We start from the raw sequence: 57,671 nt of genomic DNA, 5'->3' as shown, positions 1-57,671 counted from the left end.
CAGCTGACTACAAACTGGTTCACCATTGTAAGAATGGTCGCACCGTGTACAGTTTCTGTATGTGCCCTGGCGGTACCGTTGTTGCGGCAACGTCGGAAGAAGGCCGCGTAGTGACCAATGGTATGAGCCAATACTCTCGTGCAGAGCGTAATGCCAACAGTGCGATTGTGGTGGGTATCTCTCCAGAGCAAGATTACCCAGGTGACCCACTAGCGGGTATTCGCTTCCAGCGTGAACTAGAAAGCAACGCTTACGTTCTAGGCGGTGAAAACTACGATGCGCCAGCACAGAAAATTGGTGACTTCCTAAAAGGCAACGACCCAAGCGCACTAGGTGATGTTGAACCGTCGTTCACGCCGGGTATTAAGCTGACAGACTTGTCGAAAGCGCTACCGGATTTCGCTATTGAAGCCATTCGTGAAGCGATCCCTGCATTCGATAAGAAGATCAAAGGCTTCTCTGGTGCTGATGGCCTACTGACTGGCGTTGAAACTCGCACTTCTTCACCAGTTTGCATTAAGCGTGGTAAAGACTATCAAAGCGTTAACCTGAAAGGCTTCTACCCAGCGGGTGAAGGTGCAGGTTACGCGGGCGGCATTCTTTCTGCTGGTATCGACGGTATCAAAGTCGCTGAAGCGCTTGCTATTGCGATGGTTGAAGACCTTGTCGAGCAACCCGTTGAAGCGTAAGCCTCGTTTGATATTAAAAAGCCCATCGGATAATGATGGGCTTTTTTGTATCTCTATGATCTTGAAATAGAAATATTTGAATTAAAACGCGTAGGTCAGTGTTGCCATTGGGCCATGGAACTTAAACTTGGCATCGAGGTCGGCAAATTCACGGCCGTAATCAACATTGATTTCGTAATAGCTGTAAGTTGCCGCTAGACCTAAATCTTCGGTGAACTTGTATTCGATGCCAGCACCTAAATCGAGAAGAAGCCCTGAGATATCTTCAATGCTGAGGGCAAACACCTGTGCATGACCTAATAGGTGCCAATTGTCAGTCATCCGATAGTCGGTGATTAAGCCAATATTGGGTAACGGTGCAGTGAGATCGGTAAATTCTTCGTCTTTAACTGGGATGAGAGTCGGGTTATCTTGATCAATACGGTAACCAAGTTCGCCTCCAAAGCCAACATTGAAGTTCATGATGTGGAGACCAATGGAGCTTTCCAATCCCAATCTTCGCCATCATAAAACTTATAGTTGTAGCCAAAGCGAATGATATCGATATTGAGGGTTGAATCTATTCGCGCTCCTGCTTGCACTTCCTTGTCCGATTCAGGTATCTGAAAAGGTTTGGTTACTGCGACGTTGCTCGCTTTACGGTGTAGCTGCGCCAATCTAAAAAAATGCCATGACGTTCATTAAAGTCGTAACCGACCAAAAGGTAGGGTAGGGTTGAGCGCTCTTTAAGGCTTAAATCGGATTCAAAATCCAAATCAAATTTGTCGCGACTATTAGGATTGCTAACTCCGATAGAGGTATCTGCCTCGGAAAAAAACGCCCCGCCAGCGATATGAAATTGACCAGCTAGAGTTGGGGAGGTTACCGCATACGCAAGGCCGCCTAGTGCGACCAGATGACGAAGATCCATTTCTATCACCTTACTATTGATTAACTGACATCGTTTTTATGCATTGAACAAGTTCAATATATCAGAAGGTTATGTAAATGTTTAGGTTGTATCTTCATTGTAACGGTAAAGGCTGCGCAATGGTAAACGCACAAAGAAAAAGGCTCCAAACGAGTTGGAGCCTTAGCGCTAGAAATGGTTAGTTGAGTTTGTTCCAAGCTGAATCCCAGTGACTGCCAGTGCCTGGCTCGAATTGAGTGGCTGTAGGAGACCACTGCTTGCAGTAACCAGAGTGTGGGAACGGCTTACATTGATAAATAGCGCCGTCGCTCGCCAGTACTTTGGTGCCCTCTGTGTAGCTTTCTACACCCGTTGGGAATACAAAGTCGTAGTCAGTTGGTGCGGTTTGGTCGACGAGCATGAAATCTTGCGTGGTTTGATCAAGCAGATTGCCTTTTTCATCACGAACACGGGTAACCAGCATGTGATGACCAGGCTCAGATTTAGACAGAGCTAAGACAACATTTTTGCTATCACCGTCGTTTAACGCTAGCTCACTGCCAGCTAGTGTTTCTTGACCATGGTTGTACACGCTCATCGATACGTCTACTCGACCGACTGCTGTGACAGTAAGGGCAAGTTCGGTTGGCGCGGTGCCAATAACGTATTGCGTTTCTAGTCCTGTTACCTCAGCACCTGATGCTGGAGGCGGCGTTGCGATGTCATAGCCAATCTCAACGCGATCCAGCCCACTATTGTCAGCCACATAGATAGTGTTAGCGCCAAATACAGGAGCGATATTGCCATTGCTGTCAGCATGGCCTGCTTTTATATCTGTCGTGCTTGAGTTAATAGCGCTTGCCAATGCGTGTGACCATTGGGTTGCAGCGCCTTGTTCGCTTGAACTAATGGTAATGCTGGTGGATAGGTTTGGCAGTTCACCGTTAGCATCAAACACACGGGTATAAACCGAATCACCCACTTTCAGATCCATGGTTGGGTTGATGGTACCTGCTTGCGTCCAGCCAGGAATGCCTGGCGTGGTGCCTTCAAACTGCACATCAATCACGTTATAAAACGCTGCTGCGGTATCACCCACATCCCAATAAGCGAGGATCACTTGGTAGCCTTCACGTTCAGGGACATTACACTGGTGAGTCGTCAGTTTTGGTGGTTTTTGCATGTTACCATCGACCACACAGAAAGGGTTGAGGTCGAACGAGTCACGGCTTAATGCCTGGTTTGGATTCCAGTTTGGTTTAGTGATGTAGTACTTCCAATCACGAGTCACGTGGTTTGCTGTGAATGTCCATTCGAAGTTCTGCAAACCTGCTTGGATTGGCGTTTTTACCCAGCGATCGGACGTTTGCTCGTTCAGTGGTGAAAACTGTACCAGTCCAGCGCTCGCGATTTGACCATCAGATGGGCCTAATAGTGGAAAGCCTTCGGGACCTTCAACACTTTGTGGTTCCCATTGAACCAAACCACAGTTACTGTTCTTTTCGCCATTTGCGTTTGGGTACTTACATAACGCCGCGCGACTCGCCGCTACACCGTTTTCGACTGCAGAAACATAGCCATGACTATGGACAAGTGGGCTGGTCGCTATTCCAGCTGCCGCCAATGAAATTAAGACTTTTGTGTGTCTCATACCAATACCTTCTCTTAAAATTTTAATTGCACGTTGAGTCAGTGCGAATGTTATAGAGCACTTGCTTCCGGCAAGTGTAGGTATAATTTAGTGACGGAAAATAAGTTCAGCGAATGGGTTGAGTAGAATCTGGAATGCACTTCTACAAATTAGTGTAATTTGCATCAAAATGACATTTTTTGGATGAATATTCTAACAAGTTGAACTAATGTCGCATTTAATGTTGAGTTTATCATTAGGTGAGAAATTCACTTACCCAAATTAAGCACGTTATTTAGGCAAGTGAATTTAGTGGTGTGATGCTGCCGGATGCGGTTAGAGACTTGGTAGTAGGTTAGCTGGCATCAGTGCATTGTGAAGCGACAACTTTATGATCTCGTTGGCTTTAGCAATGTCCGGAGCAAAGTAGCGGTCTTTATCGTAAAACGGCACCACTTCTCGTAGGGTTTGTTTACCCTCCTCAACAAGGGGGAAGAGGTCAGTGGTGCCCTAAAGTCGAGCCCTTGCGCGGCAGCGAGGTACTCAACAGCAAGGATCCCTCGGGTATTCTCCGCCATGTCTTTCAGTCTTCTCGCCGCAAACGTTGCCATAGATACATGATCTTCTTGGTTGGCCGAGGTTGGCAAGCTATCTACAGAAGCAGGGTGCGCCAAGGTTTTGTTTTCGCTTGCCAATGCTGCAGAGGTCACTTGAGCAATCATAAAACCAGAGTTCACTCCGCCATTGTCGACTAAAAATGGCGGTAGTTTGCTTAGCGCACTGTCGATAAGTAGCGCCATTCGTCGCTCGGACAAGCTACCAATCTCTGCGATAGCCAGTGCCAAACCATCGGCCGCCATCGCGACAGGCTCGGCATGGAAGTTACCACCAGAGATGATATCGCCATCGTCAGCGAACACTAATGGATTGTCTGATACCGAGTTAGCTTCCACTTGCAGGCTATCTGCCGCATTGCGGATTTGCTGTAAACACGCCCCATGACTTGTGGTTGGCAGCGAAGCGAGTACGGATCTTGAACCTTTTCGCAGCTTGGTGGGAGTTGCCAATGTCACTGCTATTGCCAAGCAGGTGACGATAAGCGTGGGCTGCGTCCATTTGTGAGCGATGACCGCGTACGCGATGAATGCGCGGATCGAATGGTCGACGACTACCCAGCGCGGCCTCGACTGACATTGCCCCGCACAATGTGGCTGACGCAAACAAATCTTCAGCCAAGAACAGTCCTTCTAACGCAAAAGCGGTAGAAGCTTGGGTGCCGTTGAGTAGCGCCAGTCCTTCTTTAGGGGCGAGGGTAATCGGCTCAAGTCCGGCAATTTGCAGTGCTTCGAGTCCGCTGATGATTTTGCCATTGTGACGCGCTTCACCTTCACCGAGTAATATCGTACTCATGTGGGCAAGTGGGGCGAGATCCCCAGATGCACCGACGGAGCCTTTTTGTGGGACACACGGATACACCTGTGAGTTGACCAACTCAATCAATGCATTAATGACCTTAAGGCGAATACCGGAGAAGCCACGAGCTAGGCTATTGATCTTCAGCACCATCATCAGCCTGACAGTTTCATCACTCATCAGCTCGCCAATACCAGCGGCGTGCGACAGCACAATACTCTTTTGCAGCACTTCAAGGTCGTCAGGTTCAATTCGAGTGTTAGCAAGCAAACCAAAGCCTGTATTGATGCCATAGACGGTGCGATCTTCGGCGATCACTTGCTCAACAATCTGTGTGCTGGCTTCAATGTCATCCAATGCTAGAGGACTCAATGATAGATGCAGAGGGGAGCGACTAATTTGGCGTAACTGAGCTAATGTAAGCTGCCCTGGGAGTAGTTCTAACTTCAACATGTTCTGCTCCTTATCCATGGCTGCTGTCTTGGCTTTTGGCTTCATTACTGTCCATCATCGGCAGATCAAGGCCTTGTTCGCGAGCACATTGCTTGGCAATGTCATAGCCGGCATCAGCATGACGCATAACACCCGTCGCAGGATCGTTGTGAAGAACGCGGCCTATGCGGCGCGCTGCCTCATCAGTACCATCACAACAAATCACCATGCCGCTATGCTGGGAGAATCCCATACCCACGCCGCCACCATGATGCAGCGATACCCAAGTCGCACCGCCAGAGGTGTTCAGTAGTGCATTAAGCAGTGGCCAGTCGGATACCGCATCCGAACCATCCATCATGCCTTCGGTTTCGCGGTTAGGGCTCGCGACAGAGCCTGAATCTAGGTGGTCACGTCCAATCACGATAGGCGCTTTGAGCTCGCCATTTTTAACCATTTCATTAAAGGCTTGGCCTAGACGTTCGCGATCTTTCAGACCAACCCAGCAAATGCGCGCTGGCAGTCCTTGGAATTGAATGCGCTCGCGTGCCATATCAAGCCAGTTATGTAGATGAGGGTTGTCCGGAATGAGTTCTTTCACTTTTTGGTCGGTTTTGTAGATATCCTCAGGATCGCCGGATAGCGCTGCCCAGCGGAACGGTCCCACGCCCTCGCAGAATAAAGGTCGAATATAAGCGGGGACAAAACCCGGGAAATCAAACGCATTTTCTACGCCTTCTTCAAGTGCCATTTGGCGAATGTTGTTGCCGTAGTCAGTGGCGACTGCGCCTTTTTCTTGCATGTCTAAGATGGCTTGAACTTGTACTGCCATAGACGCTTTTGCTGCTTTGACGACGGCCTCTGGCTCGCTATCACGCTGCTGCTTGGCAAAATCCATCGTCCAGCCTTGAGGCAGGTAGCCATTCAGTGGATCATGAGCGGAAGTTTGATCGGTAACGACGTCTGGCGTGATGCCTCTTTCGACAAGCTCAGCATAAACGTCGGCGGCATTACCTAGCAGGCCGACTGAGATAGGTTTGTCGCTATTTTTGATGATGGATAGCGCTTCATCCAGAGAGTGTGCTTTCGTGTCGACATAGCGCGTGTTGAGACGGTAGTCGATACGCGATTCATCACATTCAACCGCTAACATTGAAAAACCGGCCATGGTCGCAGCGAGAGGCTGCGCACCGCCCATACCGCCAAGACCACCTGTTAGGATCCACTTATTTGCAGGCTCACCGTTAAAGTGCTGTTTAGCGATGGCGACGAAGGTTTCGTAAGTGCCTTGTACTATGCCTTGAGAGCCAATATAGATCCACGACCCTGCGGTCATTTGACCGTACATCATCAGCCCCTGTTTATCGAGCTCGTTAAAGTGCTCCCAGTTTGCCCAATGAGGGACAAGGTTGGAGTTAGCGATCAACACGCGTGGTGCATCTTTGTGAGTAGGGAATACACCGACGGGTTTTCCAGATTGCACCAACAAGGTTTGGTCGTCTTCAAGACGTTTTAGTACCTCGACAATCTTGTCGTAGCAAGCCCAGTCACGAGCTGCGCGCCCGATGCCACCATAAACTACGAGTGATTGCGGGTGCTCGGCTACTTCATCATCCAAGTTATTCATCAGCATGCGAAGCGGGGCTTCAGTGAGCCAAGATTTCGCATTGAGCTCGGTACCACGTGGCGCTTTGATGGAGCGAGTGGTGTCGAGTCTAGAGTTATTTGGATCTAAGGGTTGCTTGTTAGTCATTGTCATTTCCTTTTGAACTCTGCCTTGCTGGGAGCTTTTATTCTTTATAGCGCCTTTGGCATGGTTAGTGGTCATGGTTACCGGCAGAGAGTGTTTACGTTATTTGTTTTTTGGTAGCTGCTTGGACATAGCAACCAATATCTGCCAGCACACTCTAGCGGCGAGCTTGGCGGTACGGTTGTCTATGTCGTAATTCGGGTTGTATTCTGCGATGTCAGCAAGCATTAATTTGTCGCTGGCCACAATGGTGTTGAGCATGGGAATGAACTGTTCTAGGTTCATGCCAAACGCAGCGGGTGCGCTCACGCCAGGGGCTAGGCTTGCGTTAAACACATCAAGGTCAATGGTGAAATACAGGACGTCGACCTTATTGATGAAGCTTTGTAACTGAGCAATATGCTCGTGCATGGGTCTGTCGAATAGCTCGGTATCTTTGATGTATTGAACCTGTAAACTATCGGCTTTTTCAAACAGCGCCTGAGTGTTGCCTGTCTCGCTCACGCCCAAGCAGAAATAATGAAGGTTTTGCCCAGTGGCAAGGCAATGATCGGCGATTTGAGCAAATGGTGTCCCTGAGCTGGGTTTGAGGTCAATCTGCGTTAATGCATTGTCATTGGATTGATACTCTCTAAGATCGAAGTGAGCATCGAAGTTGATGATACCGATATTTGGTTTATCACTGGATTGAGAGAGGAAGTCGGATAGCCCTTTAAAAGAAGACCAAGCAATCTCATGACCGCCACCTAACACCACCATTGGTCCATTGGACAAATGTTTAGTGATCGTTTCTGCAGCGTGCTGCTGGTGAAGTTCTAAGTCATCGGACTCGGCGACAATATTCCCTACATCAAGGATTGCGTTATCTTGGTGCCAAGCTAGATTTGCAAGTGCTGTGCGAATGGCATCCGGCCCTTGCTTGGCGCCAACACGTCCCTTGTTTCGTTTTACGCCTTCATCGGTGCAAAAACCCATGAGTTGAAGCTGTGGGCAGCGGCTTTGAGAACGTCGAACCACTTTATGATGCACGCGATAGCGTTTATCACCGTCTTCTCTGTCATCACGACCAGTCCAATTGAACGGATGTTGGTTATTAGCGGACATCTTCGACGCTCCCTGCAACGATTCGTTTACTCAGCCCACTCATGCCGAATTGGTAACTTAGCTCGCTAGGGTGTTCGATGTCCCAGATAGCAAGATCGGCGCGAAAACCTGGTTTGATTTGGCCTATGTTGCGACCCTGGCCAATGGCTTGTGCAGCATGGCAGGTCACGCCGCGTAGACTTTCTTCAGGTGTTAGGCGGAATAACGTGCAAGCCATGTTCATCATCAGTTGCAGGTTTGCGAAAGGTGAGGTACCGGGGTTGAGATCGCTACCGATGGCCATGGGCACTTGCGCTGCTCTTAAGGTGTCGATGGGGGCTGTTGTGTTTCTCGCAAGAAATAGAACGCGCCCGGCAATAAAGTGGCGACTGTTCCACTGTTGGATAGTGCATCGACGCCGGCGTCATCCAAGTATTCGATGTGATCAACGGATAGTGCATTAAACTCAGCGGCTAGCGCACTGCCACCTAGATTACTGAGCTGTTCGGTATGGCCTTTAATCGCGAGACCGTTTTGTTTGGCAGCCTGAAAAACGCGTTTCGTTTGCTGCAGATTGAACCCGATCGACTCACAAAAAACATCAACAGCGTCAGCGAGTTGATGCTTTGCCACATGAGGGATGATGGTTTCAGTGACGTAATCAATATAGTCATCGGCGCGGTCGCGATACTCCTGCGGTACTGCGTGCGCGGCAAGAAGGGTTGTGGTGATATTGACGCGGCGATGATTCTCGAGTGCTTTTGCTGCAAGCAGCATCTTCACTTCATCATCGAGCGTCAACCCGTATCCAGACTTAACTTCGATAGTCGTGCAGCCACTGCGGATAAGACTATCGAGCCTTGGAAGAGCCAGTTCGACAAGTTCTTCTATCGTCGCTTCCCGTGTCGCTCTAACCGTGCAGTTGATACCGCCACCACTCTCGCTATCGCCTCATACGACATGCCATTTAGACGATTTTCAAATTCTTCAGCGCGACTTCCTGCGAAGATCAAATGCGTGTGAGGATCGACGAGTCCTGGCGTGACAATTTTACCTTTGCAATCCAACGTCGGCACATCGTCGGTCATGTCATGGTGCAGGGCATCTAATGAGTGCGTATCGCTAAGGATCGCCTTAACGTAGCCACCTCGAATGACCACAGTGCAAGGCTGAGAGGGCAGATAACCAAGTGCGCCCGGCTCCATAGTCACGAGGCGGGCGTTAGTAAGGATCAGATTCATAACTTCGCTCTGTTTTATTGTATATACAAATAAATAGTTGAATATATACAATTGATCAAGTGCGAGTGGTTGAAATGTGATCAGGATAGACCTGCGGGGGTGCGTGTTACTTAAATAGGAAAGCGTGATTAGCGAGGTGCAAGAATGACGATCCAAGACGGCTCGTCAATCAGTATGGTTGTGTTAAAAGACGAAAATAGAGAGGTTATAACTCTACTTTTGAACTGAGCTGATATCGACTACCCGGATGATACAGCAGTGCGGTACTGATGAGCTTGTCTTCACTCCAGGTTCGACGATGGAGCAATAGGCATGGCTCAGTGGCGGCCATCTCTAGTAAGCGGGCGATGTGTTCACCACACGTAATCGCCTCCACGGTATGCTCAACGGCCGTCATTGGGCAGTTAGCGGTTAAATACTCGTTGGGTGTGGTTTGAGTAAAATCTTGCTGGTGGTATTTCGGTGCGTATTTGGCGTTAACCCAACGACATTCTAATTGGATTGGCTTGTCGTTTTCTTTATGGAGAATTTCGCTGTAGTAGACAGCACTGCCAAGCATCACCCCAAGCTTAGTCGCAATCAACTGATCCGCTTTGGTTGCTTCATGTCGAACCACTTCACTTGAATACTGTTTACCGCGAGCGGCCACTTCTTTGGCGATGTTGCGAGTATCAAGAAGGGGGACTGGGCTTTTTCTGCTGGGCTGGTCACAAAGGTGCCCAGTCGTGGGCGACGCTCAAGTTTTCCTTCACCAACAAGATCGCGAATCGCCTTATTGACGGTCATGCGGCTCACCGCAAATTGCTCCGTTAGCTCCATTTCGGTGGAGATTCGCTCACCGACTGGCCAAACTCCTTGGTCTATTCGGTCTTCAATATACTGTTTGATCTGAATGTATAGCGGCTCTTGGGACATCAATCACTAATTCCATTTATTTGAATATACAAATGGTCATTGAATTTGTATGAAAATGCAAGGCATCACATCATTTATCCCTATTTTTGCGGGTTTGTGCTTGTTTGGTTTAACTCAGAGCAAAAGCAGATCTTGACCTCAAGTTTGATATTTTCTCAGCGAAATCATCAGTCTGTCACTTAACTTCGGGTAAAATGGCGAGTTCGATTACAAAGGAATGGGCAAGGAAGAGTAATGAAATCGGTTGTAGTTGGTGATGAAACGTTTTATCCCTCGAAAATTCTATGCGTTGGCCGAAACTACGTTGAGCACATCCGTGAACTAGGCAATGAAGTTCCCGAGAACATGGTGGTGTTCAACAAACCGAATTCGAGCATAGCGACCGAGCTACATTCCTTCCTTGATGAACCGCTGCACTATGAAGCGGAAATCTGTTTTCTTGTCCGCGACCAACAGCTCTATGCTGTCGGCTTTGGGCTAGACCTTACCAAACGTGGCTTGCAGTCGGCTTTAAAATCAAAGGGATTACCTTGGGAGCGCGCCAAAGCGTTTAATCATGCTGCAAAGTTCAGCCGTTTTGTACCGCTAGACGATATGAATATCGATGAGCTAGAAGTTGAGTTGTTTATCAACAGCATGCGAATGCAGCTTGGCTCAACGACGCAAATGCTCTACAAACCGGACGTTATTCTGAGTGAGCTTAGTACCTACACCCAGCTCGAAGACGGCGACATCATCATGACAGGCACACCACAAGGCGTGGGCGAAATTGTTGAGGGTGATCGATTCCTCGGCCGCATCAAGCACCAAGGTAAAGCGATCATTGAAGTAGAGTGGTTGGCTATTTAACTACCTTTAAGCTTCATTTCTTGTAAATATCATTACTGGAGATAGGTTGCCCACGGTCTCCAGTTTATCTTTAGATTGCGTAGATTCTAAAATCGTAATTTGTCAAAAACTTCATACTCGCCACCTCAGCTTCCTTCACAAAAATGCACTGACTATTTTTCTTCTTGCGGATCTGGAAATCCGTTACTAGCATTTAGTTAACAAAAATATAACAAATTGTTTCTAGTTGTATTTAACTGATACCGGACTCAATAAGTAAGTGGTCAGTGAGCAGTTTTGACCGTTTACTTGTGTAGTTTGGCTTTACTTTTTGGACTCATGTAAGAGTCGAAAAACCTAGTTGGTCTTCGTTTATCGTCGTCGAATCACAGCTTGTTGGGTTTTGATTACGGACTTGTCCCATCCTGGAAGGTTTGATCACTTTCCAGACGTGCTTGGCATAAGTCATAGGGGAACCACGTCAGGATAGACGTGGCTAGGCAAAGGAGAAATCTTTTGAAGAGATTGCTGACCGTTCACATTGGAACTGGTTTGGCGACTGCGCTCGTCAGCCAACCTCTCTTCGCGGAGTCGAGCAAGTACAACTTGACTCGCGGGGTTACTGGTATCAGTAACCAAGTGTATGACCTACATATGCTCATTTTCTACATCTGCTGTGCTATCGCAGCGGTGGTGTTTGGGGTGATGTTCTACTCGATTTTCAAGCATCGCAAGTCCAAAGGCGCGGTAGCCGCTAACTTTCACGAAAGCACCAAGGTGGAAGTGGTTTGGACTGTTATTCCCGTCATTATCCTCGTATTGATGGCGATTCCGGCAACCAAGACTTTGGTTGCGATGGAAGACACATCCCAGTCAGACATCACCATCAAAATTACTGGCTCACAGTGGAAATGGCATTACGCTACTTTGGCGAAGATGTTGAATTCTTCTCGCTAATGTCCACGTCACAACAGCAAATTGATGGTGTTGAAGAAAAAGGGGCGCATTACCTGCTTGAAGTAGACAACCCGCTTGTCGTGCCAATCGGTAAAAAGATCCGTTTCCTAATGACCTCTGATGACGTAATTCACTCGTGGTGGGTACCGGCGTTTGCCGTCAAAAAAGATACGATTCCGGGTTTTATTAATGAAGCTTGGACAAAAATTGATGAGCCCGGTGTTTATCGTGGCCAGTGTGCAGAACTTTGCGGTAAAGCACATGGTTTCATGCCGATAGTGGTTCAAGCCATGGCTCAAGATGATTACGACGTTTGGCTGACGGGCAAAAAAGAAGAGATGGCACTTGCCAAAGCAGAGGCTGCCAAGGCGCTCGATGCCACCTTATCAATTGAAGAGCTGCTGACTACAGGCGAAGCCGTGTATGCATCTCGATGTGCCGTGTGCCATCAGGCCAATGGTCAGGGACTGCCCGGCGCTTTCCCTGCAATTGCAGGAGCCGAAGTGGCCACGACCGGACCTGTCGATATCCATATAAGTAAAATCGTTGATGGTGTGGCTGGAACCGCCATGCAGTCGTTCGCCAATCAGTTAACCGACAAAGAAATCGCTGCCGTGATTACTTACCAACGCAATGCTTGGGGTAACAATACCGGCGATGTGGTTCAGGCATCGGATATCAACAGCTACAAAACTCAGGAAGCGGAGCCAAGCTCCAAGGAGTTATGATGAAAACGGATCCAATGGAAAAAGTGAAAGCATCGGCGGTGACTGATGCGGACATGAGCCGAGCAAACAGCACGGCAGTCATCGAAGACGATCATCATGATCACGCGCCATCAGGTTGGCAGCGCTGGGTATACTCCACCAGTCACAAAGACATCGGCACCCTCTACCTGTGGTTTAGCTTTATTATGTTCTTAACCGGCGGCGCGATGGCCATGGTCATCCGAGCCGAACTGTTCCAACCAGGACTGCAGTTGGTCGAACCGAACTTTTTCAACCAAATGACCACAGTTCATGGTTTGATCATGGTGTTCGGTGCGGTTATGCCAGCGTTTACGGGATTGGCAAACTGGATGGTACCCTTGATGATTGGCGCGCCAGATATGGCTTTGCCACGAATGAATAACTTGAGTTTCTGGATTTTACCGTTCGCGTTTCTGATACTCATTGCGTCACTTTTTATGCCCGGCGGAGGTCCGAACTTCGGCTGGACATTTTACGCGCCGCTTTCCACCACCTACGCCCCGGACAGTACTGCGTTGTTTGTATTCTCGGTACACATCATGGGTATCAGCTCCATTATGGGGCAATCAATGTCATCGTCACTATTTTCAACATGCGCGCGCCAGGCATGACATTAATGAAAATGCCTTTGTTTGTTTGGACTTGGCTCATAACAGCTTTCCTACTTATTGCTGTTATGCCCGTGTTGGCGGGGCGGTGACCATGGTATTGACCGATAAGTACTTTGGAACCAGCTTCTTTGACGCGGCGGGTGGTGGTGATCCTGTGATGTTCCAGCATATTTTCTGGTTCTTTGGGCACCCAGAAGTGTACATCATGATCCTGCCATCCTTTGGCATTATCTCAGCCATTGTCCCTGCGTTTAGTGGTAAAAAGCTATTCGGTTACCACTCCATGGTTTACGCAACGTGTAGTATCGCGTTGTTGTCGTTCCTCGTGTGGGCACACCACATGTTTACTACAGGCATGCCGGTGTTTGCTGAGCTGTTCTTTATGTACTGCACCATGCTGATAGCCGTGCCGACAGGCGTGAAAGTGTTTAACTGGGTGGCGACCATGTGGCGCGGCGCGCTCACCTTTGAAACGCCGATGTTGTTTGCCATCGCCTTTATTGTGCTATTCACGATAGGCGGATTCTCAGGGCTGATGTTGGCGATTGTGCCGGCGGACTTCCAGTATCACGATACCTACTTTGTGGTGGCGCATTTCCATTATGTGTTGGTGTCGGGCGCCGTGTTCTCGATTATGGCTGCGGCTTACTACTGGTTACCGAAATGGACCGGCAATATGTATGACCACAAGTTGAGTCTGTGGCATTTCTGGTGTTCGGTCATTTCGGTGAACGTGCTGTTCTTCCCGATGCACTTCTTGGGTCTTGCGGGGATGCCGCGCCGTATTCCGGACTACGCGATTCAGTTTGCCGATGTAAACCAAATTGTCTCTATCGGCGGCTTTGCGTTTGGACTGTCCCAGCTTATTTTCCTTTGGTTGGTCATTAAGTGCATCAAAGGAGGCGACAAAGCGAGGCTAAACCTTGGGAGCGCGCAGAAGGCTTAGAGTGGACAGTACCAAGCCCAGCGCCACACCATACCTTCACCACACCACCTAAGATCGACTAAAGGTAGGTTGCTATGGATAGCGAAACCAGAAAATCAAACCGCAAACTCGTAGGGTGGCTGGGTGTGGCCGTTGTGGCGATGTTTGGCTTTGGTTTCGCTTTGGTGCCTCTTTACGACATTATGTGTGAAGCGTTGGGCATTAACGGCAAAACCAATACAGAATCAGCGGTACAACCCATTGGTATGCGAGCGGACATCACGCGCACGATTCGCGTTGAGTTTATGGCGCATGTCAATCCGGATATGCCCTGGGCATTTAAACCAGAAAAAATGTCCTTGGATGTTCATCCGGGCGAAGTGATTCAGACAGCCTACTTTGCGTACAATCAATCTAATCAATCACTTATTGGTCAGGCTGTACCGTCAGTGTCTCCGGGCACTGGGGCCACCTATTTTAATAAAATTGAATGTTTTTGTTTTAACCATCAACCATTAGAAGGTAAGGGTAAGGCGGAAATGCCGTTGATCTTCTACATTGAGCCTGACATTCCAGAGTCAATCCACACCCTGACTCTTTCTTACACCTTGTATAACATCACGAGCAGCGCCGCTACCGACGGTGCCGTTCTCGAGATCTCTCGTGCACAGGTCGGTAGTAGTAGTCGCGCACTCGAATTTCCAACATCGGAGATAAGCTATGAGTAAAGCTCAAACTTATTATGTTCCGGCGCAGAGTAGTTGGCCCATTGTTGGGGCTGTGGCGCTGTTTCTTGTCGCCGTCGGCGCAGGGCTGACCGTCCAAAACCTTGATACTGGCGGGGCAGGGAGTGTCATTGGTGGCGTTGTGCTGGCGCTTGGTGTTGCTGTACTGATTTATATGTTTTCTGGATGGATGAGCAATGTGATCTCAGAGTCTATGTCCGGGCTCTATTCAGACCAACTCTCACGCTCATTCAAGCAAGGCATGAGCTGGTTTATTTTCTCTGAGGTGATGTTCTTCGGCGCGTTTTTTGGCGCACTGTTTTACGCGCGAATGATTTCAGTTCCTTGGCTCGCTGGCGCTGACAACAATGTGATGACTCACGAAGTTTTGTGGCCAGCTTTCGAAGCGATTTGGCCTTTAACGCTCACGCCAGATGGGACAACCACTCAAGCAATGCCTTGGCAAGGGCTGCCACTGCAAAACACCGTGATCTTGCTGCTGTCTTCTATCACGCTTCATATGGCTCATGTCAGCCTAGAGAAAAACCGCCGTACAGCGCTCATTGTTTGGCTTGAGCTAACCATAGTGCTTGCCGTATTTTTCTTGTATTTCCAAGCCGTTGAGTATGCTCACGCCTATCAAGATATGGGGCTAACACTTCAGTCCGGTATCTATGGTAACACCTTCTTTATGCTCACCGGCTTTCACGGATTGCACGTGTTTATCGGAACCGTTTTCTTGATTGTATTGCTGTTCCGAATCGCCAAAGACCACTTCACACCGAAAGACCATTTTGGTTTCCAAGCAGGAAGCTGGTATTGGCACTTTGTGGATGTGGTATGGCTGTGTTTGTTTGTGTTTGTCTACGTATTGTAAAGGCTGAGCCCCAGCGGCATAAAGCGCTGGGGTAGTAATGACTCACTAATAAGGTCGGGGGTTAGGCGTTAAGAAACCACTTTGAAGCGCGATGATGAGAACAATAATGACAATCGCGGAAAACAGAACACGGCGGCCAAGATAATAACTCATTGGTTTTTCGGAAGAAGGGTCGTCGCGCACCATTCGAATTAGGGCAAGCGCTAAGTTAAAGATGATGAAGAGTAACAGCAGTACTAAAGCAATCTTAAACAACAGTGTGGGTGACATGGATACTCCTCATGTTCGCTTTTACCAAACCGCGAAGTTTTGGGTGGGGTTGGTATTAACTGTGGTTGTGTTTTCATCATTGGTCAAATTGGGACTGTGGCAAAAGCAGCGTGGCAATGAAAAAGTGGCTTTAGAACAGTCGCTTGCTTTACGAAGTGAGCAGCCTCCGGTCGCTTTATCCTCTCTCGACTTGCCGTTGGCTCACCACGGTGATCATAACTATCAACGTTGGATTGCACTGCCAGTGAGCGCTCACTTAACTCCCGAGCCTGTTTTGTTCTTTCTCGATAACCAAACCTTTGATGGCAAAGTCGGTTACTTGGTGTTGCATTTGATGCGCGACACTGAGAAGGCAAATCAGCGTTACCTAGTGGAACTCGGTTTTGTGGCGGGTGGTTTAGATCGTCAAACTCTTCCTAGTGTTTCCACTTTATTGGAGCCGGTGGCGTTCAGTGGGCGCTTATATAAAAAAATGGACAGTCCTTTGGGATCAGAGCTTCACACCGAGCGTTTTGACTCAGATTCAACTCAGCAATATCGAATTCAGCACCTTAATACAGCGAAGATTAGTGAACTTGTTGGTGCTGAGCTGTCGGCTTGGGTGGTTCAGCCAACGGATACGTTGACGGCCTATCCTCATCCTTGGAAACCGGTATCAATGAACTCAGCCAAACATTTTGGCTATTCGTTTCAGTGGTTCACTATGGCAGCGGTGTTTGCAGTCGTTGTCTTAGTCGCATTTTGGCGCAGCTGTTTTCAACCAAAGAAAAGTGTGCAGCCGAAGAGAAAGTTGGCTTCAAAGCATGAAAAACACATAGCACGACCGACGAACAAACGAGGTTAGATGATGAGCAGTAAAGTAGAGACAACGAGAACAGTATCATCAGACGCTACACCGACTGCGTCTTCAGTGAGACGCGGCCGCCTAACACTATTGGCGCTCATCGTGTTTTTTGCATTGCCCTTTATCATCGCCAAAGCCATTTTGAGTAACCATTGGTATGAATCTGGGGTCACGAATCATGGCACGCTCGTTGAGCCAAGAGTGACGTTTGAGTCTCTTGATTTGGTTAACCCACTGCAAACGAAGAGCTGGCAACTTGGATTTATGTTACCCGCGGATTGCAATGATGCGTGTATCAACCGCCTGTACATCATGGGGCAAACTTATTTGGCATTAGGCAAATATAAGGAACGTGTGACACCTGTGGTGTATGTGTTGCCAGAACAGGTATTGCCAGAGTTACCAGAATCTCTCAGCGTGGTGACGGTCAATGCGGCCTTTACGGACGTGGTTCCAGAACAAGGCTATTTGATTGCCGACACCCTTGGTCAACTAGTGATGTATTTCACACCTACCTCAGAAGATAAGCAAGTCGCACACAGTAAAGGGCTGCTCTCTGATTTGAGAAAGTTACTGAAGTTATCACGAGTTGGTTAGACGCATGAAAAGCACACATTCTTAGTAATTGATATGTAGTAAGTCGATAGTCACAGCAAGGAGTCGCTATGGGATTGATCAACTTAGTCAGAGCTTCATTGGTGTTTACGGTCATCGTGATTGCCATGGGCGCGTATACACGATTGGCCGATGCGGGATTAGGTTGTCCGGACTGGCCTGGCTGCTATGGACAATTGACCGTTCCCAGCTCAAAGGTCGCAGTGGAAGTCGCGAATACGCTGTATCCAGAAAGAGCCGTTGAGCCTTATAAAGCGTGGTTAGAGATGATCCATCGATATTTAGCGGGCGGCTTAGGGTTAATGGTGTTTGCGATAACCGCTATTGGTTTATCAAAGAAGCGCAGGGAACTAGGCATCGCGCTGCCAATCTCTCTGTCACTAGTGATTGTGTTTCAAGCGGCACTGGGTATGTGGACGGTGACGCTCAAACTCATGCCGATCGTAGTGATGGGGCACCTGCTCGGTGGCTTTACCATGTTCTCTTTGCTGTTTTTTACCTACCTAAAGCTAAGGCCTAGGGTTGAAGTTCGCCGTGCCAACAGTGCCGATGAAGCCTCCAACGCTGATAAGGCATTTGAGCCCAAAGTTGTCGATAAGCCAGCAAGGCAAACATTGCCGACGCTGGTCAGTTCACGTCTGAAAGTATTCGCGTTGGTTGCTCTGTTTGTCACGGTGTTGCAGATCATGTTGGGTGGATGGACGTCGTCGAATTATGCTGCGGTGGTGTGTACCGCGCTGCCAATTTGTGAAGGGAATTGGACACAGTACTTGGATTTCAAAACCGCCTTTACACCGGTTCATTTTGGCTTTGATGATTATGAGTTTGGCGTACTTGAGTATCCGGCAAGGATGACGATTCACGTGACTCATCGAATCGGTGCGATTGTCGTTGCGCTTGTGGTCGGTCTGTTGGCATTCCGCTTATGGCGCTATCCACATCCAGCGATAGAAAAAGTGGGGGTGACGTTAGCCGCGCTTTTGACAGTCCAACTGCTGTTGGGACTTAGCAACGTTGTGTTCCACCTTCCGCTGCCTGTGGCTGTGTTACACAACCTTGGCGCGGCCTTTTTACTGCTATCGCTTATTCACACCAACTACGTATTGCATAGCGCGCGCTACGTGCGAATCGAAAAACCGACATTGACCATTGTTGAAGCCAACAGCCAAGTTGCTGCCCTCAAGGTGTCTGGAGACAAGGAGAGTTCTCTATGAGTAAAACGACGATAATCAGCAACCGTGAGGTAAACTCGGCCTCCAAACCCGTAATCAACTGGCGCGTTTATCTGACGTTAACAAAACCCAAAGTAGTCGCCTTGATGATTTTAACCGCCCTAGTCGGGATGTGTCTTGCAGTGCCTGGTGCGTTACCGGTGCAAGCCAGTATCTTGGGTTTAGCCGGTATTGCATTGATGGCGGGTTCTGCAGCCGCGTTTAACCACCTGATTGATCGCCGTATCGACGCCATAATGGCGCGTACCCATAAACGCCCCTTACCATCTGGTGACCTAAGTGCAGGCAAGGTCATGACGTTTGCCAGTGGCATAGGCATAGCAGGCTTTGCAGTGTTGGCACTTGGCGTGAATTGGTTAACGGCTTGGCTAACATTTGCAAGTTTGCTTGGTTATGCGGTGGTGTATACCTTGTATTTGAAGCGAGCAACGCCGCAAAATATCGTTATCGCGGGTATAGCGGGTGCCATGCCGCCGCTATTGGGCTGGACGGCAGTGACGGGAGAGCTGCATGCCAATGCGTGGCTGTTGGTGATGATCATCTTCATCTGGACGCCGCCACATTTTTGGCACTAGCGATACATCGAAAAGATGACTACGCCAAGCTGACATTCCAATGCTGCCGGTAACACATGGGGTGGAATACACCAAAACTTCTATCTTGCTGTATACAATTTTGTTGGCGCTAGTGTGCTTGATGCCAGCTCTGGTTGGGATGACGGGGTTGGTCTATTTGGCAGGCTCAACCTTCTTGAGTGCTGGGTTTATCTACTATGCATGGAAGCTTAAAGTCGCGGCCACGGAGAAAACCGCGATGGAGACCTTTAAGTTCTCTATCATTCATTTGATGGTGCTGTTCGTTCTACTGCTTGTTGACCACTACATGCCAGTCTAGGTATTGACTTGTTGAGCCTATCTCTGCTGGCTTTCAAAGCGTCGAAACAGTAGGGATAGCGCAAGGCAAAGTAAGAAATAGCATAAGCCAACAATGAGCCAGATTTCAAAAATAAGCCCGGAAGAGTTAGCCATCTCAGTGCCGACAAAGGTCATTTCTTGTATGGAGATTAACGAGACGATAGAGGTATCTTTAACAAGAGAAATCGCTTGCCCTGCCAGTGCTGGAGCCACAGCTGTTAGCACTTGTGGCGCAATGACATCTTTGTATTGGTGCCAGGTCGACAAGCCTAACGACTGACCCGCCTCCCATTGTCCTTTTGGGATAGAAGCCAGGCCGGCGCGAATGATTTCCGCCACATAAGCCGACGACAGAAGACCGATGCAGATAACGCCAGAAAGTAGGTTCTCCCATAGCGAGCTAGGACCAAACAAAAAACGCCTGCCAACCCGAGACCTCACCGCTATAGCCACGAAGCACATCACTGAGCCCGAGTAATGGGATCAACTGATTCGAAATGAAAAAGTAAAAAATAAAGATGAACACCAGCGGCGGAATATTGCGAACCAACTGGATAAATAGGTTAGCGGGGATGCTAAATACTGCCATCGCTGAGTGTTTCGCTAGGCCGAGTAAGGTGCCTAACGTTACGGCAAGCACCAAACCCCACACACTGAGTCTCAGTGTGGCAATGATGCCTTGGACAAAATAAGGTAACCCTCCGTTTGCGGTCGGGTTGAACACCAACTCAAACGCCTGACTCCAGCGCCAGTGATAGTTGATTCCAATGGATGAACGGTACGCCAGCCAGGCAACGAGTCCCACCACAGCGAGCAGCAATACGCCATCCAGTAAGGTAGGACTCCATCGCCTTGCTGGTGATGGGTGTTTATCCTTGGAGTTCAATTTGATTGAGTTGGTGTTGCTCATTGTAATTATTGTCCGCCAGCGATTTGGTCTTGCCAATCTAGGGTAGAGAACCAGTATTCATAGCGCTCTTTTAGCCAACCATCATCGGTTCTTGCTTGGATCCACTTGTCGAAGAAGGCTTTTTTATCTTCTTCACCTAGACGTACAGCGAAAGCTTCGTTTCCTTTAGAGAGACGCTCGCTAAACGGAATAAATAACGCGTCAGCATGTTTAACCGCTTCATGTTCAGGTTTTGGACTTGAGGCGATAACGGCGTGGGCGTTACCGTTCAGTACTTCTTGGAACGCTTGGGCGTCGTCGTCAAACTGCAGAACTTTCGCTTTAGGGAAGGTTTCACGAGCCACTTGTACGGTGAATGCGCCGCGGCGAGCCGCGATTTTTACGCGGCGTGAGTCAAAGTCTTCAATCTTAGAAAAATCACCAGCCAATGCTTTGCTTGCCGCGACTTGAACACCTGAGTGTGAGTAAGGTGTGGTAAACAACACGCTCTTTGAGCGCTCTGGCGTAACAGACATACCGCCGATGATAACGTCGAATTTTTGAGAAAGCAGAGCAGGGATGATGCCATCCCACGCGGTAGGTACAAACTCAACTTTCCAACCTGCGTCTTCAGCGAGTCGTTTTGCTACATCGATTTCGAAGCCAATAAGTTCGCCCTGTTTGTCACGCATGGCCCAAGGTACAAACGTTGACATTCCGACACGCAATGTGCCGCGTTCGTTTATCTTATCGAGATTAGGTGTCTCGCTGGCTGCGGCGCCAAAAGAGACCGCAAGGCCAATTGCGACGGTACTGGCTGCTTTTACTAGATGTTTGAGTGTCCTTTTCATGGGGTGACTCCTTGTTAGTAAATCATGGTTAGCATAGAGAGTTATGACCGCTTCTCTTGACTTAAACGATATTCAAGCCAGGCAGAGAAACCAGACAAGGTGAGCGTTAACACGAGGTAAATCGCGGCAACAGTAAACCAAATTTCAAATGGCATCGCGGTTTCAGCCACGATGTTCCTTCCTTCAGTGGTGAGGTCGAAAATTGCCATCACACTGACGATGGATGAGTTCTTAATTAGCGAGACGACTTCGTTGGTCAGCGGCGGCAGTGTGCGTCGCACCACTTGCGGCAGTATCACGTCATAGTAGGTATAAAAACGAGATAGACCTATAGAGCGGCAGGCTTCGAACTGACCTTTGGGAACACTATTTAGACCCGCTCGGAGGATTTCTGCTGTGTAGGCACCCTGGAATAGTGCTAAGGCAAATACCGCTGTGGAGAATCGATCGAGCCGATGATGGGGCCAAAGACAAAATACAGAAGATAGATTTGTACCAATAGTGGCGTATTTCGTATGCCTTCCACATAGGAATGGGCGATAGCGCGGCCTACAACCGAATTGGAGGTTTTTAACAGCGCGGTAATGAGGCCGAATAGTAAGGTAAACAGCAACGCTAAAGCGCTCAGTTTGATGGTGACAATTAGTCCCTCTAAAAGCTCTGCTGGCCACCATTCACCATCTTCATAGAATGCGAGATAGTCAGGCACGCGCTCCCATTGCCAGCGATAGCCCATGGCCTCGGCACCACTGTTGAGCAGCCAAGCTAGTGCTATCGCTACTAGAGCGATTTGTAGGATGGCGGAGAGTACGGGCTTAATAATCTTGAATATCATCAGTGATTTAAGATCTTGTCCAAAAATGCCTTAGTACGTGGATGTTGAGGGGCGTCGAAGATTTGACTCGGTGGCGCCGATTCTAAAATTTGCCCTTCATCCATGAAAATAACATTGTGCGCTACTCGCTTGGCAAAGCCCATTTCGTGGGTGACGCATAGCATGGTCATGCCTTCTTCAGCCAGCTCAACCATCACGTTGAGCACTTCGCTGATCATCTCAGGATCGAGCGCTGACGTTGGCTCGTCGAAAAGTAGAATATCGGGTTTCATGCACAGAGAGCGGGCAATGGCAACGCGCTGCTGCTGACCGCCAGAAAGTTGAGAGGGGTACTTGCCGGCTTGTTCGGCGATTTTCACTCGCTCAAGCATCTCCATAGCGCGAGATTCCGCTTGCTGTTTGGAAAGTTTAAGCGTGCGTATTGGAGAAAGTGTCAGGTTTTCAAGCACAGTAAGGTGTGGGAAAAGGTTGAAGTGCTGGAACACCATGCCGACTTGACCGGGTTTGATACTCTTTGAGTTCACATCATGACCAAGTACTTGGATATCGCCAGAGTTGTAGGCTTCTAACCCGTTGATACAACGGATCAGCGTAGATTTGCCAGAGCCAGAAGGACCGCAAATCACGACGATTTCGCCTTGTTTGACTTCTAGCTGGATAGAGTTCAGAGCTTGAAAGTCTCCGAACCACTTATTGACGTCGTTAAATTGTACTGCGTTCACGTGGAACCCATTGTTTTTGTTATCTCTCACTACCTTAGCAATATCGATAACTCATCACAACAGAGATTTTGAAATGTGAGAGAGGCGGTAAGCGAGTCAGCCCCCGCCTCTACTTCGACAACAACAGCGTATCACGTAACTACTCTGCTCTAGATTGTCTGCTACTTAGTCGATTATCGGAAGTTAAATAGCTCGGCATGGAAAGCAGTTGTTTGCATGTTGAGCGCTTTCATCTGACTCAGTAGCGCATTCTTAAACCCGACAGGGCCACAAAACCAAATACTGTGCTCTGACAAATCTGGGTGCTGCTGCAAGATCTGCTCGATCGATAAGAACGGCTTAAGCTATTATCGATAAGGTGAAACTCGATATTAGCGCCCTGTGCCGCAAGCTTCATTTCCTGTATCAGTAATGGTGACGGTGCTTGAGTACAGTAATAAAACACCACTTTTTGACCCCTAGGTTGGTTTGCTAACTGCTCGAGTCTGGCCTTAAACGCTGCGCAACCAATACCTCCGGCAATCCACACTTGTTTCTTGTTGTCCTCGAAATCGAATTGGCCATACGGACCCTCTACTTCAACGGCTTGACCTACTGTCACGCGGTTATGGATCTCCGCGGTAAAATCTCCGAGCGCTTTGATGAGAAAGCTTACTTGATGGCTTTGGTTGTCGTATGAGGCAATAGTGAACGGATGAGGTTCTTCATCGCCGAGTTTAACAAACGCAAACTGTCCCGCTTTGTGCCCGCGCCAATGTGGGAGCGCGGCTACAACTTTGGTAGTCTGGTTTTCTTTGTTGTACTCAACGCTAGTCACTACGCCTGTGTGCTTGCGGCGATGACCTATCTTGCCTACCAGACTCCAAACGGCCGCGATAATACCAGCGACAACAAGGACTACCGTGACGGGTGTGATTAAGTTGTCCCAGTAAGCGTGTTTGAGCAGCACCAAAGAGTGGTAGCCAATCGCAACAAAAGCGATGGCCATTAGCTTGTGTGTCCACTTAAATAGTTTGTATTTAATGGGAACAAATAATGCTAACACTGTCAGACCGATAAACAGATAAAGCGTCCACTCTCCTAGGCTTTCTGCACCGCTTCTAAGTGGCTGAATGATTGCGTAAAGCGAGTTTGGATCGATCGGCATGCCAGCACCACGTTGTGGGCGTTCCATAAAGCCTGCACTCACCAGCTGTTTTGGGATGATGGCAAGCAACCAGTGAATGGCACCAATGACGACGCCATAAATGGCCGTCCATTTATGCAAACGATAAGACTTATCCAGGCCGCGAGTGAGCCGCTCAAACAATGGTAACCTCATCGCGAGGAGCATGGTAATCGTTAATAGCAATACGGATAGAATGCCGGTCAGTTGCAGTAGAGCGCTGCGCCATGGCATAAAGGTCTCATAAGTAAACAATGAGGGTTCGGCTTGAAGCCATATCAAGGTGACAGCCAGTACGAGGGTGAGCACCATTAAATAGAGTTTTTTCATCATAACGCTCCTATTGAGCTTTAACTCTACCCCTAGCAATGTAACTTTACGTCAGCGTCAGTAAATCAATGTAAATTCATGAGCTAGTTTGGGTTTTCACGAAGCTTATACGCCATATCGTATTCAGTCGGGTAGGATAGAGTGATATCAATGGATGTGCATAATAATGAAAAAACTGATTTCAATTCAAAGCGTCATGATTGTTGGCTGCTTATCGCTTACTTTGATCCCGTTATTCTATAAAGTCGATGTGCCAGGAATGAAGATCCCAAACTGCACAATGGAAGAGGTAATCGAAACCCCCATTTTCTTCTTCGTTTCCAAAACGGTGGTGGATAAATATGGCCTTGAAGAGGTCAACACGGAGTTAGATAAGTCAGTACGTAAAAGCAATGTGATAATGCAAAACTCGTGCATTCCCATGAAGCGAACATTGGCCGCTGTCGAAACCGTCGATTTTAACTCGGCCTCATTGTTTGATATCGACCAAATTAGACGTCAACTGGCGAAGCGTGTTGGTGAAGAAAAGGTACACAACATTGAACGGCTTCCTAATCAGTTTTATGGCGTGATCCTCGCCGATGAGGATGGCTATTTTGAGTATGACACTATTGGAACGACTAACCCGGATGAAAATAGCCAGTTCTTTATGTTGTCTGAGCATGCTGATGAGTACACGTTAGAGCATGAACTGGGCCATCTTTCTTGGGCTTGGCATGACGATCGCTCATGGTTCAAAGTACTTGATGAAAGGTTAGAGCAGCACACTTCCGAAATAAATAAAGATAGGCTCAAACCTTATGCGAGAGGGTATCAATGCGGCGGTGCGGGCACCATTATGAGCTATGAGCCAGAACTGCTGTCGATTTATTCAAGCCCTGATATAACTAATAATGGCAGAACGTGCGGCGATGAGCAGTATGCAGATAACGCGAGGCAGCTGCGAGAATTTGCACGCGATCTAAAACAGAAAATGCAGCTAAAGAAAGCCGCTACCCTTTGATATTTGTTACGTTCAGAAAAAAGTGGTGAGTGGCACTAGGCCAACTCACCACTTTCTCAATCCATTCTTTCTGTAATTGGCAGACGCGTTACACCAATTGGCTGAGGGCGTCTAATGCGGAGGCTCTATTTTCAGCCGCTGGCTCATCACCCATGTTCAGCGCTTCGGCGTAAACAAATTCAACGTCGGTCATACCTAGGAAGCCAAGAATCGTCGCTAAGTAGTCATGCATGCTATCTCTTGGCGTATCTTTGTGAATGCCACCGCGAGTGGTTAGCACAATAACTTTTTTGTTTTCGATAAGGCCAACGGGGCCGGTCTCAGTGTATTTGAAAGTGACGCCAGCACGAGCAATAAGGTCGAAGTAGTTCTTAAGCTGCGTTGGGATCATGAAGTTATACATTGGCGCTGCAATCACTACGGTATCTGCCTGCTTAAGCTCAGCAATCAAGGTATCAGACAGTTCAACGATCTGTTTTAGCTCGTCGGATAGATCGTCACCGTTGCTGCGAAGCGCGGTTGCTACGGCCATGTCCAGAACTGGAATTGGCTCAGCGGCAAGATCGCGAGTTGTTACATTTGACTTGCCCTCGACGGCTTGCGCGATGATTTGATTTGACTGTGAATGGTCACCAAGAATGCTGGATTTTAAAACAAGTGTATTCGACATAGGACTATCCTCTTTATCTGAAGCAACATTTGCTTCTCAATCTTTGGAATCAGTCTAATAACTATGATGATGACGTTTAAGGTCGTTTGTTTGAGCATCTAGTTCGAAAAATTTGAACACCAAAATAACCTTATAAAAAGTGGCACTATTTATGCTCGGTTTCCCGTAGTACTTGTAACTTAAATCTACTTTTTGGAGGTTCCCATGACGAAATGGTTTCCATTGATTACCGCGATGTTCTTGAGCTTGGCTTTAATTCTGGGAGTGATGATTTACTTTTTTGGTATGCAAGCCATTGTTAGTACAGCATCTGAGTGGAAAAACTCTTGGTTAGTGATCATGATGCACGTGCTGTGGTTTTTCTCCTGTTTGTTTGTTGCGATATATAGCATTGAGTCATTTCTTACTAAGGTGAAGATGCACTTCACTCGTGCAGTGTGACTGATTTTAGTGCAATGCAGCGGCGTGGGACGCTTTAAAACCTGTTTTGACGGAATGGATTACGACTCCTCGTTCGACTGTGCGAGACGCATTTTTATGTAATCAAGAAATAGCTTGGTACGCGTGTGGTCGTAGTCGAGTTTTGGGTAGTAGGCGTAGACTGTGGAGTCCATGGCTTGGATCTCTGGCAGTATGCGAATCAAGGCACCAGTTTTGACATCTTCTTTGATCATGATGTCATTGCTAATCAGCACGCCCATGCCGCTTTTGGCTGCGTAAAACAGCGCCTCGGGATTGGTGGTCGCAAAGTTTCCAGAAAGCATGATGCGCTGATTTTTGGAAATTTTGTATTCTCGTTGAGGGCGCTCTCCCCAAATCAAAATATTGTGCTGCTTGAGTGATTCAACCGTTTGTGGCTCACCAAACTTAGCAATGTAAGAAGGGGCGGCATAAAAACCAATTCTCTGCTCAAACAGTGGGGTTTGTTTAATGCTCAGAGCATTCAGCGTGTCGAGCTCACGGCTGATAAACACATCCAAGTTGCTGTCGGGCATCGCGCCGGGAACTGTCGTGGTGAGCTGGATGCGAATGTCGGGATATTGGATGAGGAAATCGTTGAGATACTGAACTAGGAATTTCGACCCAACGGCAATGGTGGCACCGATTTTTAGCAGTCCCGCAGGGGTCTCATTGACGGAGCGAGTTTCGTCGATAATGGACTGAAACCGGTCAAGCGAGTCTTTGGCACGTTGATAGAAAAGGGCACCCGCTTCGGTTTGTGTCACTGAGCGAGTCGTGCGCTTGAGTAGTTGCACGCCAATGCGTTCTTCAAGCCAATGGACGCGTTTGCTGATGGCTGAGCTGGTGGTGTTGAGGCGGCGAGCTGCGCCGTTGAAACTTCCCTCTTCGACCACTCGAATGTAAGTGTTGATACACGATATCCAGTCCATATTCAGCCTCTTAATTATTTCCTAACGGGACGCATTCTGTTTCCTTTATGGTGTATTATCAATGATTCATACGCAATATAGAATGTGTGTATGAATAAAACAAAGCCAAAATCATTCAATAAAACGCCAATGTTGCTCGCGATGATGATCATCGCAACGGGTCAAGTTGGCGTAAGTATTTACCTGCCTTCACTGCCTCTAATTAGTGAGTCACTTGCGGTTGGTCATGCCGACGTTCAAATGCTAGTGACTTTGTTTTTGGTTGGATTTGGTCTGTCACAACTCTTCTACGGGCCTTTGTCAGATGCTATCGGTCGACGCCCAGTCTTCATCTTGGGACAAGGTGTTTATTTGCTGGGTACCTTGCTGTGTATCGTATTTAGTGATCACTTTGCCGTACTTGAATTTGGCAGGCTATTGCAAGGCTTAGGTGCAGGAAGTGCTTCGGTGCTTGGGCGGAGTGTGCTGCGTGATAGTTATGACGGTAAGCAGCTCACCAAAGCTTTGTCTTACATCTCGGTAACGGCGTCGGTGATGCCGATTATTGCCCCAGTGTTTGGCGGTTGGATTGCATTTCATTTGGACTGGGAAGCGGTATTTGTCTTTGTGCTGGTGTACTTGGTGGCAATCTTTACTTTGGGCTGGTTTATCCTGCCAGAAACCTTGCCCTATGCCCCACGTGCCTTTAAACCTAAACAGGTCATGCAGACGTACGCCAAATTGATTGTAAACCCTCAAGTTATTGGAAGTGCGAGCTATAATTGGATCAGTTACCTTACTGCTGTGGTATCGCTTAGCTTGTTTCCGTTTCTAATGCAGCACGAACTGGGGCTGACCGCAGCAGAATATGGATCGATTATGATCATCCCATCGGCCGGCTTAATGATGGGTAGTGTCTCGCTCAATATATTAAACCGTTACTTTTCAAACAGCTGGATTTTATTCCTAGCGATTGTATTGTCAGCAATGGCGGGACTTTGGCTGCTAATGGTAGAGATGACAGTGTTCAATCTACTCCTCGCATTCACTGTGCTGACGATTGCCCAAGGACTGTCGTTTCCAATCTCTATTGCTCTGTTACTTGAGCCACATAAGACTCAAGCTGGTTCGGTTTCGGCGCTTTCAGGATCGATACAAATGGTGATTGCGGGCGTGTTTGGTGGATTTTTAGTGGAGTACTGGGTGACCAATCAAGTGGCATTGGGGCGCTTCTATGTTATGTCTGCGTTATTAATGGCAGTCGTATTGCTGATGAGCCAGGTTCGACGTTTTGGAGACAGCGTTACACCTGTAGACAACTAACTTTTTCGCTGCGTTTTTATTCCATAGAGCTTCTATGCTGCAAAACTTCTATGCTACAGAACTTCTATGCGACAGAGCTTGTTTACTAAAGAACGCCTATTTCACGAAGCGTTGCTGGTCTTTGCTCAAGTCAGCGATTGAACCATTAGAGCGTAAGCTGCCCTAAGTTGTTCATTTGTGTCACTACCCAGTGTGTTCGTCTGTTTACGTAATCAGACATCGGGGTAGGGCGAATTCGATAAGGGTTTGGTAGTACAACCGCAAGCTGTGCTGCCTGAATCGCGGTTAATTGAGACGACGGTACTTTGAAAAACTTCTGACTAGCGGCCTCAACGCCATAGATCCCAGGGCCGAACTCAATGACATTAAGGTACACCTCCATAATACGCGCCTTGCCCCAAATTACTTCTAACAAAAGCGCGATATACAGTTCATAGGCCTTTCGTATGTACGTTTGACTCGGAAATAAGAACACGTTTTTAGCGGTTTGCTGAGTAATGGTACTTGCCCCACGACTCGGACCATCAGCACCGCTGTTTGAAATGACACTCCACAGAGCAACAACATCGATTCCGTGGTGATCGGGAAATCGTTGGTCTTCGGATGCTATGACTGCTTTAGGCATATTTGGTGAGATAGTTTCTAGTGACGCCCATTGCTGATGGACTTGTGTGGGATACCCCTCCGGGGGCGACAGAGTTCGGGCAATCTTCCATCCCCAAATAGGCGGATTAATAAACTTAAAGAAAATCACCAATAGCAGCGGTACGCCAAGCAGAATGCAGGTGATATTGATAAATAGCTTCTTTATCATAGTTTTCATTATGTTATGAATCTCCCAGGCTATTGACTAGTGTAGAGCTGATTCTTGTTGGGTGCAAAAGGGTGATGTCAATTTGTGGCGCTGAGTTGAACTAACCGTAAGGTATGTCGTCTAAAAATTCAGTTTAGCTTTGACGTAATACCGACCCTAAACAAGGAAAACAAAATGTTAGTAAAGGCCACGCCCTATTTTCTTGCTGCCTGTTTGGCACTTTCCCCTAGCGCATTTGCAGCCGAAGAAACGGGCTCAGACGTAAAAGCACAAGAGACAAGTAAAGAAGTCAGCTCTGAGAGTACTGAATCAAGTAGTAAATATGAGGCGACACTCAATAAGTTTAAACAAGCCCCTGCCACCTTACCGTTTTTTGAGAACGCTTACGGCTACGCGGTATTCCCGACCGTCGGCAAGGGTGGCTTTGGTATTGGCGGTTCCTATGGTGAAGGGCAAGTCTACAAGCAAGGTGTGCATGTGGGGGATTCAACATTGGCGCAGCTAAGCATTGGATTGCAACTTGGAGCCCAAGCTTACAGCGAAATTATTTTCTTTGAGAGCAAGGCGGATTATTACGCATTCACCAGCGGCAGCTTTGAATTTGGTGCGCAAGCTTCTGCTGTGGCGCTGACACTAGGCGCGAGTGCGCAAGCGGGCTCTACTGGTGCAGGTGCACAAGCGGGGATAAGCAAAGCCAGGCGACTTACATCAATGGAATGGCGGTGTTTACTATGACCAAGGGCGGTCTAATGTATGAGGCATCGATTGGTGGTCAGGGTTTCTCGTTTGCTCCAAACAACAATTACGACGCGAACTAGTTAAACCTAGGTTGCTTGCGCCGCTTTCTTTGATGGGAAGCGGCTTTATGATTAGAGATTAAAGGGGAGTTAGTGAGCGGTAAGCTGCTCAGCACCGCGCAACATTGCTTCAATAAGCTCACCTGCATTAAATTTCACTAATGCTTCATGAGCACCCACCTGATGAGCACGTTCGGTACACATTTCGCTAGATAACGATGTATGCAGTATTCGATAGGCGTGTCCCAAGCTAGGGTCATTTTGTACTTCAAATGCCAACTCATAGCCATCTAAGCCTGGCATTTCGATATCGCTCACAAGAATGTCGATGGCATCGTTTTGCTCGGCTTTATTGCGCATAAATGTGAGAGCGCTGTTGCCGTCTTTGCAAATATCGAACGGAATATTAATTTGGTTAAGTGCATCACCAAGCTGTTTGCGGGCAATAGAAGAGTCATCCACCAACAAGATATTGAGCGCTTTAATTCGCTCCCTCTGCACATCGGTGAGCATAGGAATTTTGGTATCAGCGTATTGCGGATAAATTTTCGATAGCAACAACTCGACATCCAGCAATTGGACGATTTGGTCATTAAAACGTGTTACGCCAGTGACAAACACATTTTTGCCGCTGCTCTCCGGTGCAGGCTCAATCGATTTCCAATCACACTCGATGATTTTGTCTATCTCTCGCACCATGAAGGCGACGACAGTGCGCAGGCAGTCTGTAACGACCAGATAGGTGCTGTTGTACTCTTCTGGCGCAATAGGACGAAAGCCGATAGCCGCAGCCATATCAATAACGGGGACGGTTAGGCCGCGAATACTCACCGTACCTACCACGTGCTGGTGTGAGTAGGGAATCTGTGTCGTCGGCATGAAAGGAACGATCTCACGCACCTTGAGTGTACCGATGGCAAAACGTTGCTTTTGCATGTTAAGTGTAAACAACAACATGCCCTGTGATTGATTTGCCTTACTGATGGTTGCTTTCATTATATTGCTTTCTCTATTCGCCAATAGATTGATTTTATAAACTTTCCTAGCAAATGTTAATGCGGCAGTTGCCCGAAAAACTTTAGTTACGTGAAAAGTAAACGTGATTTGAATCTCATTTTGAATTACACTCAGCGCCACTTATCATCCCATAGTCGAATAAAGATCGAGGCAACCCATGGCGAGAACTGCGGCAGCACTTCACATTTTGGTTAAACACAAAGAGCAAGCTGAAGATATTATCAAACAGCTGAAGAAAGGTGCTAAGTTCCAAACACTTGCGAAAAAGTACTCCACCTGCCCATCAGGCAAAAAAGGCGGCGATTTAGGTGAGTTCCGCAAAGGCCAAATGGTACCTCAATTTGATAAAGTCTGCTTCTCTGGCGAAACGCTTGTACCACATTTGGTGAAGACGAAATTCGGATGGCATGTTGTAAAGGTTTTGTATAGAACTTGAGTCCTTCACGTATTCTCGCTCAACAGAGATGTTCAAATACAAATTAGCCCGCGCATTCAGCGCGGGCTAATTATTCCAATATTACAGTGCATTGCAAGCAATGTTGCCCTTAACGTCACTTCACTTTTCGGCCATTCACCCAAACTGACGAAATCGCAGGTTCGGTGGTATGCACAATGATTTTCTCCAAGATGTCTTGCTCGCTATCGAGATCATCATAAATACGAACTTGGCTACCATGGGTGTTGCTATCAACCACAAGTGCGTCGAAGTAGTATCCGGCTTGAATACGCCAACCGGTAAATCAAGCGTTAGGCCACCACCATGAGTTGCGAGCCAGAATGCTTCCACAAATGACACGCGCGTGCTCGCTTCACCGCGCTGTTCCATGATATGGGTATTCGTGCCTGCTTCGCGCACGCGAGAATGACTCACTGCATCTAATGCTGCGTGAAAGATAGAAGGCAGTGGTCCACCGGATAAATCGGAGCCTAGACCGACATGAAGGTCTTTATCGATTGCTTCTCTTAGTGGAAATGCGGCATCGGCAAAGTACATGTTGGAGAGAGGGCAGTGCGCAATGCCAGCGCCAACAGTTTTGATGGTTTCTTTATCACTTTCACTGAGAAAGATTGAATGGGCGAGTACCGTTTTACGCGTCAGCAGTCCTGTTTCGTTGTACAACTCAACATCCGTTTTTTGATAGGTCTGCTCTGTGAAATCTCGAGCCCAATCGCTTTCTGAGGCATGAGTTTGCACGTGGCACTGATATTGGGAAACCAGTTTGCTCAAACCCTCTAGTAGTGCTTTGGTTGATGTCGGTACAAAGCGGGGTGTGACTACGGGATAAATCAATCCTTGCTTTGCGTCTATTTCATTCACATTTTGGATGAAAGCTTCTGCGTCAGAGAGCGCCTGCTGCGTGGATGATTCAACGTAGTAATCCGGACACATCGATTTTTCATCCATAGAGATTTTACCAACAAGCGCACGTTGTCCTTTCTCTTTACACACGCTCGCGAGGTATTCTGATGGTGCACTGTCAATGGTGGCAAAGTACATGGCGGTAGTGGTGCCATGCGCAAGCAGTGTGTCGACTAACTCAGGGTAAATTCGAGCGGCAAATGTGAGGTCGCTGTAGCGGCTCTCTAGCGGAAAAGTGTACTGGTTTAGCCAATCATGCAGCGGAAGATCCAGTCCTTTGCCTGCTTGAGGCCACTGCGGTGCGTGGGTATGAAGATCGACGAGTCCCGGCAGTAAGTATTGATGGTCGGCAAGGCGCGTTAAGCTACGAGTATTTTCGTGTTGTTCGACTAGCGTTGCGTAGTTTGGGTGATCGGGTGACAGTACTTGGGTAATCATTCCCAAATCGTCCACTTCAATACACGCCTGCTCGATATAGTCGAATGACCCTTTCTCTGGGGCATGATATAGATTGGCAACAAAGGCTTGATTTGACATCTCAGTTCCTAAAAACGTGTGGCTAAAATCCAACTCGGCAAAAAGTGACTTTTGAAAATCAACGATTAAAAAGCCCAGTCAAATGCTGGGCTTGATAATGGTTACAGCGTCAACGCGGTTTTTAGCGCCACGTTAATCATTTCGTGCAGCTCTGTGCGACGTTCGTCAGCGGTGAGGTGCTCACCTTTGGTGATGTGATCGGTCACAGTACACATTGCAATCGCTTTACAGCCATTTTCAGCGGCACACGAGTAAAGCGCGTTCACTTCCATTTCTACACCCAGTACACCGTACTTAGCCATCAGCTCATACATATCAAAATCTGGACGATAGAACAGATCAGAAGAGAATACTTGACCCACACGGTAGTTCATGTCGGTTTCGCTCAGCACGGATACACAGTTTTGTAGCATGTTGAAGTCAGCTAGCGCGGCGTAGTCGTGATCACGGAAACGAATGCGGTTGATTTTAGAGTCCGTCGATGCACCCATCGCGACGATCACATCTTTCAGTTTTACATCGTCGTGAATCGCACCACAGCTGCCGATTCGAATGAAGTTCTTAACGCCGAATTCAGTCATTAACTCATGAAAGTAAATTGTCGCAGAAGGGCCACCCATACCGTGAGCCATAACAGAGATCTCTTTACCTTGGTAAGAGCCGGTGTAGCCGTAGACGTTACGCACGTCGCTCACCAAACGCGGATTTTCTAGGTAAGTTTCAGCAATCAACTTAGCGCGAAGTGGGTCACCTGGCATTAGAATCGTTTCCGCAAAGTCACCTTTGTTCGCATTAATATGTGGAGTAGGCATGGCGTTTTTCCTTAAGACAGAGTGATAAGCAGGCCAGCGATAGTGCCTGACATTAAGTTCGCTAGAATGGCACCAAATAGTACACGTGGGCCAATTTCAACAAGTAGGGGACGACGCTCTGGGTTCATAGCGCCAATACCACCAATCACCATGGCGAGCGAGCAATGTTGGCAAAGCCGCACAGGCTAAAGGCAATGATAGCTTGAGTTTTTGCTGACAAGGTTTCGCTAATCTCAACAAAGTTCATGTAAGCAACAAATTCGTTTACGGCAATCTTTTTACCAATAAGCGCACCCGCGGTAACCGCTTCGCTCCACGGCACTCCCATTAGGAATGTCAGCGGTGACAGGATATAACCGATAATCAGTTCAAGGCTCGCGTTCTCGAAGCCAGCAAGACCACCAAGCCGGAGATAATGCCGTTAAGTAGTGCCACTAACGCAACAAAAGAGATGACGAGGGCGGTTACTGTTGCTGCTTGGTGCATACCAACTAGAGAGCCTTCTGTAATCGCATCGAGCAGCGATTTTGGTGCGTCTTTGTCGTCAACTTTGATGGCTTTGTCAGTCGTCACTTCCTCGGTTTGTGGACATAGCAGCTTCGCAAACAGCAGGCCAGCGGGCGCTGTCATAAAACATGCGGTAATAATGTACTTTGGATCCACACCTAAGCTGATATAGCCAATCATAGTACCACCAGCGACACTCGCGAGACCGCCAGTCATCACTGCGAACAGCTCCGAACGAGTCATATTCTTGACCAGTGGGCGAATCATAGATGGCGCTTCGATAGGGCCAACAAAAATGTTTGCGGTGGCGCTCAGTGATTCTGCTTTAGAGGTGCCAAGTAGCTTGGTTAGTACACCACCAATGACGTTGATCAGCGTTTGCATGATGTTGAGGTAGTACAGTGCAGAAATAAGTGCCGAAATAAAGATGATGACGCAAAGTACGTTGATAACGAAAATGAAACCCATTTCGAACTTACCTAAGCCACCAAAAGCGAACGCTAGACCTTCATTAGCGTAGGAAATAACGTGATTGACGCCATTCGACATGCCTTGCAAAATTTGCTCACCCAGAGGGACAAACATAACGAAGGCACCAAAGCCAATTTGTGCAGTGAGGGCAAGTAGGACAGTACGTTTATTGATGGCTTGACGGTTTTCAGAGAAAAGAAAACCAACCGATAGCAGTGCGATGATTCCGACAATGCTCATAAGTAGTGACATGATACAGCTCTTTCATGTGTTACCTAGCAATGTCCGTATTAAATAGGTAGTAATAAATCTAAGTGATCGCACTTGTCTCAGATATTAAGTGCGTGTGTATAAATAACACTCACTGATCAGACTTATTTGGCATAAGAGCAGATGTGGATTCGAGTCATTTTATAGCGGAGCATTATTGGTGCTCTGTAGAAACGCTTCACCATATTTGAAGCTTATACAAAATGCCTGACAGTAAGTCCCCAATTCGGGGTGAGCGGATTCTATAGAAAGGTTTTTGTGATTGCAACCGTTTGCTTTTTACTATTTCAACGGTTTGAGAAATTTCTGCGTTCAACTCTGGCATTCTTGAATCGTAAACTTTATGATGCGCGACCAAGATACGGGATCGTGCGCGCTGATGTCAGTTATGCAGATTGGCTGCGGATAAGTTAGACTCTGAATATCCAGCGTTTGTCCCCATCATTCACCATAAAAAGGTCCATGCCATGAGCTCGAAACAAGAACTCCAGAAACTGAATAACCGCCTAGATAAGTGCAAGCACAAGCTAAATGGAGCTAAAGCTCGTGGTGACAATGAAATGATTTCGCGTTTTACCGATGAAATTGACAAGATGACCAAGAAACTGGCTCAACTAAAGCACAAGCAAAGCTACGACATGAACAAAGAGCGTAAAAGTTTGCTGGACATGCCTTTCTCTCGTGAAATCACCAAAGCAGAGCAGGCGGATATGGGTAAGCTGAAAAAGTCTGTGAAAGGCTTGGTTGTTGTTCACCCAATGACGAAAATTGGTAAAGAGCTAAAGTTAAAAGTAATGACAGGCTACGCACCAAAACCTTTCTAATGCAGTTTTAGCCAACAAGGCGTACGTGAACAGCGTGCGCCTTTTTTGATTGTGTTTCATATAGATGAGGTATTCTGCCTTCCTCACACGTTGTGATGTTGCTCACGGCTTCACGATAAAGCAAACTCGGATAACTGCCGGGGTTGTTGCAAAATGTTTCTTGTTTAGTTCTTTAAATTCAATGAATTATCGAGTTCTTTGAGTGGTTATAGCGATTTTCTAAGGTTAATTTTCTTCTACGCCTACCGCCTAAACCAACAGAAACCAAGTTGAGGATGAGCCGCGGTTTTCCTCAATCACTATAATTTTATCAATTGAAGTAATTCTACCTAATAAAGGCGATCCTAATGTCTATCAAAACCACCAGTCAAAGTAACGTGATCCTACATGCGTTCGATTGGCCCTACGCTTTAGTGACTGAGCGCGCTCAGGAAATCAAAGCCTCTGGGTACAAGACAGTGCTTGTTTCCCCACCGATGAAGTCCTACCGTGGCGAGAAGGAAGTGTTGTGGTGGCAGTTGTACCAACCTCAAGATTATCGCGTTATCGATAACAAACTCGGTAATACTGAAGACTTTAAAGCTATGATGGCTGCACTCAATGAACTCGATATTTGGGTATACATAGATGTGGTTTTCAATCACATGGCCAATGAGTCAAGCCAGCGTCTTGATCTTCAATACCCAAGTCAATCAGACATCGCTTGCTATCAAGAGCATCCTAGCTACTTTGAGCAGCAAAGGCTGTTTGGTGACTTGAGTAAACCGCTGTTCACAGAAGAGGATTTTGTTGAAGCGTTTGGTATCGAAAACTGGAAGGATCGCTGGGAAGTGCAAAATGGCCGCCTGACCGGTGGGCCAGAAGATCCAGGCTTGCCGACATTGCGGACCAGCGAGCACGTGATTGCCCAGCAGCAAGCGTATCTATTGGCGATGAAAGATCTTGGTGTGCGTGGCTATCGCATTGATGCGGCCAAGCACCTTACTCTTGAACACATTAAGAAGGTATTCACTGATGAGATCACTGAAGGCATGCATGTGTTCGGAGAGATTATTACTGATGGCGGTGCGACCGAGGAAGAGTACGAACTGTTCCTTCAGCCATACCTTGAAGAGACGAGATTAGCCGCGTACGATTTTCCGCTGTTCAAAACCATTTTTGAAGCCTTCTCATCCAAGGAGGGGAGCTTAACCTCATTGATTGACCCTTATTGTTTCGGTCAGGCTCTGACGCATGAGCGCTCAATTACCTTCGTGACGACGCATGATATTCCAAACAATGATGTCTTCAGTGATATGGTCATGAAAGAGCAGGATGAGTGGCTGGCGTATGTCTATATTCTTACTCGTGGTGAAGGCGTGCCACTTATTTACAGCGATCTCGACCCAAGCGGCATTACGAATAAACAAGGCTTACCAAGATGGGTAGACGGATGGAAAGATCCTAAGCTTGCTAAGTTGATTCACTTCTATCATACCGTACATGAAGCGACAGCTGAGATCATTGAAGCCAATGAAGATCTGTTGGCATTCAGCCGAGGTGACAAAGGCGTCGTTGTGATCAATAAGTCATCGCGCAGTAAAGTGGTGGCTCTCAATCAAATTAACGCGCTGAGTTCGATCTTTTCTGATGCAGTGGTAGAGGCTGGTGGCGCGCTGCATATCGAACCAATGAGCGCTGAGGTTTTAGTATCGGTTTGAGTCGGTAGCTTTTAACATACTGAGCCGATACAAAAAGCCCTCGCAAAATATTGCGAGGGCTTTTTTATTGAAGCTAGCAATTACTCCGTATAGCGGGTAAGCAGTTCAATGGCGTAGTGCATACGCTCGTGGTCAATCTCTTGCTTTGGTAATAGTCGGTTGGTGCCGTCTTTTACTTCATAGAGACCGTTGCCTTTGAGTGAGAAGATCTTATCTTCAGATACAACAGCGTAGTCGCCGTAGTCTGCAACAATCGTGTAAGGGCGATCAACAAACTCACCGTAGAGATCTTCACCAACCGCATAATCTTCGATGTCGTTAGTCACACCTAGGTAGTTCTTCATGATGGTTGGGACAAAATCGTAGTGCGTGGTCATCTTGTCTTTCGGCCACAAGTTCGCTTCTTTATCGACGCCAGCACCAATCATAATAAACGGTACTTTGATTTGAGCTTCGGTGAAGTTACCGTTGTGACCCCAGAAGTTTTGTCCGTTGTCATTGAGCTCTTCAGCGTGGTCACCGGTAATAACGATCAGTGTATCGTCATAGGTGCCTTCCGCTTTTAGCTTGGCAATCACTTCTTTAATTTTGCTGTCAACAAAGTGAGTACTTGTACGGTAGCGGTTGAAAATAGGCTCTGGATCGGAATCGTTACTGCGCACGAACGGGTTGTTTGGGCCAGACATTGGCTCAAACTTCGGCTCATAATCCGCAGGAAAAATAAATCCATGTGGCGCATCAAAGAACAAGAACGAGAAGGTTGGTTTTGACTTGTTAACGTCATACCAAGCCATCCAATCGTCGACGAGCTCGATATCACGATCAGCAGAGTTGCCTTTACTCTTGCCACGAATACGAAGATTCGGGATGTTGGCGAAGATAGTGCGGTTGAACTCTGGTGACTCGATGTGTGCCGATGTAAACACACCAATCTCGTAGTTAAGTTCTTGCAAGCGATCCATCAACAGCGCTGGACGCTGGTTTGCTAGCATTGGATGCCAGTAAGGACCAGGTAGACCGTAGAATAGACCGAATGTACCCATTCGAGTCGCGTTACCAGAAGCATAGTGTTTATCGAATGATAAACCTTCGTTGTACAAGTCGTAAACGGTTGGCATGTACTCGGCTGTCACTGTATCTGGGCGCCATGAGTCGATCAGAATTAACATGATGTTCTTCGGCTGTGACGGTGCTTCACCAACAATTGGATTTAGCGGGTAGTTAAGACCACCTTGTACTTTTGGAGCTTTAGCTTGGTTTCTTTCTAGCTCTTCGCGGTCTAGCCAACCCTTTTTAATTAGGAAGCTGTTCGCGATTGTTGGATAGAACATCGGCAGATACTGGTTCACAAACATGACTGGCTGGTAGGTTTTCGCAGCAGCCCAAATGTGAATACCGTGGCTTGCCAATGTGGTGGCAATGAACAGCGGAAAAAATATTTTGCGAAGCTTTTTGGTTAACGTGAAGCTGCGAAGCTCCATTTTGCTTAGAGCCCACCACTGAAGTGCGAATACGGCGCCAAGACCAACCACAAGCATTAGCCATGCAGACCATGGAAATTCAACGATTTGTCCCGACATTACCATAGAAAGCACTGGGTAATTTAGGTGGAATCGGTAGAAGCCAAATACCATGGTATCGACAAACAAAAAGCCGAGAGCAATGGTTGCGATGAGCGCTAAGATAGGTCGCTTAATCTTCAATGGCAAGAAGCAAATGACCAAACCCACAAGCCAGAAGACTAATGCAAGTAATGCCATATGACTGAACAAGCTGGTTACAGCAAACGAGAACTGAAGTCCATCAAAGGGTAAGTCTGGAAAGTAAAGGAAATAACGAGCGCCAATGAGCGTCGCAAGCAATGCATTGAGGATCCAAAACTCATAGTAAGGACTCAGCTTTGATTTTAAAAACTTAAGCATATTCAATAGACCAAAATGTAAAATCTAGGTTTGTCGCACGTCGACAAGGTCGCATATTGTACGTGAGCTTGGGGGAGATTGAAACTTTTGCCGATAGAGGGAAGTAGAATGTTACACATTATTGACAATAAGAAGGTGACCTACACCAAATCAATTCATTTGGTGTAGGTAAACCGATTGAAGCTTTTCAATTAGGCCAATGAAACCAGCTTACTCACAAGTTTGTCTATGCCGCTCGCCGCTTCTGAGATGCTGTTTGCGAGCATATAAGCCGGCGTAGAGAGGACTTTGTTGTTCTCATCATAGACAAAATCGTCGACGGAACACTCAATATGACGTCCACCAAGTGCGTTAAAGCCTTCAGCCGTACCTGTATCGCTGCCGATCGTACCGGACACAGATTCTGGGTAAATCATAGGGATGATGACTGGGGCAATGCACAAGTAGCCCGCAGGCTTATTCGCTTGTTTGAAAGCTCGACAAGCTGAAGCAACACTTGCGTTAATAGAACACTCAGCGCCATTGATGGCAAAGTCGGTTAGGTTTTTGGCCGCACCGAAGCCGCCAGGTACAAGCAGCGCGTCGTAGTCGTCAACGTTCAGTTTTTCGACATCTTCTATATTGCCACGTGCAATTCGCGCCGCTTCAACCAAGACATTGCGCGACTCTTCCATTTCTTCACCGGTGATATGGTTAATGACATGATATTGCTCTACGTTTGGCGCAAAACAGTGCCACGTTGCTCCAGCTTTTTCTATGGCATGCAGTGCTAGAACAGACTCATGGATTTCAGCACCATCAAATACGCCAGAACCGCTTAGAATGACTGCTATTTTCTTCATAATTTCGACCTCTGATGACTGTCAACTATGTGCTCAAATTATCTCTATCATCTCACGCTTAAACGTGACTTGAGCACTGCTATATAGCGATATTAGTAGATTTTACAGCGAGTTGGACGAAGCCCAGTCAATAATGTGCTCCGCTAGACAAAAGTGTGAGGGAAAGGGATAAAAAGGTAACGAGCGCTACCTATTTCTTTGCACTGGCTGTCTGTTCGTAATGACGTTCACCGTTCATGACGCTATCAATAATCTCAGACATTTGGTCGAAGTAGGGGTTAAAAGTTAAACGCGCGTGGATTTTCCCTGGCTCTTGATAGCCATATGAGGAATACCACATTGGCGCTCCATTTAGGCAAGCCACATAAGCCTCTTCGGGTTGGCCGTTGTCACAGATACGCACTGAGCCTTGGGTGCCATAGTATGGATTCTCTGGGCTAAACAACATTCCCATATGCGAGCCATTGGACACGCGAAACTCAGGGAGGCGCATGGTTTGAGCGATGGCTCCGCTACCTTTGGGCGCATTGTCACCCTGCCAAATCAGCTTGTTGTTTGGATTTGAAAAATGGCTATTGAACCAATCTACCGCTGCTTTTGTGTCAACGACGCTATCGCCTTCACTTAGCACCATCACCGTGGGTTTATCGAATTGGTGTTTATCTAATTGTTTTTGTACTTGGCTAACGGTTTCGTAATAGACCGCCGCACCATTCATTGGCAGGGAGTTGTAGCGAAGCATGTTGTCTTCTGGGTCTTTATCTGCCCATTGCACGAACACGCTTGCGAAACTGGCGTATTTGACAGCGGTAGATGTCGGTTTAAACGCTGGGGAAAACAACAAAAGCCCAGAAATGCGGTCATCTAATAGTGCTTTGCTGGTCACTAGGTTAGCACCGGTTGAGTAGCCACCGAGCCAAATAGATGGATATTCGTCCAATAAGAGGGCAGTGTGGTGCTCTACGACACCATGCCAATCTTCAAAGCTTGGCAGAATGAGATCGCCGACTTTACTGCCGTGGCCAGGAAGTAATATCGCTCTAACGAGATAACCTTGTTTGGCAAGATGATCAGCGATATCACGAAAAGAGTAGGGCGAATCGCCAAGGCCATGTACTAACAGTACGGCCTTGCCGTTTGGATCTTCAGGCACGACTTCAAAAGGGCTGTTCAGTGCGACTTCTAATGAGTGATCATCGGTTTTGTATGCGCGATTCTCAGCAAGCCACTGCTGAGTCTCGTCAACATAGTCTTGGTAAGTCGACTGTTGGTAGCTAGGCAGGCTCGGCGCATGAGAAAACGAAGGGTTTTCGTTCTTCGTTGAGCAGCCAATGATGCCGGCAGTAATAAAAGCAGACAGATAAAACGCTAACGCCACCAGTTTTCGCTTATGACGCGATCGTTTTTCGCGTTTGGATTCACTTGGACGAAACTTCTTCATATTCACCCTCGATAGTATTGCCGTTTGCGGTTTGGCCTTGTGCCTCGCGCTGACGAGCAAATTCTTTGTCTAACTGCTTTTTAATACGGTTGCCAGTGATAAATGCAGCAATAGCCATTGGGATTGCCATTAGTAGGCTGAACATCATTGCCACAAAACCGATAAATAGTGCGCTAATGGTTAGGAGTGCTTGTTTCATAATGACCTCTTTGTAATAAACCGAATGCAAAAATGGACGAGTCTTTATGGGCATCCTTTACTGATATCGCTCCTTTATATCGAGATACTACGCTAAGGAATATGAACCAAACATGAACATTGGTTCAAAAAGATGTTCATGTTTGGTGGGGAGGATGGTTTAAGTAGTAATTAGTCGCCTAGTGGTTGGCGATCACTTCCCGTTCTGTGGGTATCTAAGGCAAGTTTTAAGCGGCGAAGGCGGTCGCGAGAGCGGCGTTTATGGTTCACTGCGAGCTCCATAGCGATGACGTCAACTAAAGCAAGCATCGCATAGCGTGAGGCAGATGGTTTGTAGATAAAATCAGTCTCTTTGTGAACGATAGGCAGAACGAGATCGCTAAGGTTCGCCAGTGGTGATCCTGAAGGGGTAATCGCAATCACGGGGACGCCATATTGCTTCGCAGTTTCCGCAGTCTCAACCACGATAGGGGTGTGACCCGTCGCAGATATCACCACCATTACGTCGTTGGCATCGGCTGTTGCCGCCACCATGCGAGTGAGTAACCCATCATTGTATGAAACCACTGGGTAGCCAAGTCTAAATAGACGATGTTGTAGTTCTTGCGAGGTAATGGTAGACCCACCACCGACGCCAATTGCGATGATTTGCCTTGCTGAGTGAAGCAGTTCTGCTGCTTTGCTGATGTCTGATTCGTTAATAAGTGCTCGATTGATGTCCAAAGCCTGTTTGATGGACTCGTAAATACCTTGATGTCCGGTTTGAACCGGAGGCTCAATAATAAAGCGCTGACCAACCGCGAGTGATTGCGCCAGTTTGATCTTAAGGTCGCGAACATTTTTGCACCCCACCGCTTTTGCAAAGCGAGTGATGGTGGCTTCACTCACGCTCGCTTGCTCTGCGAGTTCTGTAATGCTGGCGTTGGCAGCGCTGCTCACATCATCAGTGATAAGGTCAGCGACCTTTTTTTCTGCGTCACGAAGCGCACTGTAGCGCTCCGTGATTTGAGAAATAATGTCTATTTCTACGCTCAAAATGTTCCCTCTAGAATGCTGTCTCGACCCAATGTTCGACATTATGTTGGTCATCGCTAATTGCAATGTAGCGCCATTTATCAAAGGTTAGGCAAGGGTGCGATGTTGAAAAGGCAATCATATCACCAACTTGGAGATCGCAGTCCTCTGGAACTGACATAAATGTGTGTTGATCCATCACATCCGTCGCCACAAGGCCTGCTGTATCTATTTGCTCACCATCGCGATAGATTCGCTCAGGAATAGGAAGCCCCGCATCAAATGCCACATCGCGCTTGCCCAAGCCTATGATGGCTTTTGTGGCTTCAGGGCGAGAAATGACATACGCCCAAACCTCTAAAGCGGAAGAGAGATCGCCTCCAAGCTCACAGGCAAAACCTTGGTTTTTCTCAGCACGCTGCATCACTTTATGCTGGGCGTCTAAATAGATACCAGTGTCATGAATGACGTAGCAACCAGGGCGTAAAATGGCATCAAAGGCGTTGAGGTGGGCAAATTCTTCCGCGACCACGTCGTACCATGCAGAGCCAGCTCCTGTGACGATCGGTTTTTTTGGCAGTAGATTGTCTGCAACTAACTGACCGGCTAACTCAAGCGTGCTGGCAAGAAACTGCCGTACACGGGCTTCTTCATCGCCAGCGTGTATAACGCCTTCATAGACTTCAATTCCCATCAAATTTACGTTTGGCGTCTCTGTTATAAACTGAGCAAGCGCGACGACTTCATCGACTGTGCGACAGCCGCAGCGACCGCCAGCAACGCCATATTCAATCAGAACGTCAATTGAGCTGTTAGCCTGTTCAAAATAGTGCTGTAACTGCTGAATATTTTGCTTTGAGTCGACACATACTATTACGCGAGCATCGGTATCTCGTTGTACTCGATGAACCATGGCCATGTTGGCTTTACCTACGAGTTGGTTGGCCATCATGATATTGCTAATACCACAGTGAGCGGCCACTTCAACTTGTGGGGCGGTGGCGACTGTCACTCCCCAAGCACCACAGTCCTGCTGCTGACGGAAAAATTCGGGAGTCATGGTTGTTTTGCCATGTGGGCAGAGTTTGACGCCGTGATAGTTGGCAAATTTTTGCATCCACTGCATGTTATTTTCTAAGTGACTGCGCTTAATCACGGCTGCAGGCAAGCTAATTTCTTCTTTAAGTAAGCTGTAACTCGGCTTTTCATGGTCGCAACACGCCATTCCTTTTTGACCAATTGCATATCCCAACGCATGGGTTTTGTGATTGTTTATATCTTTTTTAAATAGATTGTTCATTTTAATTCTCACACTAACATGAATTAAGTAGTTGATTAATAATGAATGATGGTTTTTATGATACTCGTCGTGTTAGAAACTATCAAACTTCTATGGTGTTTTTGTGTAATTTGTCACTGAGTTTTGTGAGGGTAATTTCTAACATAGGTGTCATGGAAAGCGTGAAGTCGAGAGATAAGGTCATGTTGTTCGACACTATTATAAAAAATGTAGAAATCGTCGATGGAACCAATGAGGCGTCCTACCATGCGGATCTGGCTATTAAGCAAGATCGCATCGCTAAAATTGGTGATCTTGCAGGCTTTGAGGCGAGCAAGATCATCGACGGCCATGGGCAGGTGCTCAGCCCTGGTTTTATTGATGTTCACACTCACGATGATACCAATGTTATTCGCTACCCAGATTGCTTGCCGAAAATCAGTCAAGGCGTGACAACGGTGATTGTTGGTAACTGCGGCATCAGTGCATCACCGGCAACATTACACGTTGCGCCGCCAGACCGATGAATCTATTGGGTAAGCAAGAGGATTTTAAGTACTCAACGTTTGCAGAGTACGCGACTGCGGTTGAGCAAGCGGAGCCTGCGGTTAATGTTGCTGCCTTGATAGGGCACACCACACTACGTAATAACGTGATGGATGAGCTGCTCCGTGAAGCTACAGAAGATGAACTTCATGCGATGCAGACTGCATTAGCACAAGCGATGTCCGAAGGTGCGCTGGGATTAAGTTCTGGCTTGGCCTATGCCAGCGCTAAGCAAGCAACCGCCAGTGAAGTGATGCGACTAGCAGAGGTATTGGCTGAGTTTGGCGGCATTTATACCACTCATATGCGCACTGAATTTGAAGAAATCTTAGGTGCCATGGAAGAGGCCTTTGAAACGGGTCAACATGCCCGAGTACCCGTGGTTATTTCTCACTTGAAATGCGCAGGTGCTGGTAACTGGGGAAGAACCGTTGAAGTTCTCGACTTGCTCGAAAAAACAGCTCAGCACCAAGATGTCTCCTGTGACTGCTACCCCTATTCAGCAAGCTCATCAACGCTTGATTTAAAACAAGTGACGGATGATTTCGATATTTTCATTACTTGGTCTGAAAACAAGCCTGAGTATGCAGGGCAGCTCCTTGCTGACATCGCTAAGCAAATGGATCTGCCACTAATGGAAGCGGCTAAAGCCATTCAACCAGCTGGCGCTGTGTATCACTGCATGGATGAAGCAGATGTCGAGCGAGTGCTTAAGCATAAGCTCACTATGGTGGGATCAGATGGGTTGCCAAACGATCCTCATCCACACCCAAGGCTTTGGGGCACTTTCCCGAAAGTTCTTAACCATTACTGTAAAGCTCGCGGTTTATTTCCTCTTGAGGAAGCGGTGTACAAAATGACGGGAATGTCAGCGAAGCGCTATAACCTGGCAAACAGAGGCGTTATCAAAGAGGGCGCGTTTGCTGACTTGGTTTTATTTAATAAGCATAACGTTCGTGATACCGCGACATTTGAATCACCTATTTCTGTCGCTGATGGAATTGAATGTGTATTCGTAAACGGAAATATTAGCTATCAAAATAAATCAGTTGCCAAAAAAAGATTTGGCCGATTTATATATCGTGATAGCACTAATTACTCTTGAATAATTATTATTCGAGATGTGTAACATTTAAATAAGAAGTAACAACTGGAGTAAACAATGACTATTAAACGCTATGGTGTAGAAGGTGGAACCGGTACTGGCGGACAACATTTACCCTTTGCTCGTGCAACAGAAGCTGGTGGCTTTCTTTATGTGTCGGGTCAAACACCGATGACAGATGGCGAGGTTGTTGAAGGTGGTATTGTGGATCAGTCGCGTTTAGCGATTCAAAACTGCGTCGATATTATGGAAGAAGCAGGTTACGGCCTTGAAGATGTGGTGCATGTGAAAGTCGTGTTAACAGACTCACGCTATTTCCAATCTTTCAACAAAGTGTTCAAAGAGTTCTTCGGTGCTAACCCGCCAGCGCGAATTTGCATGGTGTGTGACCTTGTAGTTGATGTAAAGGTTGAAGTCGATGTGACCTGTTATCGCGAAGATCGCCGATAAAATAAATATTCAACAGTAAGCAACATTATTAAGGGCATTTTGCGATGCCCTTATCAATAAAAATAACAATGACATTCTGATTACATAATGTAATTACTTTTCGATATAAATAACGTAAAAGTAAGCAGTGTTTTATCTGCTTATATCTCTGGAGGTAGTTCAATGAACAGTACACTATTTCTTTCCAGTTTTGGGATATATGTGTGTTTTCTTATTTGGCTAGGGTGGTTTGTCTCACGCAACCAAAAGTCAGGTGAAGATTTTCTACTTGGTGGACGTGGTCTACCACTGTTCCTAGTGTTAGGTACGACCGTCGCAACCATGGTAGGTACTGGCTCTAGTATGGGCGCGGTTGGCTTTGGCTACGCGAACGGTTGGGCTGGGGCACTGTATGGTATTGGTGGTGCACTTGGTATTCTGCTTCTTGCTCTATGGTTTGCCCCTGTACGTCGACTCAATTTTATGACCATGAGTGAAGAGCTGTCTTATTACGTAGGTACAAATCGCGTAGTAAAAAACCTGGTTGGTGTGCTGATTTTTATCGCGTCCATTGGTTGGTTAGGCGCCCACATTCTGGGTGGCGGCATGTATCTCGCTTGGATTGCTGACATTGATCTCAATGTGGCTAAGGTCATTATTGCTGCGGCATTTACTATTTACGTGGTGATCGGTGGCTACACAGCGGTGGTTTGGACGGACACCATTCAAGCGGTCATCTTGTTTGTTGGCTTTATTCTCATGGCGGTATTATCGGTTCAGCACATCGGTGGATTGGATAACCTGTATGCGGCAATGGATCCGGCAGCAACCAGCTTCCTAGCTATCGAGAAGTTAGGCATTATCCCTGCGATTTCCCTCGCTGTTGTGGTTGGTGTGGGTGTGTTAGCGACGCCTTCTTTCCGTCAGCGTATCTACTCTGGTAAGGATGTTTCAACGATTCGCCGCTCGTTTGTGCTATCTGGTGTACTGTATCTGTTCTTCTCTATCATTCCAGCCATCATTGGTATGGCGGCACATGCTATCGACCCAAGCCTTGATAATCCAAACTTCGCATTCCCTTACATTGCAGCAACGGTATTGCCTGTGGGTATCGGCATGATTGTTTTGATTGCGGGTCTGTCTGCAACCATGTCAAGTGCGAGCTCAGATGCGATTGCCGGCGTATCGATTCTGCTGCGTGATGTGTATGTGATGTTCACTGGGCGCGTACCAAACAAAGAGTCGATGATGAACTACTCAAGACTTGCTTTGGTTGTGGTGATTGGCTTTGCACTACTATTCGCACTGACGTCGAATGACATCATTGGCTACATCACTAAGATGATCTCTACCGTGATGTCGGGCATGTTTGTCTGCGGCATGCTAGGACGTTTCTGGAAGCGTTACACATGGCAAGGCGCTATCGCAACTTTGGTAGGTGCTTCAGCGGCCTCGTTCACTGTCATCCTTAGCCCAAGCTTGTCCGCTTACTGGGGCAACCCGGTGATTCCATCTGTAGTGATTGCGACGTTAGCGGGTGTTGCTGTGAGCTTGTTTACTCCAAGAAACATGGTTTCTCCTGAAGAGGCGCAAGCATCTTAGATGCAGAGCGTGCACAAATGGAGCAAGGCGGTGAGTCTGGCAGACCAACATCGACGACGCCAGTGACCGAATAATCTCTTTCAAGTCAGGGTGTAGCCCAAGACACCCTGACTCTAAAACGTTTTTATCCCCCAACAAGACAAAACATAATGAAAAAACAGTGTATCTACCCTTTATTAGCGCTGATGTCTTCATCAGCAGTGGCATCCACCACCTATTTGGATTTACGCCACGAATATAGAGACCCGTCTGATAGACATCGCAGCCGCGTCATTCTTGGCCATCATTTTGACAACGGCTATGGCATTGAAATGCTGACCAATATTAATCACGGCACCTACGGTGATAGCTTTGGTAGTAACCTGCGCCTGTCTAATACCGAGGTGACCAACTACTACACGTACGGTGTGAATGATAACTTCACTTTGAACCCAGGCATTACGCTTAACTTCCTAAGTTCAAATACCTTTTACATGCCGTATCTAAAGCTTAACTACAACTTCGATAATGGCTTCTTTATTCACGGTCGATATCGTTATGATTTTTCCAGTGCCGAAGCTCAAAATGCCGCAGGCGAGCTAGAAACCATTAAACGAAATCGTTACGACGTGTGGACAGGATACAGCAACGACAAGTTCACTCTGTCGTATGCCTATACCTACTTTGACCAAATCACCAATCATCCGGCGAACTTGCCAACGGAGAGCAAACGGCTCGCGAACACACGGTGAAGTTTATGTACAAGTACTCAAGCTTCATGCGCCCATATGCGGAAATTGTTGACGCAGATAAGAACATTTACATCCCCGAACCCAACAAAGGCGCGACAGAGTGGCGCTATCGCATTGGTCTAAATTTTGTTTTCTAAGGAAGTTGTCATGAACAAGAAACTCGTCTCTTTATTAATCGCAGGCACACTAACATCAACGGCATGGGCTATGGCACCGAATACAGATCTGAATCTAATGCCTTATCCACAAACTGTGGAGCTAAGACAGGGCGCTGTCGTCATCGACAAAGACTTTAGTATTTTCATCAAAGGTTTTAACTCTGAGCGCGTGGAAGCGACCGCAAAACGTTTTGTTAATCGTCTTGAGCGTCAAACGGGTCTTCCCACACTGAACTGGCAAGCGGAAAGCGCGAGTGAAGCAACCTTAGTGATTGATATCGACCAAGCGCCAAAATCGGCAGTGCAAGATATCAATGCTGATGAGTCCTATACGCTGGATGTTCAGAACGGTCAGATCGTGCTTAAAGCCAACCGCCCTTATGGTGCGATTCGTGGTATCGAGACTATCCTTCAGCTAGTAAAAACAGACGCCATCGGATACTCAGTGCCTGCTATCTATGTTGAGGATGAACCTCGTTTTCGTTGGCGTGGGGTCTCGTATGACACATCACGTCACTTTATTGACATGGAAGTGATTTTGCGTCAGTTGGATGCAATGGCGTCGGCGAAGATGAACGTGTTCCACTGGCATATTTGGGATGACCAAGGCATTCGCATTCAGCTTGATAACTACACTAAGCTGTGGGAAAAAACCACAGATGGTGACTACTACACCAAAGATCAGATTCGCTATGTTGTCGATTATGCTCGTGAGTTGGGTATTCGTGTAGTACCAGAAATCTCGCTACCGGGTCACGCGTCAGCGGTTGCCCATGCTTATCCAGAACTGATGTCAGGTTTGGGCGAGCAAAGTTATCCGCAGCAGCGCGAGTGGGGCGTATTTGAACCACTCATGGATCCAACCAATCCAGAACTTTACACCATGCTGAGCAGCGTATTTGATGAAGTCGTTGAGTTGTTCCCTGATGAGTACTTCCACATCGGTGGTGATGAGCCGAACTACAAACAGTGGCAAGAGAATCCAGAGATTCAGGCGTTTATTAAGGAAAACAACTTAGATGGTGAGCGCGGTCTTCAGTCCTACTTGAATGCGAAAGTAGAGAAGATGCTTGAGGATCGCGGCAAGAAGATGACCGGCTGGGATGAGATTTGGCATAAAGATCTGCCTAAGTCCATCGTTATTCAAAGCTGGCGTGGCCACGATAGTATTGGCCGTGCGGCACAGGAGGGGTATCAGGGACTGCTTTCCACAGGCTACTACTTAGACCAACCTCAGCCGACCAGCTACCACTACCGCAATGACCCTATGCCTCACGGGATTACAGTTGACGATAAACTGCATGAAGGCGAGCGATTTGTTAGCTACCAGTGGGAGAAGCCGCGTACCAAAGGTGGTCCTCGCAAAGGCTTGCTGACGATCATTCAAGCTAAAGACGGCAGTGTTCGTGCCTTTACTGATTACAACGGCAAATCTCGTACTGAAGTAGAAATTATCGAGTACACCCCAGGTGAAAGTTTCAAGGGTCATTTCGATAACTTCATGTCTTACACCGAGTTCAACTTGAAGCTTGCTGGCGACAAGTTGGCAGAGGGCAGCTATCAGCTTATTGGTAATGTGCGTTGGCCGACGACAGGTGAAATTGTGGCATCTTCAGCTCAGCCTGGCGCGGTGATCCCAGAACCTACTGGTGGTTATCCAGCCGAGCTTACCAAGGAACAGCAGTCGCTGATTCTTGGTGGTGAGATTACGGTTTGGGCGGAAAACATCAACTCGCAAACCATGGAAAATCGCATTTGGCCGCGCAGCTATGCGATTGCCGAGCGTTTCTGGTCTTCTGAAGAGCTAACCGATGAAGTAAGCATGTATAAACGTATGCGTGCTATCGATAATTGGTCTGAGATTTCTTTAGGGATGCGCCACCATGCAGATTCTAGAGTGATGATGCAACGCTTAGCCAATGGCGCGGATATCACGCCGCTTCTTGCTTTGGCGCGATACACTGAGCCTGCGCAATACTATGCTCGTAACTGGGAGAAATGGATTCAAACGGAAAACCATGGCGACCTTTACAATCAGCATGAGCGTTTGAATCGTTTTGCTGATGCCCTTCCAGTTGAGAGCTACGCCGTTTATGAAATGAATGATTTGGTGGAGAAGGTCGAGAAAGGTGACAAGCAAGCACTAACAGCGTTAGAGCTACACTACCAAACGGTTTTGAATGCTGCCACCGCTGCAGAGCCTGTATTTGCCGCCAACGTGGCGTCTGTCGATACAGTGGCACTGACCAAAGCGACCAAGCAGGTTGCTGAGATAGGTTTAACCTTGGTATCAAAGGCGAAATCTGGTGATAGCGTGAGCAAAGCGGATGCTCAGGCGTATCAAGCAATGATTAACGAGTCTGCGATTATCATTGATGAAACGATCGTCGCTATCGTTAAGCCGACGGAAATGCTACTGAACACGTTCACCAAGTAACGATTGTTTTACAGCGACAAGCCGGGCATTACTTCAGGATACAAATCCAAAGTAATACCCGGCTTTTTTGGCTGACCTGATAACCCCTGCTTATCACGCTAATAACGACAAGTGAATTCCTTGAAGCACATTGAAACAGTAATCTTTCTCTCGTAGACACAACCACTGCGAGAACCCCGCTATGACAATCATTCAACACTCTGTTAAATCACTTTTTGCTGTTGCAACCCTAGCCCTCCTTACTGGTTGCGCTTCACCTGCTTTCGATAAGGAAAATGAGAATGCAGCACGCAATAGAGGCGCAGCGGGAGGCGCATTACTTGGTGCCACAATGGGCGTACTGACGGGAGAACCTGAACTGGCTGTGAAAGGCGCGGTTGCTGGTGGTGTCGCTGGTGGCGTTGCTGGCTCTATGAAGGACTTGGATGATTCTCGTGAAACAGGGCGTACAGAAACGCTAGCTGAGGGAATGAAGCAAGACAGTCGTAGTGACGCAGAGAAGCGCGCTGACGAGCTAGAGGCTGAAATTCGTATCCGTGAGTTAGAGCAAAAACTGGCTGAAATGGAGAAAGCTCAACAAGTGGAGTCTAGCCAAGAAGGTTAATAACGTTGTTTTCGCAAGCATTAGATTAGATTTTGAGATAAAGAAAAGGCCGATTGATAAATCAATCGGCCGAAAACAGTGTGAACAAATCGGTTCACTAACAACGTCAGTTGGCTAGGTGACTTCATTGCTGAAGTCATAATATTGATAGCATGATGTGTGCCAACTTTGCCAAAAGCTATTTGCCGACTTTTTGTGCGTCATTACACATAAAAGGTTCGATGCATTCTTATATTGCAAATGCAAACCGCAATATATTTGCAATATGCAACTTTCCTGACACTCCACTCAAGAAGCTCTGCCGAATTTTCATTTTAATTTACGTTAAGAATGTGATGCTTTTGTGGCATGCCCTCGTAATCTTGACTAATTTTTAGAAGCGGACACTTTAAATTTAAACTCAAAAGCGCATTGAGAGTAATGAAAGGTGTCATTACGCCGTCCACATTTGTCTAGTACGCTTATTCTGAGGAACTCTCACACATGCAGCCAGCTCCTATTCCCGCCGATGATGATTACCGTTTGAAAATTGTCAGACAGCTTAATATCGACAGTGTGCCAGAGGAGCGTTTTGATCGGGTGACACGATTAGCAAAACGGATGTTTGATGTGGAGATTGCTTTGCTAACCATCGTTGACAGAGACACCCAGTGGTTCAAATCTAATGTAGGACTCGCTGCGAATCAAACGGGTCGTGGAGAATCATTTTGTGGTCATGCTATTTTAGGTGACGAACCATTCATTATTCACGATGCGTCTATTGATGAGCGTTTTCGCGACAATCCTTTAGTGACGGGTGAGCCCAACATCCGTTTTTATGCTGGCGTGCCGCTAAAAATAGAGGGCGGTGTCAAGGTCGGTACCTTGTGCGTGATAGACAGTAAACCGAGATTGTTTACCGATCAGCAAGTTCAAGATCTGATAGATCTCGCGAAGTTAGCCGAATCTGAGTTAGTGGCGAACTTAAACTCTACCCTTGATGAGTTAACTCAAATCTCCAACCGACGTGGTTATCGAGTACTGGCCGATAAAGTGATTCAAAAATGTCGTTTCTCTACGGAGCCGTTCACCGTAGCCCTGTTTGATCTCAATAACTTTAAAGCCATCAACGATACCTTCGGGCATTCTGTTGGCGATGAGGCGCTGCGCCAATTTGCCAAATTGTTAAAAGCGAGCTTTAGAGATTCTGATGTGATAGCCAGAGTAGGGGAGATGAGTTTGTCGTTTTGATGTCCGGGACGACAGGAAACGACTCTAAGTTTCCAATGACGCGGTTTAATGACAAAGCCGCGGCGTTCAATCGCAATCATCAAGCGGTTTACACCTTGGATTATTGCGTTGGCGTTGTTTGCTGCACTCCACTCGATAATGTTGATCGTGATGAACTGCTCGACCTTGCTGACAAAGCGCTTTACCTAAACAAAGCGTCCAAAGGGCAAGGTTGAACGTGACTCTTTTTGTCAATAGCTGTCCTAAAGACAGCTTTTCTACAAATGACTTTTTTGCAAACAGCTTTTTTGCAAATAGGTAAGAAGCCCATCCAGTGATGAATAATGCAGATCCGCGCCGAAGGTATCTGGCTCATGGCTTGAGTTTGAAATAAAGCAGCTTAAACAACCGGCGTTTTGAGCTGTAAGAACGTCGTATTGATGGTCGCCAACGTAAAGAACGTTGTGTTGCTCCAACTGCCACTTGTCCACAAGATGTAACAGTGCACTAGGATCAGGTTTGGCAGGAAAATCTTCTCTGGTGATAAGCTCTTCTATTGTTAGTGCATGAGCGCTCAACTTCTTTTTCGCTGCCTCGCGACAGTTTCTGGTGATAATGCCGAATTTTAAGCCTTCGTTTGATAACCAATCTGTCAGCGAGCGTGCGCCTGCCATTAAATCACTGGCTTCGGCATCGTCGAGTTCATGCTTGAGTATGGTCTCGATGCGCTGCTGCCGTTCGTTATCACAAAAGGTTTCATCGACATGGGTCAATAAATCCTTATTCGGAGGGCAAGCGAGTTCCCGTCTTAGCTGCTGAAAGTTGATGTTTGATGTCACCAGTGTGTTGTCTAAATCAAATACTACTGCTTTAATCATTGAAATGAGTCAGTCCTTGATAAGTCATGCTTCTGATACGTTTACCTAGAGAGTTTAGACGACTTTAACACTGACTGATTTTGCGTATCGCGATATTTATCCAGAATTCGAACTGCTTCATGGATATTGACCTCAAGTAGATTGACTAGTGACTGCATCTCCTCCAGCGCAGGACAAATTTCGCTATCAAGTGTGGTTTGAAGAGATCGCGTTTTTTCTGTTACGCGAGACAGACCCACTGTACTACATTCGGTATCTAACAGTTTCAAAGTTCTTGAAAGCGTTGCTTTGTCTTTGCTTGAGTAGCTGGTGATTAGCGTGGTGAGCGCATCTTCACTGGTTTGTTTAAACTGTTTTATTCTATCTTCAGACAGCAGTGACTTTCCGTTGTTAGGACTCACTTTAAGCTCTGCTTCGGTCGTGTTTGATATCGACATCTGAGACAAGTCGTGTCGGATCAACTCGACGACCTTGTTATTGGCTTCATGTTTTGGCGGCATTACCAGCAGATGGCGATACTGTTGTAATGCGTCAATAAAGCTTTCTTTTTGTAGTGGTTTGGTCAGGATATGATTTGCGCCAGCGGCGATAAAATTATCATGTGCTTCTTTAAAGACATCGGCGGTGCAACCGAATATGACCGTTTTTGAATGCAGTTCATCTCGTATGACTCTTGTCGCTTCGATACCATCCATTACCGGCATATGGTTATCCATGATGATGAGATCGTAGTGACCTTGTTTTACTTTTTCTACTGCCTCTTGACCGTTTACCGCAACTTCTACTTCGTGTCCCTGCTTAGTACAGAAGGTTTTTGCAACGAGTGCATTTACCTTATTGTCTTCCACAAGCAAGATATTGAGTGACTGAGCGAGGGCTTGATCATCAAGTGAAATATGCGCTTTCTGTTGTTTTTTGACGGCCTTGGCCGGACTAAGCTGCATGGTAACAACAAACTCACTTCCAACGCCGGGTTCGCTCGTTACGCTTGCGTCACCATTCATGATGTTGGCCAGTTTTTTAACGATCGCCAGTCCAAGTCCCGTGCCGCCAAATTTGCGTGTTGTCGAAGCTTCGGCTTGAGTAAAGGGATCGAAGATTGTGCCTAGCCTCTCTGGAGGGATGCCGACGCCAGTATCTTTCACAGAGATCGTTAGGGTTTCGTCCTTACCGTTTTCTGTTTTGGTGCTGCTAAGCGTTAAGGTGACTTTTCCTTCACGGGTAAATTTCACCGCGTTGCCAAGCAGATTGAAAATTACTTGGCGAATACGGGATTTATCCCCCGATAGCATTTACCGCTTTCGAGCTGGTTGTCGAGAACAAACTCGATGCCTTTTTCTGTACAGATAGAAGAGTAAGTCGTGACGATGGGCGAGCAGAGATCGCTGATAGCAAAATCAATGGCCTCAAGTTCAAGTTTGCCTTCTTCAATTTTTGAGATATCGAGAATATCATTAAGTAACGAAAGTAAGTGATTGCCAGACTCAAGCAGAATGTTGAGCTGCTCTTTATGCTGAGTTTCGGTGACTGAAGACTCCAGAATTTGTGCCATTCCGAGAATGCCGTTGAGCGGCGTGCGCAGTTCGTGGCTCATGGTAGCAAGGAAAGTGGATTTTGCTTTGTTAGAAGCATCAGCATTATCAACCGCCAGTCGCAAGTCCCGCTCTAGGTTTTTTCGAACACTGCTATCACGCTCTACGGCAATGAACTGCTCGACCTCTTGTTGATAGTTTCTGATGGGCGTTATAGCGATGTCTATCCAATACGGCGTGCCATCTTTGTGATAGTTAATTAATTCAGATTGAACCGGCTCACCTTTTCTCAGATGGGCTGCTATGTTAGCAACTTCTTGTTGTGACGTTTCTTTCCCTTGTAAGAAACTACCTGGCTTAAGTCCGATGATGTCTTTCAGTTGGTAGCCAGAGAGTCTCTCGAATGCGGTATTTGCCCAGGTAATAAAACCGTTTTTATCTGTGATGATAATGGCGTCGCTTGCGTGCTCGACCACTAGGGCTAAATGTGAACGTTCTTTTTCCTTAGTGAAAAGCTCACGATTGAGCTTGGCTTCGCGATATTGTTGTATCCATTGACGCCAGTAGATATATCCGCCAAGAAACACAAACAGCATGACGCCGGAGAAAATGACGTGTCCTTGCAGGTTGGATGTTCTCGTCATCCAATAGGTGTTGACGTCATTGAGTAAGGTGTGAATTTCACTGCCGAGAAGCGCTTGCTTCTCTTGGTCTATTTCATTTTTGACTCGGGTATTGAGTCGAATGTAGCTGTCGATTGCGAGGATGGTGTTGCTGGTATGAGCATCAGTGGTCAGTGCCTGACGAGCAATTTGATTGTCGAAGTATTGATAGAGTTTGAGTTTGTCGGAATCGGAAGTTGATGCTGATAGCAGTCCTCGCTGAAGCTCCTTTAGCGTATTACCGGAGTAGTCAAGTGAGACCTTAGCGCTTAGTAAGCGCTCCAATCTTTGAGTGAAACCGAGTACTTGGTTTTTGATATGGCGTCCAAACTGCACGCCTTGCTCAGGTATGGGGCTAATAAAAGAGAGGTAACCTTGTTGGTTTTGAACAAGGTTGTCGTAAAGGCTCCCTGCTTCGAGTTCTATGGTGACCAACTCATTAGAGAAATTGTCATAGGTCTGTTCATTGTTATAGTCAAATGTGTAGATGTCCTCAAGGGACTGAGTAATTTGATGGGATAGGGCGAGATACGCTTGCTGATAGGTGTCACTAACCCGACTGTGAGATACACTGATCACTAGCCATAGTGCTGATAACACAATCGCCATTTGATAGAGCGTTTCGACACGCTTTTTGGTGAGTATTCGTCGAGTCATGGTATTAGCTCCTCAAGTACGGGAGGTGGCGGTGCAGAGAGAGCGTTGAGAAACGCTTTTAATTCGAGGATCGTGCTCGGTTCGAGCTCTCGGCCAAGTTGAACGTAGGCCATTGTAACGATCGCGGCTTCTAAGGTTTCCGCTCGTCCATCGTGAAAGTAAGGGGCGGTGTTAGCCACGTTTCGCAGACTAGGAACACGGAAAACCCCAATATCAGACTCTAGCCCGGTGACGTTGTAACGGCCAAGATCAGACTCTTGCTCACTGGGCCTGTTTAAATTGCCAAACTTTTGAAATAAATTGCCTCCAATGTTCCTACCTTGATGACAAGCGATACAGCCTAGTGTTTTAAATTTCAGCCAGCCGTTCTTTGCGGCTTGTGTCATTGCTGTCTCATTGCCTTTTAAAAAAAGGTCGAATGGTGCGTCTGGGGTATCGAGAGCCGCCATAAAGCCTTTCAAAGCCCCTTTGATGGTCGTTTCATCAATCGTACCGTTAAAATGAGTATTGAACTGCTGTTTATAGGTGGGAACGGACGCAACATAGCGTGTGATTTTTTGCCAGTTGGT

Annotated in this window: 44 protein-coding genes, 12 pseudogenes and 1 riboswitch (2 of these 57 cut by a window edge); of the genes and pseudogenes, 25 read left to right on the top strand and 31 right to left on the bottom strand. The window is 47.1% G+C overall.

Features of this window, described 5'->3' with window-relative positions; genetic code table 11:
- On the top strand, positions 1-689 hold the 3' portion of the coding sequence (locus TZ48_RS14605) for an NAD(P)/FAD-dependent oxidoreductase (protein ID WP_112479684.1). It extends 940 nt beyond the left edge of the window; only the last 689 of its 1,629 coding nucleotides appear in the window; its start codon lies beyond the left edge, outside the window; its stop codon occupies positions 687-689.
- An 81-nt stretch (positions 690-770) separates the two neighbouring features.
- Here TZ48_RS14605 and TZ48_RS14600 read toward each other — a convergent pair whose 3' ends face one another.
- The 8 genes and pseudogenes from TZ48_RS14600 to hutC form a co-directional block, all read right to left on the bottom strand.
- Entirely contained in the window at positions 771-1,151 is a 381-nt protein-coding gene (locus TZ48_RS14600) for an outer membrane protein (RefSeq protein WP_112479683.1), read from the bottom strand.
- A gap of 154 nt (positions 1,152-1,305) precedes the next feature.
- Complete coding sequence (locus tag TZ48_RS14595) at positions 1,306-1,599, bottom strand: hypothetical protein (RefSeq protein WP_112479682.1); 294 nt, start codon at positions 1,597-1,599, stop codon at positions 1,306-1,308.
- Positions 1,600-1,777: 178 nt separating this feature from the next.
- Positions 1,778-3,229 (bottom strand): N-acetylglucosamine-binding protein GbpA, encoded by a 1,452-nt coding sequence (gbpA, locus tag TZ48_RS14590; RefSeq protein WP_112479681.1) that lies wholly within the window; start codon positions 3,227-3,229, stop codon positions 1,778-1,780.
- A gap of 315 nt (positions 3,230-3,544) precedes the next feature.
- Positions 3,545-5,074: pseudogene (gene hutH / locus TZ48_RS14585) on the bottom strand (histidine ammonia-lyase).
- Between the two features lie 10 nt (positions 5,075-5,084).
- Positions 5,085-6,806: a urocanate hydratase gene (gene hutU / locus TZ48_RS14580; RefSeq protein ID WP_112479680.1), complete on the bottom strand. Its 1,722-nt coding sequence runs from the start codon at positions 6,804-6,806 to the stop codon at positions 5,085-5,087.
- 99 nt (positions 6,807-6,905) lie between these two features.
- A complete protein-coding gene (gene hutG, locus TZ48_RS14575; RefSeq protein ID WP_112479679.1) occupies positions 6,906-7,907 on the bottom strand; it encodes a formimidoylglutamase in 1,002 nt (333 codons plus the stop codon).
- Positions 7,897-8,947: pseudogene (hutI, locus tag TZ48_RS14570) on the bottom strand (imidazolonepropionase); the annotation flags it as partial. The pseudogene hutI and the gene hutG, both read right to left, overlap by 11 nt.
- A 385-nt stretch (positions 8,948-9,332) precedes the next feature.
- A pseudogene (hutC, locus tag TZ48_RS14565) lies at positions 9,333-10,042 on the bottom strand (histidine utilization repressor).
- 234 nt (positions 10,043-10,276) lie between these two features.
- Here hutC and TZ48_RS14560 point away from each other — a divergent pair.
- From TZ48_RS14560 to TZ48_RS14540, 5 genes and pseudogenes are all read left to right on the top strand, one after another.
- Complete coding sequence (locus TZ48_RS14560) at positions 10,277-10,891, top strand: fumarylacetoacetate hydrolase family protein (RefSeq protein WP_112479678.1); 615 nt, start codon at positions 10,277-10,279, stop codon at positions 10,889-10,891.
- Between the two features lie 495 nt (positions 10,892-11,386).
- Positions 11,387-12,555 (top strand): annotated as a pseudogene (gene coxB / locus TZ48_RS14555) (cytochrome c oxidase subunit II).
- Positions 12,556-12,608: 53 nt separating this feature from the next.
- Positions 12,609-14,195: pseudogene (gene ctaD / locus TZ48_RS14550) on the top strand (cytochrome c oxidase subunit I).
- 12 nt (positions 14,196-14,207) lie between these two features.
- Positions 14,208-14,840 (top strand): cytochrome c oxidase assembly protein, encoded by a 633-nt coding sequence (locus TZ48_RS14545; protein WP_112479677.1) that lies wholly within the window; start codon positions 14,208-14,210, stop codon positions 14,838-14,840.
- Positions 14,833-15,714 carry a cytochrome c oxidase subunit 3 gene (locus tag TZ48_RS14540; RefSeq protein ID WP_112479676.1) on the top strand — a complete coding sequence of 294 codons (882 nt, stop codon included), beginning with the start codon at positions 14,833-14,835 and terminating at the stop codon, positions 15,712-15,714. The genes TZ48_RS14545 and TZ48_RS14540 overlap by 8 nt, the downstream gene beginning before the upstream one ends.
- A gap of 45 nt (positions 15,715-15,759) precedes the next feature.
- Here TZ48_RS14540 and TZ48_RS14535 read toward each other — a convergent pair whose 3' ends face one another.
- On the bottom strand, positions 15,760-15,984 hold the full coding sequence (locus tag TZ48_RS14535) for a DUF2909 family protein (protein WP_112479709.1): 225 nt from the start codon (positions 15,982-15,984) through the stop codon (positions 15,760-15,762).
- On the opposite strand from TZ48_RS14535, the gene TZ48_RS14530 reads away from it, so the two are divergent.
- From TZ48_RS14530 to cyoE, 4 genes and pseudogenes are all read left to right on the top strand, one after another.
- On the top strand, positions 15,983-16,828 hold the full coding sequence (locus TZ48_RS14530; RefSeq protein WP_162674597.1) for an SURF1 family protein: 846 nt from the start codon (positions 15,983-15,985) through the stop codon (positions 16,826-16,828). The genes TZ48_RS14535 and TZ48_RS14530 overlap by 2 nt on opposite strands.
- Entirely contained in the window at positions 16,829-17,425 is a 597-nt protein-coding gene (locus tag TZ48_RS14525) for a hypothetical protein (protein ID WP_239670887.1), read from the top strand.
- A gap of 68 nt (positions 17,426-17,493) precedes the next feature.
- A complete protein-coding gene (locus TZ48_RS14520; RefSeq protein ID WP_112479674.1) occupies positions 17,494-18,657 on the top strand; it encodes a COX15/CtaA family protein in 1,164 nt (387 codons plus the stop codon).
- A pseudogene (cyoE, locus tag TZ48_RS14515) lies at positions 18,654-19,569 on the top strand (heme o synthase). Before TZ48_RS14520 ends, cyoE begins: the two are co-directional and overlap by 4 nt.
- Positions 19,570-19,586: 17 nt before the next feature.
- On the opposite strand, the pseudogene TZ48_RS14510 reads toward cyoE, so the two are convergent.
- The 5 genes and pseudogenes from TZ48_RS14510 to TZ48_RS14490 all read right to left on the bottom strand — a co-directional run bounded on the left by TZ48_RS14510 (position 19,587) and on the right by TZ48_RS14490 (position 24,384).
- Positions 19,587-20,499: pseudogene (locus TZ48_RS14510) on the bottom strand (amino acid ABC transporter permease).
- 5 nt (positions 20,500-20,504) lie between these two features.
- Positions 20,505-21,329 carry a transporter substrate-binding domain-containing protein gene (locus TZ48_RS14505; RefSeq protein ID WP_112479673.1) on the bottom strand — a complete coding sequence of 275 codons (825 nt, stop codon included), beginning with the start codon at positions 21,327-21,329 and terminating at the stop codon, positions 20,505-20,507.
- Positions 21,330-21,370: 41 nt separating this feature from the next.
- Positions 21,371-22,164 (bottom strand): annotated as a pseudogene (locus TZ48_RS14500) (amino acid ABC transporter permease).
- Complete coding sequence (locus TZ48_RS14495) at positions 22,164-22,886, bottom strand: amino acid ABC transporter ATP-binding protein (RefSeq protein WP_112479672.1); 723 nt, start codon at positions 22,884-22,886, stop codon at positions 22,164-22,166. Before TZ48_RS14495 ends, TZ48_RS14500 begins: the two are co-directional and overlap by 1 nt.
- A 238-nt stretch (positions 22,887-23,124) precedes the next feature.
- Positions 23,125-24,384 (bottom strand): ferredoxin reductase family protein, encoded by a 1,260-nt coding sequence (locus TZ48_RS14490; RefSeq protein WP_239670886.1) that lies wholly within the window; start codon positions 24,382-24,384, stop codon positions 23,125-23,127.
- Positions 24,385-24,547: 163 nt separating this feature from the next.
- Between TZ48_RS14490 and TZ48_RS14485 the strand changes: the two genes are divergently transcribed.
- Positions 24,548-25,384 (top strand): hypothetical protein, encoded by an 837-nt coding sequence (locus TZ48_RS14485; RefSeq protein WP_112479671.1) that lies wholly within the window; start codon positions 24,548-24,550, stop codon positions 25,382-25,384.
- A gap of 88 nt (positions 25,385-25,472) precedes the next feature.
- On the opposite strand, the gene TZ48_RS14480 is transcribed toward TZ48_RS14485, so the two are convergent.
- The gene (locus tag TZ48_RS14480) at positions 25,473-26,054 is read right to left on the bottom strand and encodes an FMN-dependent NADH-azoreductase (RefSeq protein WP_112479670.1); all 582 of its coding nucleotides are present in this window, start codon (positions 26,052-26,054) and stop codon (positions 25,473-25,475) included.
- A 204-nt stretch (positions 26,055-26,258) separates the two neighbouring features.
- On the opposite strand from TZ48_RS14480, the gene TZ48_RS14475 reads away from it, so the two are divergent.
- Positions 26,259-26,495 carry a hypothetical protein gene (locus TZ48_RS14475; RefSeq protein ID WP_112479669.1) on the top strand — a complete coding sequence of 79 codons (237 nt, stop codon included), beginning with the start codon at positions 26,259-26,261 and terminating at the stop codon, positions 26,493-26,495.
- 59 nt (positions 26,496-26,554) lie between these two features.
- Here TZ48_RS14475 and TZ48_RS14470 read toward each other — a convergent pair whose 3' ends face one another.
- On the bottom strand, positions 26,555-27,445 hold the full coding sequence (locus TZ48_RS14470; protein WP_112479668.1) for a LysR family transcriptional regulator: 891 nt from the start codon (positions 27,443-27,445) through the stop codon (positions 26,555-26,557).
- A 90-nt stretch (positions 27,446-27,535) separates the two neighbouring features.
- Between TZ48_RS14470 and TZ48_RS14465 the strand changes: the two genes are divergently transcribed.
- Complete coding sequence (locus TZ48_RS14465; protein WP_112479667.1) at positions 27,536-28,747, top strand: multidrug effflux MFS transporter; 1,212 nt, start codon at positions 27,536-27,538, stop codon at positions 28,745-28,747.
- A gap of 145 nt (positions 28,748-28,892) precedes the next feature.
- Here TZ48_RS14465 and mtgA read toward each other — a convergent pair whose 3' ends face one another.
- The gene (mtgA, locus tag TZ48_RS14460) at positions 28,893-29,570 is read right to left on the bottom strand and encodes a monofunctional biosynthetic peptidoglycan transglycosylase (protein ID WP_239670885.1); all 678 of its coding nucleotides are present in this window, start codon (positions 29,568-29,570) and stop codon (positions 28,893-28,895) included.
- 165 nt (positions 29,571-29,735) lie between these two features.
- Between mtgA and TZ48_RS14455 the strand changes: the two genes are divergently transcribed.
- The gene (locus TZ48_RS14455) at positions 29,736-30,296 is read left to right on the top strand and encodes a YSC84-related protein (RefSeq protein WP_239670884.1); all 561 of its coding nucleotides are present in this window, start codon (positions 29,736-29,738) and stop codon (positions 30,294-30,296) included.
- Positions 30,297-30,448: 152 nt separating this feature from the next.
- Here the strand turns inward: TZ48_RS14455 and TZ48_RS14450 are convergent, their stop codons facing one another.
- Positions 30,449-31,354, bottom strand: coding sequence for a chemotaxis protein (locus TZ48_RS14450; RefSeq protein WP_042501784.1), 906 nt, complete (start codon positions 31,352-31,354; stop codon positions 30,449-30,451).
- Between the two features lie 178 nt (positions 31,355-31,532).
- Between TZ48_RS14450 and ppiC the strand changes: the two genes are divergently transcribed.
- Complete coding sequence (ppiC, locus tag TZ48_RS14445; RefSeq protein ID WP_004737764.1) at positions 31,533-31,811, top strand: peptidylprolyl isomerase PpiC; 279 nt, start codon at positions 31,533-31,535, stop codon at positions 31,809-31,811.
- Positions 31,812-31,946: 135 nt separating this feature from the next.
- Here ppiC and TZ48_RS14440 read toward each other — a convergent pair whose 3' ends face one another.
- The 3 genes and pseudogenes from TZ48_RS14440 to TZ48_RS14430 form a co-directional block, all read right to left on the bottom strand.
- A complete protein-coding gene (locus TZ48_RS14440; protein WP_239670883.1) occupies positions 31,947-33,272 on the bottom strand; it encodes an amidohydrolase family protein in 1,326 nt (441 codons plus the stop codon).
- Between the two features lie 101 nt (positions 33,273-33,373).
- Positions 33,374-34,084: a purine-nucleoside phosphorylase gene (gene deoD, locus TZ48_RS14435; RefSeq protein ID WP_112479666.1), complete on the bottom strand. Its 711-nt coding sequence runs from the start codon at positions 34,082-34,084 to the stop codon at positions 33,374-33,376.
- Between the two features lie 11 nt (positions 34,085-34,095).
- A pseudogene (locus tag TZ48_RS14430) lies at positions 34,096-35,314 on the bottom strand (NupC/NupG family nucleoside CNT transporter).
- 142 nt (positions 35,315-35,456) lie between these two features.
- Positions 35,457-35,554: riboswitch (purine riboswitch) on the bottom strand.
- A gap of 245 nt (positions 35,555-35,799) precedes the next feature.
- Here TZ48_RS14430 and TZ48_RS14425 point away from each other — a divergent pair.
- Together TZ48_RS14425 and TZ48_RS14420 are read left to right on the top strand one after the other, a co-directional pair.
- Complete coding sequence (locus TZ48_RS14425; protein ID WP_112463060.1) at positions 35,800-36,156, top strand: YibL family ribosome-associated protein; 357 nt, start codon at positions 35,800-35,802, stop codon at positions 36,154-36,156.
- A 347-nt stretch (positions 36,157-36,503) separates the two neighbouring features.
- A complete protein-coding gene (locus tag TZ48_RS14420) occupies positions 36,504-37,856 on the top strand; it encodes an alpha-amylase family protein (protein ID WP_112479665.1) in 1,353 nt (450 codons plus the stop codon).
- Positions 37,857-37,936: 80 nt separating this feature from the next.
- Here TZ48_RS14420 and TZ48_RS14415 read toward each other — a convergent pair whose 3' ends face one another.
- The 6 genes from TZ48_RS14415 to TZ48_RS14390 all read right to left on the bottom strand — a co-directional run bounded on the left by TZ48_RS14415 (position 37,937) and on the right by TZ48_RS14390 (position 44,573).
- The gene (locus TZ48_RS14415; RefSeq protein ID WP_112479664.1) at positions 37,937-39,778 is read right to left on the bottom strand and encodes a DUF3413 domain-containing protein; all 1,842 of its coding nucleotides are present in this window, start codon (positions 39,776-39,778) and stop codon (positions 37,937-37,939) included.
- 191 nt (positions 39,779-39,969) lie between these two features.
- Positions 39,970-40,620 carry an isoprenoid biosynthesis glyoxalase ElbB gene (gene elbB / locus TZ48_RS14410; RefSeq protein WP_112479663.1) on the bottom strand — a complete coding sequence of 217 codons (651 nt, stop codon included), beginning with the start codon at positions 40,618-40,620 and terminating at the stop codon, positions 39,970-39,972.
- 190 nt (positions 40,621-40,810) lie between these two features.
- Positions 40,811-42,061: an alpha/beta hydrolase gene (locus TZ48_RS14405; protein ID WP_112479662.1), complete on the bottom strand. Its 1,251-nt coding sequence runs from the start codon at positions 42,059-42,061 to the stop codon at positions 40,811-40,813.
- On the bottom strand, positions 42,039-42,260 hold the full coding sequence (locus tag TZ48_RS14400; RefSeq protein WP_042501664.1) for a hypothetical protein: 222 nt from the start codon (positions 42,258-42,260) through the stop codon (positions 42,039-42,041). The genes TZ48_RS14405 and TZ48_RS14400 overlap by 23 nt, the downstream gene beginning before the upstream one ends.
- 170 nt (positions 42,261-42,430) lie before the next feature.
- Entirely contained in the window at positions 42,431-43,294 is an 864-nt protein-coding gene (locus TZ48_RS14395; RefSeq protein WP_112479661.1) for a MurR/RpiR family transcriptional regulator, read from the bottom strand.
- Between the two features lie 10 nt (positions 43,295-43,304).
- Entirely contained in the window at positions 43,305-44,573 is a 1,269-nt protein-coding gene (locus TZ48_RS14390; RefSeq protein ID WP_112479660.1) for an amino acid deaminase, read from the bottom strand.
- 182 nt (positions 44,574-44,755) lie between these two features.
- Between TZ48_RS14390 and TZ48_RS14385 the strand changes: the two are divergent.
- The 8 genes and pseudogenes from TZ48_RS14385 (at position 44,756) to TZ48_RS14355 (ending at position 53,609) form a co-directional block, all read left to right on the top strand.
- Positions 44,756-46,203: pseudogene (locus TZ48_RS14385) on the top strand (N-acyl-D-amino-acid deacylase family protein).
- 57 nt (positions 46,204-46,260) lie between these two features.
- Positions 46,261-46,653, top strand: a complete 393-nt coding sequence (locus TZ48_RS14380) for a RidA family protein (RefSeq protein ID WP_042501660.1) — start codon at positions 46,261-46,263, stop codon at positions 46,651-46,653.
- A 162-nt stretch (positions 46,654-46,815) separates the two neighbouring features.
- Positions 46,816-48,308: pseudogene (locus tag TZ48_RS14375) on the top strand (sodium:solute symporter family protein).
- 75 nt (positions 48,309-48,383) lie between these two features.
- Positions 48,384-48,965 carry an oligogalacturonate-specific porin KdgM family protein gene (locus TZ48_RS14370; RefSeq protein ID WP_275426446.1) on the top strand — a complete coding sequence of 194 codons (582 nt, stop codon included), beginning with the start codon at positions 48,384-48,386 and terminating at the stop codon, positions 48,963-48,965.
- Positions 48,966-48,970: 5 nt separating this feature from the next.
- Positions 48,971-49,102: a hypothetical protein gene (locus TZ48_RS25895; protein WP_275426445.1), complete on the top strand. Its 132-nt coding sequence runs from the start codon at positions 48,971-48,973 to the stop codon at positions 49,100-49,102.
- A 10-nt stretch (positions 49,103-49,112) separates the two neighbouring features.
- Positions 49,113-51,560, top strand: a complete 2,448-nt coding sequence (locus TZ48_RS14365; RefSeq protein WP_112479659.1) for a family 20 glycosylhydrolase — start codon at positions 49,113-49,115, stop codon at positions 51,558-51,560.
- 181 nt (positions 51,561-51,741) lie between these two features.
- Positions 51,742-52,164, top strand: coding sequence for a glycine zipper domain-containing protein (locus tag TZ48_RS14360; RefSeq protein WP_112479658.1), 423 nt, complete (start codon positions 51,742-51,744; stop codon positions 52,162-52,164).
- 483 nt (positions 52,165-52,647) lie between these two features.
- Positions 52,648-53,609 (top strand): annotated as a pseudogene (locus TZ48_RS14355) (sensor domain-containing diguanylate cyclase).
- Positions 53,610-53,651: 42 nt separating this feature from the next.
- Here the strand turns inward: TZ48_RS14355 and TZ48_RS14350 are convergent.
- The 4 genes in view from TZ48_RS14350 to TZ48_RS14330 are tightly spaced (at most 41 nt apart) and all read right to left on the bottom strand, a layout consistent with a single transcriptional unit that may run on beyond the window.
- The gene (locus TZ48_RS14350; RefSeq protein ID WP_112479657.1) at positions 53,652-54,251 is read right to left on the bottom strand and encodes an HAD family hydrolase; all 600 of its coding nucleotides are present in this window, start codon (positions 54,249-54,251) and stop codon (positions 53,652-53,654) included.
- A gap of 41 nt (positions 54,252-54,292) precedes the next feature.
- Positions 54,293-55,483 (bottom strand): ATP-binding protein, encoded by a 1,191-nt coding sequence (locus TZ48_RS24430; RefSeq protein WP_239670882.1) that lies wholly within the window; start codon positions 55,481-55,483, stop codon positions 54,293-54,295.
- A 23-nt stretch (positions 55,484-55,506) separates the two neighbouring features.
- Positions 55,507-57,102 carry a PAS domain S-box protein gene (locus TZ48_RS14335; protein WP_112479655.1) on the bottom strand — a complete coding sequence of 532 codons (1,596 nt, stop codon included), beginning with the start codon at positions 57,100-57,102 and terminating at the stop codon, positions 55,507-55,509.
- A protein-coding gene (locus TZ48_RS14330; protein WP_112479654.1) for a cytochrome-c peroxidase crosses the window boundary here: on the bottom strand, positions 57,099-57,671 show its 3' portion. Its footprint extends 456 nt past the window's final position; the window shows 573 of its 1,029 coding nt (coding positions 457-1,029); its start codon lies off the right edge, out of view; the stop codon is at positions 57,099-57,101. The genes TZ48_RS14335 and TZ48_RS14330 overlap by 4 nt, the downstream gene beginning before the upstream one ends.

This window comes from Vibrio variabilis, from assembly GCF_003263785.1.
Taxonomy (GTDB): domain Bacteria; phylum Pseudomonadota; class Gammaproteobacteria; order Enterobacterales; family Vibrionaceae; genus Vibrio; species Vibrio variabilis.
The sequence above is the reverse complement of the archived record's forward strand: the minus strand, read 5'-3'. Positions and strand labels throughout refer to the sequence as shown.

Excerpts from the sequence above, each read along its gene's own strand:
- ppiC (WP_004737764.1), top strand. The coding sequence starts at position 31,533 with ATGGCGAGAACTGCGGCAGCACTTCACATTTTGGTTAAACACAAAGAG.
- TZ48_RS14420 (WP_112479665.1), top strand. The coding sequence starts at position 36,504 with ATGTCTATCAAAACCACCAGTCAAAGTAACGTGATCCTACATGCGTTC.
- TZ48_RS14335 (WP_112479655.1), bottom strand. The coding sequence starts at position 57,102 with ATGACTCGACGAATACTCACCAAAAAGCGTGTCGAAACGCTCTATCAA.
- TZ48_RS14560 (WP_112479678.1), top strand. The coding sequence starts at position 10,277 with ATGAAATCGGTTGTAGTTGGTGATGAAACGTTTTATCCCTCGAAAATT.
- elbB (WP_112479663.1), bottom strand. The coding sequence starts at position 40,620 with ATGAAGAAAATAGCAGTCATTCTAAGCGGTTCTGGCGTATTTGATGGT.
- hutG (WP_112479679.1), bottom strand. The coding sequence starts at position 7,907 with ATGTCCGCTAATAACCAACATCCGTTCAATTGGACTGGTCGTGATGAC.
- TZ48_RS14455 (WP_239670884.1), top strand. The coding sequence starts at position 29,736 with ATGTTAGTAAAGGCCACGCCCTATTTTCTTGCTGCCTGTTTGGCACTT.
- TZ48_RS14490 (WP_239670886.1), bottom strand. The coding sequence starts at position 24,384 with ATGATGAAAAAACTCTATTTAATGGTGCTCACCCTCGTACTGGCTGTC.
- TZ48_RS14530 (WP_162674597.1), top strand. The coding sequence starts at position 15,983 with ATGGATACTCCTCATGTTCGCTTTTACCAAACCGCGAAGTTTTGGGTG.
- TZ48_RS14600 (WP_112479683.1), bottom strand. The coding sequence starts at position 1,151 with ATGAACTTCAATGTTGGCTTTGGAGGCGAACTTGGTTACCGTATTGAT.
- TZ48_RS14545 (WP_112479677.1), top strand. The coding sequence starts at position 14,208 with ATGGATAGCGAAACCAGAAAATCAAACCGCAAACTCGTAGGGTGGCTG.
- TZ48_RS14505 (WP_112479673.1), bottom strand. The coding sequence starts at position 21,329 with ATGAAAAGGACACTCAAACATCTAGTAAAAGCAGCCAGTACCGTCGCA.
- TZ48_RS14350 (WP_112479657.1), bottom strand. The coding sequence starts at position 54,251 with ATGATTAAAGCAGTAGTATTTGATTTAGACAACACACTGGTGACATCA.
- TZ48_RS14440 (WP_239670883.1), bottom strand. The coding sequence starts at position 33,272 with ATGTCAAATCAAGCCTTTGTTGCCAATCTATATCATGCCCCAGAGAAA.
- TZ48_RS14465 (WP_112479667.1), top strand. The coding sequence starts at position 27,536 with ATGAATAAAACAAAGCCAAAATCATTCAATAAAACGCCAATGTTGCTC.
- TZ48_RS14415 (WP_112479664.1), bottom strand. The coding sequence starts at position 39,778 with ATGCTTAAGTTTTTAAAATCAAAGCTGAGTCCTTACTATGAGTTTTGG.
- TZ48_RS14535 (WP_112479709.1), bottom strand. The coding sequence starts at position 15,984 with ATGTCACCCACACTGTTGTTTAAGATTGCTTTAGTACTGCTGTTACTC.
- TZ48_RS14525 (WP_239670887.1), top strand. The coding sequence starts at position 16,829 with ATGATGAGCAGTAAAGTAGAGACAACGAGAACAGTATCATCAGACGCT.
- TZ48_RS14540 (WP_112479676.1), top strand. The coding sequence starts at position 14,833 with ATGAGTAAAGCTCAAACTTATTATGTTCCGGCGCAGAGTAGTTGGCCC.
- TZ48_RS14475 (WP_112479669.1), top strand. The coding sequence starts at position 26,259 with ATGACGAAATGGTTTCCATTGATTACCGCGATGTTCTTGAGCTTGGCT.
- TZ48_RS14370 (WP_275426446.1), top strand. The coding sequence starts at position 48,384 with ATGAAAAAACAGTGTATCTACCCTTTATTAGCGCTGATGTCTTCATCA.
- TZ48_RS14360 (WP_112479658.1), top strand. The coding sequence starts at position 51,742 with ATGACAATCATTCAACACTCTGTTAAATCACTTTTTGCTGTTGCAACC.
- TZ48_RS14365 (WP_112479659.1), top strand. The coding sequence starts at position 49,113 with ATGAACAAGAAACTCGTCTCTTTATTAATCGCAGGCACACTAACATCA.
- TZ48_RS14485 (WP_112479671.1), top strand. The coding sequence starts at position 24,548 with ATGAAAAAACTGATTTCAATTCAAAGCGTCATGATTGTTGGCTGCTTA.
- TZ48_RS14405 (WP_112479662.1), bottom strand. The coding sequence starts at position 42,061 with ATGAAGAAGTTTCGTCCAAGTGAATCCAAACGCGAAAAACGATCGCGT.
- mtgA (WP_239670885.1), bottom strand. The coding sequence starts at position 29,570 with ATGAAAACTATGATAAAGAAGCTATTTATCAATATCACCTGCATTCTG.
- TZ48_RS14400 (WP_042501664.1), bottom strand. The coding sequence starts at position 42,260 with ATGAAACAAGCACTCCTAACCATTAGCGCACTATTTATCGGTTTTGTG.
- hutU (WP_112479680.1), bottom strand. The coding sequence starts at position 6,806 with ATGACTAACAAGCAACCCTTAGATCCAAATAACTCTAGACTCGACACC.
- TZ48_RS25895 (WP_275426445.1), top strand. The coding sequence starts at position 48,971 with ATGTACAAGTACTCAAGCTTCATGCGCCCATATGCGGAAATTGTTGAC.
- TZ48_RS14450 (WP_042501784.1), bottom strand. The coding sequence starts at position 31,354 with ATGAAAGCAACCATCAGTAAGGCAAATCAATCACAGGGCATGTTGTTG.
- TZ48_RS14390 (WP_112479660.1), bottom strand. The coding sequence starts at position 44,573 with ATGAACAATCTATTTAAAAAAGATATAAACAATCACAAAACCCATGCG.
- gbpA (WP_112479681.1), bottom strand. The coding sequence starts at position 3,229 with ATGAGACACACAAAAGTCTTAATTTCATTGGCGGCAGCTGGAATAGCG.
- TZ48_RS14425 (WP_112463060.1), top strand. The coding sequence starts at position 35,800 with ATGAGCTCGAAACAAGAACTCCAGAAACTGAATAACCGCCTAGATAAG.
- TZ48_RS14470 (WP_112479668.1), bottom strand. The coding sequence starts at position 27,445 with ATGGACTGGATATCGTGTATCAACACTTACATTCGAGTGGTCGAAGAG.
- TZ48_RS14520 (WP_112479674.1), top strand. The coding sequence starts at position 17,494 with ATGGGATTGATCAACTTAGTCAGAGCTTCATTGGTGTTTACGGTCATC.
- TZ48_RS14595 (WP_112479682.1), bottom strand. The coding sequence starts at position 1,599 with ATGGATCTTCGTCATCTGGTCGCACTAGGCGGCCTTGCGTATGCGGTA.
- deoD (WP_112479666.1), bottom strand. The coding sequence starts at position 34,084 with ATGCCTACTCCACATATTAATGCGAACAAAGGTGACTTTGCGGAAACG.
- TZ48_RS14480 (WP_112479670.1), bottom strand. The coding sequence starts at position 26,054 with ATGTCGAATACACTTGTTTTAAAATCCAGCATTCTTGGTGACCATTCA.
- TZ48_RS14380 (WP_042501660.1), top strand. The coding sequence starts at position 46,261 with ATGACTATTAAACGCTATGGTGTAGAAGGTGGAACCGGTACTGGCGGA.